Source organism: Roseococcus sp. YIM B11640 (assembly GCF_049727625.1).
In the GTDB taxonomy this organism is placed as follows: Bacteria; Pseudomonadota; Alphaproteobacteria; order Acetobacterales; family Acetobacteraceae; genus Roseococcus.
This window is the reverse complement of the sequence record NZ_JBBJOZ010000006.1, coordinates 1-52792: the sequence shown is the minus strand read 5'-3', so window position 1 is coordinate 52792 and position 52792 is coordinate 1. Positions and strand designations below refer to the sequence as shown.

At 69.9% G+C, this 52792-nt stretch carries 66 protein-coding genes (1 of these 66 cut by a window edge); 18 read left to right on the top strand and 48 right to left on the bottom strand.

Annotated features, from left to right (window positions below):
- The 7 genes from WJM96_RS20345 to WJM96_RS20315 form a co-directional block, all read right to left on the bottom strand.
- Positions 1 to 1131, bottom strand: the 5' portion of a protein-coding gene (locus tag WJM96_RS20345) for a DUF2235 domain-containing protein (protein ID WP_424814385.1). 1083 nt of this gene lie to the left of the window's left edge; 1131 of the gene's 2214 nt are visible here — the first part of the coding sequence; its start codon is at positions 1129 to 1131; its stop codon lies off the left edge, out of view.
- Between the two features lie 68 nt (positions 1132 to 1199).
- Positions 1200 to 3233 carry a dipeptide ABC transporter ATP-binding protein gene (locus WJM96_RS20340; RefSeq protein ID WP_424814384.1) on the bottom strand — a complete coding sequence of 678 codons (2034 nt, stop codon included), beginning with the start codon at positions 3231 to 3233 and terminating at the stop codon, positions 1200 to 1202.
- A complete protein-coding gene (locus WJM96_RS20335) occupies positions 3226 to 4050 on the bottom strand; it encodes an ABC transporter permease (protein ID WP_424814383.1) in 825 nt (274 codons plus the stop codon). The genes WJM96_RS20340 and WJM96_RS20335 overlap by 8 nt, the downstream gene beginning before the upstream one ends.
- Positions 4047 to 5006: an ABC transporter permease gene (locus tag WJM96_RS20330; protein WP_424814382.1), complete on the bottom strand. Its 960-nt coding sequence runs from the start codon at positions 5004 to 5006 to the stop codon at positions 4047 to 4049. Before WJM96_RS20330 ends, WJM96_RS20335 begins: the two co-directional genes overlap by 4 nt.
- Positions 5006 to 6520: an ABC transporter substrate-binding protein gene (locus WJM96_RS20325; RefSeq protein WP_424814381.1), complete on the bottom strand. Its 1515-nt coding sequence runs from the start codon at positions 6518 to 6520 to the stop codon at positions 5006 to 5008. The genes WJM96_RS20330 and WJM96_RS20325 overlap by 1 nt, the downstream gene beginning before the upstream one ends.
- A gap of 85 nt (positions 6521 to 6605) precedes the next feature.
- Positions 6606 to 7265: a DUF1028 domain-containing protein gene (locus tag WJM96_RS20320; RefSeq protein ID WP_424814380.1), complete on the bottom strand. Its 660-nt coding sequence runs from the start codon at positions 7263 to 7265 to the stop codon at positions 6606 to 6608.
- 104 nt (positions 7266 to 7369) lie between these two features.
- Complete coding sequence (locus WJM96_RS20315) at positions 7370 to 8707, bottom strand: M28 family peptidase (protein WP_424814379.1); 1338 nt, start codon at positions 8705 to 8707, stop codon at positions 7370 to 7372.
- A gap of 46 nt (positions 8708 to 8753) precedes the next feature.
- On the opposite strand from WJM96_RS20315, the gene WJM96_RS20310 reads away from it, so the two are divergent.
- The 3 genes from WJM96_RS20310 to WJM96_RS20300 all read left to right on the top strand — a co-directional run bounded on the left by WJM96_RS20310 (position 8754) and on the right by WJM96_RS20300 (position 12267).
- Positions 8754 to 9929: a M20/M25/M40 family metallo-hydrolase gene (locus WJM96_RS20310; RefSeq protein WP_424814378.1), complete on the top strand. Its 1176-nt coding sequence runs from the start codon at positions 8754 to 8756 to the stop codon at positions 9927 to 9929.
- 62 nt (positions 9930 to 9991) lie between these two features.
- Complete coding sequence (locus WJM96_RS20305; RefSeq protein ID WP_424814377.1) at positions 9992 to 11185, top strand: pyridoxal-phosphate-dependent aminotransferase family protein; 1194 nt, start codon at positions 9992 to 9994, stop codon at positions 11183 to 11185.
- Positions 11182 to 12267: a calcium:proton antiporter gene (locus WJM96_RS20300; RefSeq protein ID WP_424814376.1), complete on the top strand. Its 1086-nt coding sequence runs from the start codon at positions 11182 to 11184 to the stop codon at positions 12265 to 12267. The genes WJM96_RS20305 and WJM96_RS20300 overlap by 4 nt, the downstream gene beginning before the upstream one ends.
- A 70-nt stretch (positions 12268 to 12337) precedes the next feature.
- Here WJM96_RS20300 and rnd read toward each other — a convergent pair whose 3' ends face one another.
- Positions 12338 to 13513, bottom strand: a complete 1176-nt coding sequence (rnd, locus tag WJM96_RS20295) for a ribonuclease D (protein WP_424814375.1) — start codon at positions 13511 to 13513, stop codon at positions 12338 to 12340.
- Between the two features lie 108 nt (positions 13514 to 13621).
- On the opposite strand from rnd, the gene aspS reads away from it, so the two are divergent.
- From aspS to WJM96_RS20275, 4 genes are read left to right on the top strand one after another with little or no spacing between them, the layout of a single operon-like run.
- Positions 13622 to 15406: an aspartate--tRNA ligase gene (aspS, locus tag WJM96_RS20290; protein WP_424814374.1), complete on the top strand. Its 1785-nt coding sequence runs from the start codon at positions 13622 to 13624 to the stop codon at positions 15404 to 15406.
- Between the two features lie 38 nt (positions 15407 to 15444).
- The gene (locus WJM96_RS20285) at positions 15445 to 15819 is read left to right on the top strand and encodes a RidA family protein (RefSeq protein ID WP_424814373.1); all 375 of its coding nucleotides are present in this window, start codon (positions 15445 to 15447) and stop codon (positions 15817 to 15819) included.
- Positions 15820 to 15865: 46 nt separating this feature from the next.
- Positions 15866 to 16264 carry a MarR family winged helix-turn-helix transcriptional regulator gene (locus WJM96_RS20280; protein ID WP_424814372.1) on the top strand — a complete coding sequence of 133 codons (399 nt, stop codon included), beginning with the start codon at positions 15866 to 15868 and terminating at the stop codon, positions 16262 to 16264.
- Between the two features lie 48 nt (positions 16265 to 16312).
- On the top strand, positions 16313 to 17599 hold the full coding sequence (locus WJM96_RS20275) for an MFS transporter (protein ID WP_424814371.1): 1287 nt from the start codon (positions 16313 to 16315) through the stop codon (positions 17597 to 17599).
- On the opposite strand, the gene WJM96_RS20270 is transcribed toward WJM96_RS20275, so the two are convergent.
- From WJM96_RS20270 to WJM96_RS20260, 3 genes are all read right to left on the bottom strand, one after another.
- Positions 17565 to 18923, bottom strand: coding sequence for an LLM class flavin-dependent oxidoreductase (locus WJM96_RS20270; protein WP_424814370.1), 1359 nt, complete (start codon positions 18921 to 18923; stop codon positions 17565 to 17567). The two genes, WJM96_RS20275 and WJM96_RS20270, sit on opposite strands and share 35 nt — an antisense overlap.
- 64 nt (positions 18924 to 18987) lie before the next feature.
- A complete protein-coding gene (locus tag WJM96_RS20265) occupies positions 18988 to 19920 on the bottom strand; it encodes a glucokinase (protein ID WP_424814369.1) in 933 nt (310 codons plus the stop codon).
- 58 nt (positions 19921 to 19978) lie between these two features.
- Positions 19979 to 20593, bottom strand: a complete 615-nt coding sequence (locus tag WJM96_RS20260; protein WP_424814368.1) for a hypothetical protein — start codon at positions 20591 to 20593, stop codon at positions 19979 to 19981.
- A gap of 93 nt (positions 20594 to 20686) precedes the next feature.
- Here WJM96_RS20260 and WJM96_RS20255 point away from each other — a divergent pair, with 93 nt between their 5' ends.
- Entirely contained in the window at positions 20687 to 21430 is a 744-nt protein-coding gene (locus WJM96_RS20255; protein ID WP_424814367.1) for a GntR family transcriptional regulator, read from the top strand.
- A 102-nt stretch (positions 21431 to 21532) separates the two neighbouring features.
- Here WJM96_RS20255 and WJM96_RS20250 read toward each other — a convergent pair whose 3' ends face one another.
- Positions 21533 to 23389, bottom strand: coding sequence for an ABC-F family ATP-binding cassette domain-containing protein (locus WJM96_RS20250; protein ID WP_424814366.1), 1857 nt, complete (start codon positions 23387 to 23389; stop codon positions 21533 to 21535).
- Positions 23390 to 23473: 84 nt separating this feature from the next.
- On the opposite strand from WJM96_RS20250, the gene ndk reads away from it, so the two are divergent.
- Positions 23474 to 23896 carry a nucleoside-diphosphate kinase gene (gene ndk, locus WJM96_RS20245; RefSeq protein ID WP_424814365.1) on the top strand — a complete coding sequence of 141 codons (423 nt, stop codon included), beginning with the start codon at positions 23474 to 23476 and terminating at the stop codon, positions 23894 to 23896.
- 128 nt (positions 23897 to 24024) lie between these two features.
- Here the strand turns inward: ndk and WJM96_RS20240 are convergent, their stop codons facing one another.
- The 4 genes from WJM96_RS20240 to purM form a co-directional block, all read right to left on the bottom strand.
- On the bottom strand, positions 24025 to 24360 hold the full coding sequence (locus WJM96_RS20240; RefSeq protein WP_424814364.1) for a GFA family protein: 336 nt from the start codon (positions 24358 to 24360) through the stop codon (positions 24025 to 24027).
- Between the two features lie 61 nt (positions 24361 to 24421).
- Entirely contained in the window at positions 24422 to 24580 is a 159-nt protein-coding gene (locus WJM96_RS20235) for a preprotein translocase subunit SecE (protein WP_424814363.1), read from the bottom strand.
- A gap of 34 nt (positions 24581 to 24614) precedes the next feature.
- Positions 24615 to 25235, bottom strand: a complete 621-nt coding sequence (gene purN / locus WJM96_RS20230; RefSeq protein WP_424814595.1) for a phosphoribosylglycinamide formyltransferase — start codon at positions 25233 to 25235, stop codon at positions 24615 to 24617.
- A 44-nt stretch (positions 25236 to 25279) separates the two neighbouring features.
- The gene (gene purM / locus WJM96_RS20225) at positions 25280 to 26359 is read right to left on the bottom strand and encodes a phosphoribosylformylglycinamidine cyclo-ligase (RefSeq protein WP_424814362.1); all 1080 of its coding nucleotides are present in this window, start codon (positions 26357 to 26359) and stop codon (positions 25280 to 25282) included.
- Between the two features lie 39 nt (positions 26360 to 26398).
- On the opposite strand from purM, the gene WJM96_RS20220 reads away from it, so the two are divergent.
- The 6 genes from WJM96_RS20220 to WJM96_RS20195 all read left to right on the top strand — a co-directional run bounded on the left by WJM96_RS20220 (position 26399) and on the right by WJM96_RS20195 (position 33247).
- Positions 26399 to 27043 carry a hypothetical protein gene (locus WJM96_RS20220; RefSeq protein WP_424814361.1) on the top strand — a complete coding sequence of 215 codons (645 nt, stop codon included), beginning with the start codon at positions 26399 to 26401 and terminating at the stop codon, positions 27041 to 27043.
- A 13-nt stretch (positions 27044 to 27056) separates the two neighbouring features.
- Positions 27057 to 27626 (top strand): CDP-alcohol phosphatidyltransferase family protein, encoded by a 570-nt coding sequence (locus WJM96_RS20215; protein ID WP_424814360.1) that lies wholly within the window; start codon positions 27057 to 27059, stop codon positions 27624 to 27626.
- On the top strand, positions 27623 to 28747 hold the full coding sequence (locus WJM96_RS20210; protein WP_424814359.1) for an AI-2E family transporter: 1125 nt from the start codon (positions 27623 to 27625) through the stop codon (positions 28745 to 28747). The genes WJM96_RS20215 and WJM96_RS20210 overlap by 4 nt, the downstream gene beginning before the upstream one ends.
- Positions 28747 to 29460, top strand: a complete 714-nt coding sequence (locus WJM96_RS20205; RefSeq protein ID WP_424814358.1) for an AAA family ATPase — start codon at positions 28747 to 28749, stop codon at positions 29458 to 29460. Before WJM96_RS20210 ends, WJM96_RS20205 begins: the two co-directional genes overlap by 1 nt.
- 8 nt (positions 29461 to 29468) lie before the next feature.
- The gene (locus WJM96_RS20200) at positions 29469 to 31652 is read left to right on the top strand and encodes an RNA degradosome polyphosphate kinase (protein WP_424814357.1); all 2184 of its coding nucleotides are present in this window, start codon (positions 29469 to 29471) and stop codon (positions 31650 to 31652) included.
- 110 nt (positions 31653 to 31762) lie between these two features.
- On the top strand, positions 31763 to 33247 hold the full coding sequence (locus WJM96_RS20195; RefSeq protein WP_424814356.1) for a Ppx/GppA family phosphatase: 1485 nt from the start codon (positions 31763 to 31765) through the stop codon (positions 33245 to 33247).
- A gap of 2 nt (positions 33248 to 33249) precedes the next feature.
- On the opposite strand, the gene WJM96_RS20190 is transcribed toward WJM96_RS20195, so the two are convergent.
- The 4 genes from WJM96_RS20190 to WJM96_RS20175 all read right to left on the bottom strand — a co-directional run bounded on the left by WJM96_RS20190 (position 33250) and on the right by WJM96_RS20175 (position 36101).
- A complete protein-coding gene (locus WJM96_RS20190) occupies positions 33250 to 33513 on the bottom strand; it encodes a hypothetical protein (RefSeq protein ID WP_424814355.1) in 264 nt (87 codons plus the stop codon).
- A 69-nt stretch (positions 33514 to 33582) separates the two neighbouring features.
- Positions 33583 to 34521, bottom strand: a complete 939-nt coding sequence (locus WJM96_RS20185) for an AEC family transporter (protein WP_424814354.1) — start codon at positions 34519 to 34521, stop codon at positions 33583 to 33585.
- A gap of 1 nt (position 34522) precedes the next feature.
- Entirely contained in the window at positions 34523 to 35170 is a 648-nt protein-coding gene (gmk, locus tag WJM96_RS20180; RefSeq protein WP_424814353.1) for a guanylate kinase, read from the bottom strand.
- 28 nt (positions 35171 to 35198) lie between these two features.
- Positions 35199 to 36101: a YicC/YloC family endoribonuclease gene (locus WJM96_RS20175; protein ID WP_424814352.1), complete on the bottom strand. Its 903-nt coding sequence runs from the start codon at positions 36099 to 36101 to the stop codon at positions 35199 to 35201.
- 38 nt (positions 36102 to 36139) lie between these two features.
- Between WJM96_RS20175 and WJM96_RS20170 the strand changes: the two genes are divergently transcribed.
- From WJM96_RS20170 to WJM96_RS20160, 3 genes are all read left to right on the top strand, one after another.
- The gene (locus tag WJM96_RS20170) at positions 36140 to 36922 is read left to right on the top strand and encodes an SDR family NAD(P)-dependent oxidoreductase (RefSeq protein ID WP_424814351.1); all 783 of its coding nucleotides are present in this window, start codon (positions 36140 to 36142) and stop codon (positions 36920 to 36922) included.
- A gap of 168 nt (positions 36923 to 37090) precedes the next feature.
- Entirely contained in the window at positions 37091 to 38062 is a 972-nt protein-coding gene (locus WJM96_RS20165; protein ID WP_424814350.1) for a Bug family tripartite tricarboxylate transporter substrate binding protein, read from the top strand.
- 37 nt (positions 38063 to 38099) lie between these two features.
- Complete coding sequence (locus WJM96_RS20160; RefSeq protein ID WP_424814349.1) at positions 38100 to 38492, top strand: hypothetical protein; 393 nt, start codon at positions 38100 to 38102, stop codon at positions 38490 to 38492.
- Positions 38493 to 38563: 71 nt separating this feature from the next.
- On the opposite strand, the gene rplQ is transcribed toward WJM96_RS20160, so the two are convergent.
- From rplQ to WJM96_RS20020, 28 genes are all read right to left on the bottom strand, one after another.
- A complete protein-coding gene (rplQ, locus tag WJM96_RS20155) occupies positions 38564 to 38986 on the bottom strand; it encodes a 50S ribosomal protein L17 (RefSeq protein WP_424814348.1) in 423 nt (140 codons plus the stop codon).
- Between the two features lie 21 nt (positions 38987 to 39007).
- Positions 39008 to 40024 carry a DNA-directed RNA polymerase subunit alpha gene (locus WJM96_RS20150; protein ID WP_424814347.1) on the bottom strand — a complete coding sequence of 339 codons (1017 nt, stop codon included), beginning with the start codon at positions 40022 to 40024 and terminating at the stop codon, positions 39008 to 39010.
- A 108-nt stretch (positions 40025 to 40132) separates the two neighbouring features.
- Positions 40133 to 40528, bottom strand: a complete 396-nt coding sequence (rpsK, locus tag WJM96_RS20145; RefSeq protein WP_424814346.1) for a 30S ribosomal protein S11 — start codon at positions 40526 to 40528, stop codon at positions 40133 to 40135.
- A 1-nt stretch (position 40529) separates the two neighbouring features.
- The gene (gene rpsM / locus WJM96_RS20140; RefSeq protein ID WP_424814345.1) at positions 40530 to 40907 is read right to left on the bottom strand and encodes a 30S ribosomal protein S13; all 378 of its coding nucleotides are present in this window, start codon (positions 40905 to 40907) and stop codon (positions 40530 to 40532) included.
- Positions 40908 to 41081: 174 nt separating this feature from the next.
- The gene (locus WJM96_RS20135) at positions 41082 to 41735 is read right to left on the bottom strand and encodes an adenylate kinase (protein ID WP_424814344.1); all 654 of its coding nucleotides are present in this window, start codon (positions 41733 to 41735) and stop codon (positions 41082 to 41084) included.
- 13 nt (positions 41736 to 41748) lie between these two features.
- Positions 41749 to 43104 (bottom strand): preprotein translocase subunit SecY, encoded by a 1356-nt coding sequence (gene secY, locus WJM96_RS20130; protein ID WP_424814343.1) that lies wholly within the window; start codon positions 43102 to 43104, stop codon positions 41749 to 41751.
- A gap of 100 nt (positions 43105 to 43204) precedes the next feature.
- Positions 43205 to 43684, bottom strand: coding sequence for a 50S ribosomal protein L15 (rplO, locus tag WJM96_RS20125; protein WP_424814342.1), 480 nt, complete (start codon positions 43682 to 43684; stop codon positions 43205 to 43207).
- Between the two features lie 34 nt (positions 43685 to 43718).
- Positions 43719 to 43904, bottom strand: a complete 186-nt coding sequence (gene rpmD, locus WJM96_RS20120) for a 50S ribosomal protein L30 (protein WP_424814341.1) — start codon at positions 43902 to 43904, stop codon at positions 43719 to 43721.
- Complete coding sequence (gene rpsE / locus WJM96_RS20115) at positions 43897 to 44526, bottom strand: 30S ribosomal protein S5 (RefSeq protein ID WP_424814340.1); 630 nt, start codon at positions 44524 to 44526, stop codon at positions 43897 to 43899. Before rpsE ends, rpmD begins: the two co-directional genes overlap by 8 nt.
- 17 nt (positions 44527 to 44543) lie before the next feature.
- On the bottom strand, positions 44544 to 44906 hold the full coding sequence (gene rplR / locus WJM96_RS20110) for a 50S ribosomal protein L18 (RefSeq protein WP_424814339.1): 363 nt from the start codon (positions 44904 to 44906) through the stop codon (positions 44544 to 44546).
- Positions 44906 to 45439 carry a 50S ribosomal protein L6 gene (rplF, locus tag WJM96_RS20105; RefSeq protein ID WP_424814338.1) on the bottom strand — a complete coding sequence of 178 codons (534 nt, stop codon included), beginning with the start codon at positions 45437 to 45439 and terminating at the stop codon, positions 44906 to 44908. The genes rplR and rplF overlap by 1 nt, the downstream gene beginning before the upstream one ends.
- Before the next feature lie 12 nt (positions 45440 to 45451).
- Positions 45452 to 45850 (bottom strand): 30S ribosomal protein S8, encoded by a 399-nt coding sequence (gene rpsH, locus WJM96_RS20100; protein ID WP_424814337.1) that lies wholly within the window; start codon positions 45848 to 45850, stop codon positions 45452 to 45454.
- A gap of 12 nt (positions 45851 to 45862) precedes the next feature.
- Positions 45863 to 46168: a 30S ribosomal protein S14 gene (gene rpsN, locus WJM96_RS20095; RefSeq protein ID WP_424814336.1), complete on the bottom strand. Its 306-nt coding sequence runs from the start codon at positions 46166 to 46168 to the stop codon at positions 45863 to 45865.
- Positions 46169 to 46223: 55 nt separating this feature from the next.
- The gene (rplE, locus tag WJM96_RS20090; RefSeq protein ID WP_424814335.1) at positions 46224 to 46904 is read right to left on the bottom strand and encodes a 50S ribosomal protein L5; all 681 of its coding nucleotides are present in this window, start codon (positions 46902 to 46904) and stop codon (positions 46224 to 46226) included.
- The gene (rplX, locus tag WJM96_RS20085) at positions 46901 to 47221 is read right to left on the bottom strand and encodes a 50S ribosomal protein L24 (protein ID WP_424814334.1); all 321 of its coding nucleotides are present in this window, start codon (positions 47219 to 47221) and stop codon (positions 46901 to 46903) included. The genes rplE and rplX overlap by 4 nt, the downstream gene beginning before the upstream one ends.
- Positions 47222 to 47223: 2 nt before the next feature.
- Positions 47224 to 47592, bottom strand: coding sequence for a 50S ribosomal protein L14 (rplN, locus tag WJM96_RS20080; RefSeq protein WP_424814333.1), 369 nt, complete (start codon positions 47590 to 47592; stop codon positions 47224 to 47226).
- Entirely contained in the window at positions 47589 to 47852 is a 264-nt protein-coding gene (rpsQ, locus tag WJM96_RS20075; RefSeq protein WP_424814332.1) for a 30S ribosomal protein S17, read from the bottom strand. Before rpsQ ends, rplN begins: the two co-directional genes overlap by 4 nt.
- Before the next feature lie 15 nt (positions 47853 to 47867).
- Positions 47868 to 48074 (bottom strand): 50S ribosomal protein L29, encoded by a 207-nt coding sequence (gene rpmC, locus WJM96_RS20070; protein ID WP_424814331.1) that lies wholly within the window; start codon positions 48072 to 48074, stop codon positions 47868 to 47870.
- A 4-nt stretch (positions 48075 to 48078) separates the two neighbouring features.
- Positions 48079 to 48501 carry a 50S ribosomal protein L16 gene (gene rplP, locus WJM96_RS20065; protein ID WP_424814330.1) on the bottom strand — a complete coding sequence of 141 codons (423 nt, stop codon included), beginning with the start codon at positions 48499 to 48501 and terminating at the stop codon, positions 48079 to 48081.
- A gap of 11 nt (positions 48502 to 48512) precedes the next feature.
- Entirely contained in the window at positions 48513 to 49190 is a 678-nt protein-coding gene (gene rpsC, locus WJM96_RS20060) for a 30S ribosomal protein S3 (protein ID WP_424814329.1), read from the bottom strand.
- Between the two features lies 1 nt (position 49191).
- Entirely contained in the window at positions 49192 to 49596 is a 405-nt protein-coding gene (rplV, locus tag WJM96_RS20055) for a 50S ribosomal protein L22 (RefSeq protein ID WP_424814328.1), read from the bottom strand.
- 3 nt (positions 49597 to 49599) lie between these two features.
- Entirely contained in the window at positions 49600 to 49878 is a 279-nt protein-coding gene (gene rpsS / locus WJM96_RS20050; protein ID WP_424814327.1) for a 30S ribosomal protein S19, read from the bottom strand.
- Positions 49879 to 49883: 5 nt separating this feature from the next.
- Positions 49884 to 50720, bottom strand: coding sequence for a 50S ribosomal protein L2 (rplB, locus tag WJM96_RS20045; protein ID WP_424814326.1), 837 nt, complete (start codon positions 50718 to 50720; stop codon positions 49884 to 49886).
- A gap of 4 nt (positions 50721 to 50724) precedes the next feature.
- Entirely contained in the window at positions 50725 to 51021 is a 297-nt protein-coding gene (locus WJM96_RS20040) for a 50S ribosomal protein L23 (RefSeq protein ID WP_424814594.1), read from the bottom strand.
- 35 nt (positions 51022 to 51056) lie between these two features.
- Positions 51057 to 51677, bottom strand: coding sequence for a 50S ribosomal protein L4 (rplD, locus tag WJM96_RS20035; RefSeq protein ID WP_424814325.1), 621 nt, complete (start codon positions 51675 to 51677; stop codon positions 51057 to 51059).
- A gap of 10 nt (positions 51678 to 51687) precedes the next feature.
- The gene (rplC, locus tag WJM96_RS20030; RefSeq protein WP_424814324.1) at positions 51688 to 52371 is read right to left on the bottom strand and encodes a 50S ribosomal protein L3; all 684 of its coding nucleotides are present in this window, start codon (positions 52369 to 52371) and stop codon (positions 51688 to 51690) included.
- A 10-nt stretch (positions 52372 to 52381) separates the two neighbouring features.
- On the bottom strand, positions 52382 to 52690 hold the full coding sequence (gene rpsJ, locus WJM96_RS20025) for a 30S ribosomal protein S10 (protein WP_131550998.1): 309 nt from the start codon (positions 52688 to 52690) through the stop codon (positions 52382 to 52384).
- Positions 52691 to 52705: 15 nt separating this feature from the next.
- A partial coding sequence (locus WJM96_RS20020; RefSeq protein ID WP_424814593.1) for a hypothetical protein occupies positions 52706 to 52792 on the bottom strand: 87 nt, incomplete at its 5' end.

The window sequence follows — 52792 nt, the reverse complement described above, 5'->3', positions numbered from 1 at the left end:
ATGGATCTTGGGCCGCGCGACCTCGACATCCGGCCGGCCGCTCTGCGCCCGGCTCTGGTGCAGGATGGCGTCGAGCCTGCGCGGCTTGTAGCGGAAGTAGCTCGCGAAGCCCCGCCGCGAATCGTGGATGGGCCCGTGCTCGTCCGCGACGGCGCGGAACAGGTCCTTCACGGCGGGCGCGAAGCGGAGCCCCGCCGCCTCGGCCTGCTCCAGCATCCAGATGAGCGGAGTGTGCGCGAGGCCATCATCCGCGTAGCCGCCGCCCACATCGGAATGCATGCCGGCGAACCAGACCTGGCTGATGCGCTCGCGGCCGATGTCCTCGCCGGCCGGCGGCTCCTTCGCCTCGTTCCAGAGGCGCGGGTAGAAGGTGCTGCGCTCGTCGTCCAGGGACAGCGCCTGGCAGGCGCGCTTCACCCTCTCGTTGAGATCCGCGTCGGGCATGGTGACGGGGTAGACCACCGCATCCATCGCACGCGTCAGCTCGGCGATGGGCAGGCCATAGGCGTCCACCGTGTCGAAGCAGCCCAGGAAGCGGACCTCCGTGCGCTGATCCGGCTCGCCCGGGCCGCCGCTATTCGCCTTGGGGTCGTAGGAAGGGACGCCGAGAAGCGCGTTCTTCGCCCAGATCACCGCATCGCGGACCGGGCGCGCAATCTCGGTGAGCACGCGGCCCCGGTAGCGCTCCCGCCGATAGGCGCGCCATGCCTCGTTCACCTGCCGCTGCAGGTTCGCCTCGCTGCCGTCATAGCGGACGATGCCCTGGTTCATCACCAGCCCCATCACCACGCGCATGGTGAAGGCCCCGCGGCTGAAGCCGAAGCCGTAGATCTCGTCGCCCGGGCGCCAGGTGCGGCAGAGGAAGGCGTAGATCTCGCGCACGTTGCGCGCCAGCCCGAAGCCGAAGGCGCCGCCCAGCATGGCGAGCGGCCGGAAGCTCGAAGTCCCGACGCCGTCGTCATAGAAGGCGAATTGCCGCGGATACTTCGTCGGCTCGGTGTCTTCGAGGTCCAGCGCGTCATACAGCCGCCGGACATTGGTCCGGAAGATGCTGTTCACACTGTTTCCCGTGCCGTCCGAGAAGAGGACGATGTTGCGCCGGCGCGGAACGCCGACCGCTTCTTCGCTCATGAGGTCCCAACCCTCGTTTAGCGAAGGTTAGGACAAGTCATGTCGCAAATGTTACAGAATTCGCGACTTCACTCGGCCGCCGTGGCGAGCGCCGGCGGCATGGCCTTCAGCTCCTCCGGCGTCAGGTGGCAGGCGATGCGGTGCCCCTCGCCGAAGCGGCGGATCGGCGGCTCCACCGTATCGCAGGTCGTGCCCAGGTGGCGCGGGCAGCGATGCGCGAAGCGGCATCCCGCATGGCCCGGCGCGGAGGACACATCGCCCGTGAGGCGGATGCGGCTCGCCGCGCGGCCATGCGCGCCCACCACCGGCACGGCGGAGAGCAGCGCCTCGGTATAGGGGTGGTAGGGCGGCATCAGCATGTCGCGCGCCGGGCCTTCCTCGACGATCGCGCCGCGGTACATCACCGCGATGCGGTCGGCGATATGCGCCACCACGCCGATGTCGTGCGAGATGAAGAGATACGCGACATCCAGCTCGTCGCGCAGGTCCGAGAGCAGGTTGAGCACCGCCGCCTGCACCGAGACGTCGAGCGCGGAGACCGCCTCGTCGCAGACCAGGAAGTCGGGCTTGCTGGCGAGCGCGCGGGCGATGCCGATGCGCTGCTTCTCGCCGCCCGACATCTGGTGCGGATAGCGCTGGCGGTAGCTCGGCGGCAGGCGCACGAGCTCCAGCAGGCGCTCCACCTCCTTCGTCGCCTCGGCGCCGCTAGCGATGCCGAAGCGGACCAGCGGGCGGCGCAGTGCCTCGTCCACCGTCTGGCGCGGGTTGAGCGAGCTGTCGGGATTCTGGAAGACGATCTGCGCGCGGCGCCGGTAGCTCAGCGGCGGCGCGCCCGGGATCTCCTTGCCCTCGAAGCGGATGGTGCCGGCATCCGATTCCAGCAGCCGCAGCACGAGGCGTCCGAGCGTGGACTTGCCGCAGCCGCTCTCGCCCACCAGGCCCAGCACCTCGCCGCGCCCGATGGTGAGCGACACGCCATCCACCGCGCGGAAGCTGGTGGAGGGCTTCAGCCCCTTCAGGCTGAGGCGCGAGAGGAGGGACTTGCTGCCGAAGCTGCGCGTCAGCCCCTCGGCGCTCAGCAGCGTCATGGGCTTCTCGGGGCGTGCCGCGCCTTCGGCATGGGCCGGGATGGGCCAGGGCTCGCCCGCGATCTCCTCGGCGCGGTGGCAGCGCACCGCACGGCCATCGACCGCGCGCAGCGCCTGCGGCTCGGCGCAGGAGGGCCGCGCGAAGGGGCAGCGCGGCGCGAAATTGCAGCCGGGCATGGGTTGCGTCAGGTCCGGAAGCCCGCCCGGAATGGGGGCGAGGCGGCCCATCCGGCCGCGGTCCACGCGCGGCAGCGCCGCCAGCAGGCCGCGCGTATAGGGGTGGCGCGGGTCGCCCAGCAGCTCCGCGCAGGGCCCCTGCTCCACCACTCGGCCGGCATAGAGCACGGTCAGCTCGTCGCAGAGCCGGTCCACGATGCCGAGGTTGTGGCTGACCAGCAGCATGGAGACGCCGCGCTCGCGCCGCAGCTTCTCCAGCAGGTCCAGGATCTGCGCCTCCACCGTCACGTCGAGCGCGGTGGTGGGCTCGTCCAGCAGCAGCAGGTCGGGCTCGCAGGCGAGCGCGGTGGCGATGACCGCGCGCTGCTTCATGCCGCCGGAAAGCTGGTGCGGATAGGCCTGCGCGACCTGGGAGGGCCGGGCGATGCCCATCTCGGCCAGCAGCTCCACCGCGCGGGCGAAGGCCGCCTGCCGCGAGAAGCCGCGATGCTGCACCAGCGGCTCCGCCACCTGGTAGCCGATGGTGAGCGCCGGGTTCAGCGCGGCCGCCGGGTCCTGGAAGACCATGCCGATGCGCCGGCCCCGCAGGCTTTCGGCCTGGGTGCGGAGGTCCACGCCGTCGAAGAGCGCGGAATCGCAGACCACCTCCGCGCCCTTGCCGAGCAGCCCGAGCATCGCGAGCACGACGGAGGATTTCCCGGAGCCGCTCTCGCCCACCAGCCCCATCGCGCCGCCGCGCGGGATGGCCAGCGAGACATCCTGCATCGCGTGGACCGGGCCACGCTGCGTCGCATAGGTCAGCGACATGCGCCTGATGTTGAGGAGAGGGTCAACCATGTCCACGCCCCCTCAGCCGCGGGTCCAGGAGATCTCGCAGCCCCTCGCCCACCACGTTCACCGCGATGAGCAGCAGGCAGAGGCAAAGCCCCGGCGCCAGGCCGATCCAGGGCGCCTCGCTGATGAAGGGCCGGCTCTCGGCGATCATGAGGCCCCATTCGCTGGCCGGCGGCTGCGGCCCGAGGCCGAGGAAGCTGAGCGCGGAGCCGAGCAGGATGGCGAAGGTGATCCGCAGAGAGGTCTCGACGATGAGCGGCGGCCAGGCATTGGGCAGGATCTCGCGCGCCAGGATGTGGAAGCCGCCCTCACCGCGCGCCCTCGCCGCCTCCACGAAATCCTCCGCCAGCAGGCCGAGCGCCACGGCGCGGGAGACGCGCGTCATGATCGGCACGTAGACGAGGCCGACCGCCAGGATGGTCTTCCACAGGCTCGGCTCCGTCACCGCGAGGATGAGCAGGCCCAGCAGCACCGGCGGCAGCGAGATCATGAGGTCCACACCGCGCATGATGACCTCCTCCGTCCAGCCGCGCCGGAAGGCCGAGATCATGCCGAGCGGCACGCCGATCGCGAGACTGATCGCCGTCGCGCCGAAGCCGATGGCGAGCGAATCATGCGCGCCCGCCAGCACGCGGGAGAAGACGTCGCGCCCGAACTCGTCGGTGCCGAACCAGTGCAGCGCCGAGGGCGGCTGCAGCCGCTCGCGCACCGAGAAGGCGTCCGGGTCGAAGGGCGTGATCCAGGGGCCGAGGATGGCCAGGATGCAGATCGCGCCGACGATGACGCCGCCGATCCAGAGGGTACGAGGAATGTGCTTCACCCTGCGGATCCGCTCACCCGGATGCGGGGGTTGAGCACCGCGTAGAGGATGTCCGCCACGAGGTTGGCGAGCGTGTAGATGGTGGTCACCACCATCATGGCGCCCATCATCAGCGGCACGTCCTGGTTGTCGATGGCATAGACCAGCATGCGGCCCAGGCCCGGGAAGGCGAAGACGCTCTCCACCACCACGATGCCGCCGATCAGGATGCCCACATCCACCGCCAGGATGGTGATGGCCGGCAGCAGCGCGTTGGGCAGGGCGTGCCGGCGCAGCACGATGCGCTCCGGCAGGCCCTTGGCGCGGGCGGCGAGAACGTAGCGGCTCTCGATCGCCTCCAGCATGGAGGACCGCACGAGGCGCGAGATATGCGCGATCAGCCCCAGCACCAGGGTCGAGACCGGCAGGATCAGGTGCCGCGCCCAGCCGAGGAAGCCGGCCTCCGACAGCGGCGAGTATCCCGTCGCCGGCAGCCAGCCGAGCCAGGCGGCGAAGAACAGGATCACCAGGATGCACCAGAAGAATTCGGGCACCGCGATGAAGAAGTACTGCATCAGCGTCAGCACGCGGTCCGACCAGGAGCCCGCATGCGTCGCCGAATGGATGCCGAGCGAGATGCCGATGATCGCGACCAGCACGATACTGATCCCCGCCAGGATGGCCGAGCGCCCCAGCGCGTCCATGATGAGCGGCAGGGCCGGCCGGTCCATGGTCAGCGACATGCCGAAATCGCCGCGGAGCATGCCCGTGAACCAGCGCCAGTACTGCACATAGAGCGGATCGTTGAGACCGAGCCTCTCCTCGAGCGCCGCGATGGCCTCGTTGGTGGCGAACTCGCCCAGGATCATGTGGGCGACGCTGCCGGGCAGGATGTTCACGATGGCGAAGACCAGCACCGTCATCGCCCAGAGAACGAAGATGACGGCGAGAAACCGCTTGGCGAGGAAAGTAGCCATCAGGAACCAATATAGCCGGCCCTGAGGTCGAACCAGCGCATGGGGTGGGTCTCCACGTCCTTGACCGTCGAGCGGTAGGCGCAGGCGAATTTCTGGGCGTAGGCGATGTAGCCCGGCGGGTTCTCCACCATGGCGCGCTGCATGGCGACGTAGTGCGCCTTCTGCGCGTTCACGTCGCCGGTGAGGCGCGCCGCCTCCAGCGCCGCATCCACCTTCGGCTCGTTGTACACCCAGAGGCGGGTGTTCTGGCTGCCGCGCGAATGCAGGAAGGGGAAGGTCGAGGTGTCGATCGTCGGGCGCGCGAAATAGCCGTCGATATAGGCCGGCACCTTGCCCGCGACCTCGGCCGAGTAGCGCGCGAAGGGCACGCGCTGGATCTCGAAGTCGAAGCCCGCGGGGCGGCCCATCTGCTGCAGGGTCACGCCCAGCCGCTCGCGCACCGGGCGGCCGACCGGGATGACCAGCGGCACGCGGATGCCGTTCGGGTGGCCGGCCTCGCGCAGCAGGCGGCGCGCACCCTGCACATCGGCCCGCGCCGGGAAGGGAATGTCGTTCGCGAAGAAGGGATGGTTCGGCGCGATGGGGCTGTGCGTCGGCGCGCCCTCGCCGAAGAGCACGACCTCCGCCACATCGGCCTTGGGGATGGCGAGGTGCAGCGCCCGGCGCACGCGCACGTCGTTGAAGGGCGCCATCGTGTTGTTGAGGATGGCGCCGTCCCAGGAGGCGGTGGGAACGCTCTCCACGCGGACGTTGCGGACCTCGCGCAGCGCGCGGATGTTCTCGGGCCCCAGGTCCCACACCACGTCGAGGTCGCCGGCCTGGAGGGCCGCGATGCGGACCGACATCTCCGGCAGGATTCGCATCTCCACGCCGTCGAACTTCGGCCCGGCCTCCCAGTAGTCGGGGTTGCGCGCGTAGACGATGCGGTCGCCCGGCGTGTAGCTGCGGAAGACGAAGGGCCCGGTGCCGATCGGGTTGGTCGCGAGCTCGTCGATCTTGTCGGCGGGGACGATCTTCACCTGGCGGTCGGAGAGAATGTCCGCGAAGCCGCCATAGGCATAGGAGAGGCGGAAGATCACCGTGTAGGGATCGGGCGCCTCCATCTTCTCGACCATGTCGTAGTTGCTGCGGCTGGGCGCGCCGGTCGCGGGGTCGAGAATGCGCTCATAGGTCTTGATCACGTCGGCCGAGGTCATCTCGCGGCCGTGGTGGAACTTCACGCCGCGGCGCAGCTTGAACACCCAGGTCTTGAGATCGTCCGAATAGGTCCAGGATTCGGCGAGCTCCGGCTCCACCGACTGGTCCGCCTTCATGCGCGTGAGGCCGTTGAACACGAAGACGGCGTGCGCGAATTCCTCGCCGATCGTCATCTTCGCGGGGTCGAGGTTGCGCAGGTTCGCGCTCATGGCGATGCGCAGCACGCCGCCGCCCGCCTGGGAGGCGCCAGGCCGGGACATTGCGACGGTGCCGATCAGCGCGGGAAGCGCGAGGGCGGAGCGGCGGGGCAGCAGCATCGTTGTTCTCCGGTCCTGGAGCGGGAGGGCCGCCGGCGCGAATGCGCCGGAAATCCGGTCCCGCGATCATGCGAAATCAGCGGGGCTAGGTGACTCCGGGGGCGGCGTCGGGGTCCACGGCGCGGGTAACGAAGACCTCGACGGAAGGCGCATAGGCGTCCCACAGCGTCCGCAGCGCCGAGATCGCCTCGGGGGCGAGATCCACGCGCAGGTCCACCAGCGGGAAGACCTCGCGCTCCATGACCAGCAGGGCCGCGGAGATCACGGGCTTGCCCTCGCCGCCCGCGGCCTCGCCGGCCTCCATGGCGCGCACCAGGCGCTCGGCCAGGGGCTGGTCCTCGCTCTGCAGGAAGGCCTCGGCCATGGCGGCGGGCACGCGGTCGTTGGCCAGGATATTGCCCATGGCCACGCAGTTCTTCACGTGCACGGCGTTGAGTGCGGGCTTCACGGCGGCGCCGTGGAAATGCGCGGTGCGCCCCTGCGCGTCCATGCAGGCGAGCTGCCGCCACTTGTGGTCCGGCGTGCTGGCGACGAGCGCGGCCAGCGTCTCCTCGGCCGAGCAGCCGCCCGCGAGAAGCTGCAGCCCGCGCGGGCCCAGGCGCGGGTCGGTGCGATGCTGCGTCAGCACGCCGCCGATGCGCGGCGCCACATGCGGCACGCGCGAGCCGACGGCGAGGCTCGACGTCGTCACCGCGGCGCCGAACTGTCCCGTGCGTTCGCAGCGGCCGAGAAGCGAATAGGTCATGGCAAGAAGCTACTCCGCATGAAGATCATGTCAGGGGGGCGGCGGGGAACTTGTCCAGCGAAAAGCGCGGCGATTGCCCCATGGCGAGGCATGTTGCACAGCACTCAGCCACCGGTGATGCGCCGAACGGTCTCCGCGCCGAAGCGCGGGGGAAGCGTTTCGGCGGCGCATCCGGCCAGCACCAGCAGCGCCGCGACCGAGGCCGCGAGCTTGAGCTGGTGCGGCGCCACCTTTTCCGGCGTGTCGGCGGGCGTCAGCAGAAAGCGCATGTTGGATTGCGGCGCATCGAAGCCCGCGCAGAGCCGGAAGGCCGGGATGCCGTGGCGGATGAAGTTCGCATGGTCGGAATTGCCCATGAAGGGCGCGTAGGTGCCGATGGAAAGCCCGGTTGGCGCCAGCGCCCCCGCGATGAAATCGGCCACGCCCGGCGCGCCGCTCGTCAGCGCCGTCAGCCCCTCCGCACCGGCGAGCGAGTCCAGGTTGACGTTCAGCACCAGCTTGTCGCGTTCGCCTGACGGCAGGTTCCTCAGATGCGCCGCCGAGCCGAGCAGCGCCCATTCCTCGATGTTGAACATCGCGGCCTGCACGCCGCGCCTCAGGCCGGGCACGAGGTCGCGGATCGCCTCCATCGCTGCCAGCACGCAGGCGAGGCCCGTGGCGTTGTCGATGGCCGAGCAGGCCAGGTCGTGCCCGTCGATATGCGCGGAGAGCACGACGAGTTCCGGCTCCCGCCCCGGAATGGTCGCGAAGAGGTTCTCCGCCTCGCGCGCCTCGAACTCGCCCGCGACGTGCAGACGGATACGGCTGCCCGATTGCGCGGCCAGCGCGGCACCCGTCTCATAGGAAAGACCCAGGCAGGGAATGTTGCCCGGCTCGCCATCGCCGGCCGAGCCCGTGACGGGCAGCATCCCCGGCTCGTTGCAGGCGATGAGGAAGCCCGCCGCCCCCGCCGCGCGCGCGGTCTCGTACTTCTTGCGGCGATGCACATGGCCGGTGCCGATCATGTATTCGTGCCGCACCAGCAGGATGGCGCCGCGCACCTTCTCGCCGGCTTCCGCGATCTGCTCCGGCGTGCCGCGGCCGAGGTCGAGCAGCGGCGCCTCCAGCCCGCCCTCGGGCGTGGAGGGCGAGCGGCCCAGCGCATGCGCGGGATGCTCCCGCCCCCGCGCGTCGGTGACGCCCGCGCCATGGCGGGTCCAGCCCCGATAGGGAATCGCCTCGCGCCGGACGGGCGTTCCGGCGGCTTCCGCGAGGCGCTTCGCCAGCAGCTCCACCGCCGCCTTCTCGCTCGCGGTGCCGGAGAAGCGGCCGCCCGTCGCGCAGATCGCGGCGAAATCCTCGTTGATGCGTGGCGAGGCCCAGATGCGTCCCAGCACCGTCTCGATCATCTCGCGCCGCAGCATCGCCGTCTCCTGAAGCTCCGGCGGCAGGGTGACGCGCATGCCGCGCGAGGTCTAGGCTGTCACGAAGCTTTCGGAGGAACCGAAGATGACCGACATCGCCCATTGCGCCGCGCGGATGGAACAGGAACTCCCCTCCATCCTCGCCATGGCCGAGCGCGTGGTGAACATCGACAGCGGCTCCTACATGGCGGGCGGCGTGAATGCCGTGATCGACGTCTGGGCCGGCGCGCTCGCGGGCCTCGGCTTCGCGGTGGAGCGCAAGCCCCTGCCCGGCTTCGGCGACCAGATGACGGCGCGGCTGCACATCGGCGGCAACGGGCCGCGCCTGCTCGTCCTCGGCCATGCGGACACCGTCTGGCCCGCCGGCATCGCCGCCGAATGGCCCTTCAGGCGGGACGGCGACCGCATCACCGGCCCCGGCGTCGGCGACATGAAGACCAATGTCGTGATGGCCATCCACGCGCTGAAGTTCCTGCTCGCCGACAAGGCGCTGGGCGGCCTCGCCTCCGTCACCTTCTGCATCGTGCCGGACGAGGAGATCGGCAGCCCCGGCAGCCGCCACTGGCTGGAGGAGGTCTCGCGCGAGAGCGACCTCTGCCTGACGCTCGAGCCCTGCCGCCCCGGCGGCGGCATGGTGATCGGGCGCGGCGCGATCGGCGCGGTCTACCTGACCGCGACCGGCGTCACCGCCCATGTCGGCGCCAACCGCGAGAACGGCGCCAGCGCCATCGCCGCTCTCGCCGCCCTCGTCGGCCCGCTGGAGGCGATGGGAGACCCGGCCAACGGCCTCGGCTGCTCCGTCGGCATCTTCCGGGGCGGCGAGGCGCGGCAGGTCGTCTCCGGCCAGGCGGAGATGCATGTGGACCTGCGCGCGCCCGACGACGCCGCGGCGGAGAAGCTGCTGGCCGAGGTGCGCGCACTGGCCGCCCGCGCCCCCGCCGATCCGCGTGTCTCCATCGCCTTCCGGGGCGGCTTCACGCGCCCGGCCTTCCCGACGCTGCCGGGCACGCTCTCGCTCTACGGCCTGGCGGAGGGCTTCTGCGGGGAGCTCGGCATCCCGGTCTTCTCGGTGGTCTCGCGCGGCGGGTCGGATGGCAGCTTCGCGGCGCGGCTGGGGGTGCCGACGCTGGACGGGCTAGGCCCCGTCACGCACGACACCTGCAGCCGGCGCGAGCAGGTGGAGGTCTCCTCCATCGTCACGCGCGGCGCGGTGCTGGCCGGGCTGATGGCCGCCGCCGCCGAGGGGCGGGTGAAGGCCTGAATTGACTCGCTGGCGAACCGGTTCCACCTGACCCTTCCGCATCGCCCCGAAGGAAGCCCGCCTTGGCCGAGAACCCGCTGACCCCGCCCCCCGGCTACCGCCTGCGCCTGCCGGGGCCGACCGAGGTTCCCGAGGCGGTCCGCGCGGCCATGGCGCGGCCCATGATCAACCATCGCGGCCCCGAGTTCCGGGCCATGCTGGAAGCGGTGGAGGCGGGCATCCGCCCCGTGCTCGGCACGCAGAACCCCGTGATCTTCCTGGCCGGGTCCGGCACGGCGGCCATGGAGGCGACGCTCGCCAACCTCCTCGCCCCCGGCGAGCGCGTGCTGGTCGTCATCCACGGCCAGTTCGGCGAGCGCTTCGCCGAGATCGCCCGCGCGCTGGGCGCCGCCGTGGACACGGTGGATTTCCCCTGGGGCGAGGCGCCGGACCCCGCCGTGGTTGCCGCCCGCCTGCGCGAGCAGGATTACGGCGCCGTCCTCGTCACCCACAACGAGAGCTCGACAGGCGCGGTGGCCGACCTCGCCGCCCTCGGCGCGGCGGTGCGCGGCACCCGCGCCCTGCTGGTGACGGACAGCGTCAGCGGCCTGGGCGGGCTCCCGATGCGGCAGGACGAATGGGGCGTGGACGCGGTCGTCTCGGCCTCGCAGAAGGCGCTGATGTGCCCGCCGGGTCTGGGCCTCGTCAGCCTCTCCGAGCGCGCCCGTGCCCGCGTCATGCGCAACGAGGCGATGCCCCGCTTCTATTTCGATTTCCGCAAGGCGCTCGCCGCGGCCGAGAAGCAGGAGACGCCCTTCACCCCCAGCGTCAGCCATGTCGCGGCGCTGCACGCCGCGCTGGGGCTGATCGAGACCGAGACGCTGCCCCGCGTCCTGGCCCGCCACCGGCGCCTGGCGGACGCGCTGCGGGCGGGCGGCGCGGCGCTGGGCCTGAGGGAATTCACCCAGGCCGCGCTCCGCTCCGCGACCGTCGTCGTCTTCGAGGTGCCGCAGGGCCTGGCGGGCGGGGACATCGTGCGCCTCATGTACCAGCGCCACGCGGCGGTGATCGCGGGCGCGCGCAACCGGCTGCAGGGCCGGGTCATCCGCATCGGCGTCATGGGCGGCCATGACGAGGCGACCATCCTGACGGACCTGCTGCAGCTCGAATCCGTGCTGCGGGAACTCGGGCACGAATGCCCGGCCGGCGCCGGTGCCGCGGCGGCGTCCGCTTTCCTGGCGGGGGCGGCGGCACCCCTGGCCCGCGCCGCCGAATGACCGGGCGGCCGTTCCCCCAGCGGGAAGCGGCCGCCCTTCTCGGCCTGGCCAGCGTCGCCGTCGCCCCGCTGCTGGGCAACGGCACGCCGCCGGGCCTTCTCTTCCTCTGGCTGTTCCCGCTCCTGCTCTGGTGCGCCATCACGGTGGTGCGCCACGCGGACGCGCTGGCGGACCTGCTGGGCGAGCCCTATGGCACGCTCATCCTCACCCTCTCCGCCGTGATCATGGAGGTCGCGCTCATCGCCGGCGCCATGCTGACCGGCGAGGAGGACCCGCAGGTGGCGCGCGACACCATGTTCGCGGTGCTGATGATCGTGCTGAACGGGTTGGTGGGCCTCTGCCTCGTCATCGGCGCGATTCGCCATGGGGAGCAGGAGTTCAACCTCTCCGGGGCGTCGGCCTACCTCTCGGTGATCGCGACGCTCTCGGTGCTGACGCTGGTGCTGCCGGATTTCACGACCAGCCGCCCGACACACGGCTTCACCATGGGGCAGGCCCTCTTCTTCTCGGCGGTCTCGCTGCTGCTCTACGGCGTCTTCCTGCAGGTGCAGACCAGCCGCCACCGCACCTTCTTCCAGGAGCCGGCGCACAGGCCGCCCGAGGAGGAGACCCATGGCCACCAGGCCAGCGGGAGCGTGCGCCACCACGCCGTCTGGCTGGTGCTGAGCCTGCTGCCCGTGCTGCTCCTGGCCGACGACCTCTCGCTGGCCATCGAGCGGGGCGCCCTGGCGCTGGCCCTGCCGCCGGCCGTCGGCGGGCTGCTCATCGCCGTGCTGGTCCTGGCGGCCGAGGGCATCAGCGCCGTCGCCGCCGCCCGTGCCAACCGGCTGCAGCGTGCGATGAACATCGCGTTGGGCTCGGCGCTGTCCACCATCGGGCTGACGATCCCGGCGGTGATGCTGGTCTGCCTGATCACCGGCCAGGCCGTGGTGCTGGGCCTGTCCCAGGAAGCGCGGAGCCTGCTGCTACTCACCCTTTTCGTGAGCCTGCTGACCTTCGGGACGGGACGCACCAACATCCTGGTGGGCGCGGTCCATCTCGTCCTGTTCGTGACCTATTTGGCGCTGATCTTCATGCCCTGAGCGCCACGGCGCTCAGGATATTCTTCGCCCTCACGCGCCGGGCGGTCGCGCTTCGCGGTCGCGGCGGGGGCTATTCCGTCCGGATCAGCCGCACGCGACGCCCGGCGGCGCCCAGCGCCAGCTGGCCGTGCTTCAGCGCCAGCGCATCCGCCCCGAACACCTCCCGCCGCCAGCCGCTGAGAGCGCGGATGTCGGGGTCGGTCTCGCTCGCCAGGCGCTCCAGGTCCTCGGTATCGGCCAGGAGCTTGGGCGCCACGTGGTTCGCCTCGGCCGCCGCCGCCAGCAGCACCTTCAGCAGCGCCACCAGGGCCGGCGACGCCCCCGCGCCCTTCCGGGCCTCCAGCGGCATGGGGAGCGCCTCCTCGGGCAGCTTCTTCGCCTCGGCCAGGGCCTCCAGCAGCGAGGCGCCGGACTTGCCACGCGCGAACCCCTCGGAAATGCCCCGGGCCCGGGCCAGCTGGTCCGCCGTCTCGGGCGCCGTGGCCGCGACCTCGAGCAGCGTCTCGTCCTTCACCAGCCGCCCGCGGGGGATGTTGATGCGCTGCGCCTCGGCCTCGCGCCAGGCGGCGGCGGCGCGCAGCGTTCCCAGGAAGCGGCGGTTGCTGGATTTGGGCTTCAGCCGCTCCCAGGCCTGTTCCGGCTCGGTGATGTAGGTGGAGGGCTCCAGCAGCGCGTCCATCTCCTGCGCCACCCAGTCCAGCCGCCCCTCGGCCAGCAGGCGCTCGCGCAGGCTGGTATAGACGCGGCGCAGATGGGTCACGTCCGCCGCCGCATAGGCGATCTGGGCCGCCGAGAGCGGCCGGGCGGACCAGTCGCTGAAGCGGTGCGCCTTGTCGATCGAGGCGCCGGCCAGGGCGCGGACCAGGCTGTCGTAGCTGGCCTGGTCGCCGAAGCCCGCCACCATGGCCGCCACCTGGGTGTCGAAGAGCGGCGTGGGCACGGCGCCAAACTTCAGCAGGAAGATCTCCACATCCTGCCGCGCCGCATGGAAGACCTTCACCACCGCGGGGTCGGCCAGCAGGTCTCCCAGGGGGGCCAGGTCCATGCCCTCGGCCTGCGCGTCCACCACCGCCACATCCTCGCGGCCCGCCAGCTGGACGACGCAGAGCTCGGGCCAGTAGGTCCGCTCGCGCATGAACTCGGTGTCCACGGTCACAAAGGGTTCCTGCCGCAGGCGCTCGCAGAGCTCGGCAAGGTCGGCGGCCTGGGTGATCAGGCGGGGATTCGGGTCGTTCGGGCGGGCCATGGGCCTGCCTTTGGCGCCGGATCGGCCGCTATGCAAGGGCACGGCTTGACATGAGGCCCCCGGGCGGGCCCTTTCCGCCGTCGTTTATCCTGACCCGCAAGGTTTCCCATGCACGCCTATCGCACCCACACCTGCGGCGCCCTGCGCGCCGAGAATGCCGGGCAGACGGCCCGCCTTTCCGGCTGGGTGCACCGCAAGCGCGACCATGGCGGCCTGCTCTTCATCGACCTGCGCGATCACTATGGCCTGACGCAGTGCGTGATCCCCTCGGGCTCGCCCGTCTTCGAGGCCGCCGACAAGCTGCGCCCCGAGAGCGTCATCACCGTCACCGGCGAGGTCGTCTCGCGCGAGGGCAGCACGGTGAACGACAAGCTTCCCACCGGCGCCATCGAGCTCCGCGTCAAGGAGCTGGTGCTGCAATCCGCCGCCGACGTGCTGCCCTTCCAGGTCGCGCAGGAGCAGGAGGCGCCGGAGGAGATGCGCCTGCGCTACCGCTTCCTGGACCTGCGGCGCGAGCGCCTGCAGCGCAACATGATCCTGCGCGCGCAGATCATCGACAGCATCCGCCGCCGCATGATCGCGACCGGCTTCAACGAGTTCCAGACGCCGATCCTGACGGTGTCCTCGCCCGAGGGCGCGCGCGACTTCCTGGTCCCGGCCCGCCTGCATCCCGGCAAGTTCTACGCGCTGCCGCAGGCGCCGCAGCAGTACAAGCAGCTGACCATGGTCGCGGGCTTCGACCGCTACTTCCAGATCGCCCCCTGCTTCCGCGACGAGGCCGGCCGCGCCGACCGCACGCTGATGTTCTACCAGCTCGACGTCGAGATGAGCTTCGTCACGCAGGAGGACGTCTTCACCAGCATGGAGCCGGTGATCCGCGGGACCTTCGAGGAATTCGCCGAGGGCCGCGCCGTCGATGCCGGCCCCTGGAAGCGCATCCCCTACGCCAAGGCGATGCTGGACTACGGCTCGGACAAGCCGGACCTGCGCAACCCGCTGGTGATCCGTGACGTCAGCGAGCAGTTCAAGGGCTCGGGCTTCGGCCTCTTCGCCAAGATCACGGCGGGCGGCGGCGTGGTGCGCGCGATCCCGGCCCCAGGCGCCGGCGGCAACCCGCGCAGCTTCTTCGACAAGCTGAACGAGTGGGCGCGCGAGCAGGGCGCCGGCGGCCTCGGCTACATCACCTTCGACGCCGAGGGCCCCAAGGGTCCGATCGCGAAGAACCTGGAGGCCGACCGCGCCGAGGCCATCCGCGTCGCCTGCGGCCTCCAGCCGGGCGATGCGGTGTTCTTCGCCGCCGGCAAGGAGGCCGATGCCGCGAAGTTCGCGGGCCAGACGCGCCTGCGCCTGGGCAACGAGCTCGGCCTCACCGAAAAGTCCGGCTTCCGCTTCTGCTGGATCACCGACTTCCCGTTCTACGAGCTGAACGAGGAGACCAACCAGGTCGACTTCAGCCACAACCCCTTCTCGATGCCGCAGGGCGAGATGGAAGCGCTGGAGACCAAGGACCCGCTGACCATCCCGGCCTACCAGTACGACATCGTCTGCAACGGCTACGAGATGGCCTCGGGCGCGATCCGCAATCACAAGGCGGAGATCATGGTGAAGGCCTTCGGCATCGCGGGCTATCCGCCCGAGACGGTCGAGGAGCGCTTCGGCGGCATGCTGAACGCCTTCCGCTACGGCGCGCCGCCGCACGGTGGCATGGCCGCCGGCATCGACCGCATCGTCATGCTGCTGGCCGAGGAGCCGAACCTGCGCGAGGTGAACCTCTTCCCCATGAACCAGCAGGGCGAGGAGCTGATGATGGGCTCGCCCTCCGAGGTGGATCCGCCGCGCCTGAAGGAGCTGTCGATCAAGATCGACATGCCGCCGCCCAAGAAGGCCGGCTGACGGCTTGCCAATCCGGTCATGCGTGCGACGCTGCGCGCATGACCGCCGATATCACCCGCCTTCCCAACAAGAAGCTCCCGAGCAAATCCTCGGTGGCCGTCTACCGCCTGCCGGGCGGCGGCGGCTTCCTCTGGGCGGTCGCGGTCTCGCCCGACCGCACGCAGGATATCCGCGTCCAGACGCTGGGCGCGCTGGGCGTCATCGACGGCTACCTGAAGGAGGCCGGGCTGGACCGCACGCGCATCGTGAAGGCCGAGATCGTGGTGACGGATCACGACAACAAGCCCGCCTTCGACGAGGCCTGGGCGAGCTGGATGCCCGACGGCTTCGGCCCCGTGCGCTCCTTCGTCGAATCCCGCATGCCCGAGGGCGATCTCATCGAGATCATCATCACGGCCGCCTTGCCGGCCTGATCGTTCCCCTCTTGAAACCGCCGCGGTACGGGCATATACCCGCTTCATGTCCGGCACCTGCTACTGCGACATCCTGAAGGCCGCGTCCCGGCGCCTGTCGTCCATCTACGACAAGGCGCTGGAGCCCGCGGGCGTGAATGTCGCCCAATACAGCCTCCTCCAGCGCATCCGCCGCGCCGGCGGCGCGACGCTGACCGAGCTCGGCCGGATCGCCGAGCTGGACCGCTCCACCATCGGCCGGAACGTGCGGGTGCTGGAGCGCATGGGCCTCGCGCGCCTGGGCCGCGGCGCCGACCAGCGCGAGGCCGTCGTCACCCTCACCGAGGCCGGGCGCCAGGCGCTCGCGATCGGCACCCCGCTGTGGGATCAGGCGCAGGCCGGGATCGAGGCGCGCCTCGGCCCCACCGGCGTCAAGGAATTGTGCACCGCGCTGCAGGATCTCTGATTTTTTCAGCCATTTACGGGCATATACCCGTTTTGAAGGAGCGTTCCGATGCCCCCATCCCCTCAGCGCCAGGGCGTGCACTACGCCTGGGTCGTCGTGGCCGTCACCTTCCTGACCATGCTGGTCACGGCGGCGGCCGTCAGTGCGCCCGGCGTGCTCATCGCACCGCTGCAGCGCGAATTCGGATGGGAAACCTCCGAGATCTCCAGCGCGCTCGCCATCCGCCTGCTGCTCTTCGGCCTCACCGGCCCCTTCGCGGGTGCCTTCATGAACCGCTTCGGCTTGCGGCCCGTGGCGGCGACGGCGCTGGGGCTGATCGCGGCCGGCATCCTGGGCTCGCTGGTCATGACGGAGCTCTGGCAGCTCATGCTGCTCTGGGGCGTGGTGGTGGGGTTCGGCACGGGCCTGACGGCGATGGTGCTGGGCGCCACCGTCGCGCAGCGCTGGTTCGTGAAGCGGCGGGGCCTCGCGCTCGGCCTGCTGACGGCCAGCAGCGCGACCGGCCAGCTCCTCTTCCTGCCGCTGATGGCCGCGCTGACCGATGCCTGGGGCTGGCGCATGGCCATGCTGCTGGTGCTGGCGATGCTGCTGGTCGCCGCCGTCGCCGTGCTCGCGCTGATGCGCGACCGCCCGGCAGACCTCGGCCTCGCGCCCTATGGCGCGACGGAAATCGCCCCCACCCCGCCCGCGCCCGCCACCTTCGGCGCCATGCTGGCCTCGCCCATCCTGGCGCTGCGCGAGGCCTCGCGGTCGGCGACCTTCTGGGTGCTGTTCGGCACCTTCTTCATCTGCGGCGCCAGCACCAACGGGCTGGTGCAGACGCATTTCGTCTCGCTCTGCGGCGACTACGGCATGGCGCCGGTGGCGGCGGCCAGCGTGCTGGCCATGATGGGCATCTTCGACCTCGCGGGCACCATCGGCTCCGGCTGGCTCTCGGACCGCTATGACAGCCGCTGGCTGCTCTTCTGGTACTACGGGCTGCGCGGCCTCTCGCTGCTCTACCTGCCCTTCACGGATTTCTCGATCTACGGCCTCTCGCTCTTCGCCGTCTTCTACGGGCTGGACTGGATCGCGACCGTGCCGCCCACCGTGAAGCTGGCGGCCGAGCGCTTCGGCGAAAGCACCAACCTCGTCTTCGGCTGGATCTTCGCCGGCCACCAGCTGGGCGCCGCCTTCGCGGCCTATTCCGCGGGCTTCAGCCGCACGGAATACGAGAGCTACCTCCCCGCCTTCTTCGGCGCGGGCCTGCTGTGCCTGGTCGCCGCGCTCCTGGTGGTGCTGATCCGCGAGAACGTGCCGGTCAGCGCTTCCAGTCGAAAGGTGAAGCCCGCCTGAGGCCTAGATTCTCGCGCAGCGTCGTCCCCGCGAATTCCTTCCGGAAGACGCCGCGGCGCTGCAGCTCCGGCACCACGAGCCGCACGAAATCCTCGTAGCTGCCGGGGATGTGCGTGGCGGCGATCACGAAGCCGTCGCAGGCCTCGCTCTCGTACCAGGCCGTCATCTCGTCCGCGATTCGCGCGGGCGTGCCGTAGAAGCCCGTGAACTCACGGATGGTGCCGCGCCCGCTCACCCGCACGAAATCGCCGAGCGTCGGGTTCTTCTTGCCCGAATCCTGCACCACGCGGTCGCGGATGCCCTGGAGGCCCTTGATCCCGGCCAGCTCCTCGTCGGTGAAGGATTCATCCATGCCCTTGCTGGCGAAGTCGAAGTTCAGAACCTCCGAGAGCAGCGCGAGCCCATCCACCGGCTTGGCCAGGCTTTCGACGAGCGCCCGCTTCTCCGCCGCCTCGTCCTCGCTCTCGCCCGCGATGCAGTAGACGGCGGGGCAGATGCGGACCTCGTCGGGATTGCGGCCGAAGCTCGCGACCGCGTTCTTGAATTCGCGGTAGCCCTTCTGCGCGGCCTCGATGTTGCGCTGGCTGACGAAGATCAGCTCGCCCCAGCCGGCCGCGAAGGCACGGCCGCGCCCGCTCTGCCCGGCCTGGATGATCATGGGCCGCCCCTGCGGCGTGCGCGGCACGGTGAAGGTGCCATGCGCCTGGAACCACTTCCCGTCATGTTCCAGTCGCCGGACCTTGGAGGGATCGGCGAAGAGGCCGGAAGCGCGGTCGTTGACGATAGCGTCGTCGCCCCAGCTGTCCCACAGCGAGAGCACGATCTCCATGAACTCGTCGGCGCGGTCGTAGCGCAGATCGTGCTCCGGATGTTCGGCGCGGCCCATGTTGCGTGCCTCGGAATCGTTCAGCGAGGTCACGACGTTCCAGGCCACGCGCCCGCCCAGCATGTGGTCCAGCGTCGCGAAGACGCGGGCGACGTGGAAGGGCTCGTAATAGGTGGTCGAATAGGTGGCGCCGAGGCCGAGCTTCTCCGTCGCATATCCCATGGCGCTGAGGATGGTGGCCGGGTCCATCTTCACCACGCGGATGCCGTTGCGCACCGCCTCCGCATGGTCGCGGCCCAGGATGTCCGGCATCGCCAGGCGATCGTCGAAGAAGGCCATGTGGAAGCGCCCGGCCTCGAGCGTGCGGGCGATGTGCTGGTAGTATTGCGGCGTCAGATATCCCTGCTGCGCCTCGGGATGCCGCCATGAGCCGGGATAGTTGGAGCAGTTCTGCGCCTGCAGGAAGGCGATGAGCGCCATGTCGCCGGCTCGGGCCATGTGGTCGTTTCCTCGATACGATTTTCTCGTCGCATCGGGCGCGATTTGCTCGCGCGTGGCAACCCTACGGCACGGTTTCCGCCCAGCGCGCGAGGCCCAGCAGCCCCGGCTGCGGATGCCGGATCAGCCGGATGGGAATGCGCGTCAGATAGTCCCGCATGCGGGGGCGGTCACGGAAGCGTTCCAGGAAATCGGCCAGCGGCAACTGGTCCGCGAAGGATTGCGCGACGCCGCCCGCCAGGAACACTCCCCCCCGCGCGCCCAGCGTCAGCGCCACGTCGCCGCAGAAGCCGCCCAGCGCGCGCCAGAACAGCGCCACCACCTCGCAGGCGAAGGGGTCGCCCGCCTCGGCCGCCGCGTCGATGGCCGCGCCGTCGCGCAGGGGCACCTCGACGCCCCGCAGCCGCGCCAGGCCGTCATGCAGGCGCGAGAGGCCGATGCCGCCCAGCAGGTCCTCGGTCGAGACGGTGCCCTGCCCCTGCCGCATCCAGGCGAGCAGCGCCTCCTCCTCCGCGTCGCGGGGGGCGAAGCAGGCATGCCCCGCCTCCGTCGCCAGCACGCCGAGGCCGGGAAGGTAGGCCGCGACGCCCAGGCCGGTGCCCGGCGCCACCACGGCCATCGGCGTTTCCGGCACGGGCTCGCCCTCCGCGAGGGTGAGCAGATCGTCCGGCGCCAGCGCCGGCAGCGCCGCCGCCTGGGCCTGAAGGTCGTTGATCAGGCGCACCCGCGCCAGGCCCAGCTCGGTCGCCAGCATCGCGGCATCCAGCAGCCAGGGCGCGTTGGTCAGGCGCGCCCGGCCCTCCGAGATCGGCGCCGCCACGGCCAGGATCGCCTGTTCGGGGGTGCCACCCAGCTCGGCCATGGCCTCGCGCATGGCCGCGGCAGGTTCCGGGTAATCCGCTACCCGCAGGGCCACGATCTCGGCATAGCGTCCGCCCTCGGCCAGGGCGAAGCGCGCCCGTGTCCCCCCGAGATCCGCGATGAAGGTGCGGGCCATTCGTCCTCCCCAGCCTGAGGGGCTTAAACTCCGCCCCGCTCAGAAGGTTAGCACGCCCTTACCCTGCCAGAAGGGCGTCGATACCCTCCTGCCCCAGATCGGGGGAGCCCGGGGCGGCGGCGACGGTCGCCATCGCAGTGCGGATCACCACCGGGGCGGGCCGCGGCGGCTCGCCAGATCCGGGCGCCGGGGGCAGGAAGCGTTCCAGCGCGGATTCGGCTTCATGCAAATGCTGGATGGCGCGGCGGACGCGCTGCCCGGTCACGTCCTGGAAGCTGCAGGCCTCGAAGATCGCGTTCACCCGCTCGGCCACGGCGCCGGCATCGCCCGGCTTCTGCTCCCGCACCCAGTCCTGGATGGCCTCCGCAGCCTCCAGAATACGGTTGGCGGCGGCTTCCGTGGCCATGACGACCGCCTCCAGCTCCACGCCGCTGTTGCGGGCGCCGAGCGCGGGCGCAGCCACGAGAACCGCGATCCGGTCCCGGATCTGGCCGATCTCGGCCGCCAGGCGCTCCTCCGTCATGTCGGCGAGTTCGATGGCCGCGCGCAATTCGGCGCTCAGCTCGGCCAGGCGGCGGTCCAGAAAGGCATGGAGCGGGGCGATCTCCGCACGGATGGCGGCGCGGACCGCCTCCGTCATTGCCTCCGTCATCGCCCTGAGTCCGTCTTCCATGCCTCTCCCTTAGGCCGCGGCGGTGAAAGGGCGCTTAACGGCCCGCCGGGCGTGCTGGCCTAAATGGCCCCCCGCGACTACAGAGGCCCGGTCATGAACACGAGACGAGATTCCGCGGATCCCCGCCCGCGCTACCGGCAGATCGCCGACGAGCTCCTGGAGCAGATCCGCAGCGGCCGCCACCCCATCGGCGCCATGCTGCCGACCGAAACGGAGCTTTGCGCCCTTCACGGCGCCTCCCGCCACACCATCCGCGAGGCGCTGCGCCTCGTGGAGGAAGCGGGGCTCGTTTCCCGCCGGCAGGGCAGCGGGACCAGCGTCATCGCCCATGAGCCGCCCGAGCGCTTCGTGCAGGACATCACGAGCATGGGCGGGCTGCTGCAATACCCGCCCGAGACCTGGCTGACCCTGCTCAGCGCCCGCGAGGTGAAGCTGGATGCCGAGCGCGCCGCCCTGCTCGGCGTGGCCGAGGGCGAAACCTGGCTGCGCGTGGAAACCCTGCGCCGCGCGCGGATCACCACCGCGCCCATCTGCTGCACCAGCGTCTTCATCCCGCTGGACTACGCGGCGGCCGTGGACGGCCTCGGCACCGAGCGCGGTCCCGTCTATGCCGAGGTCGAGCGCCGCTTCGGCGTCCGCATCTCGACCGTCGAGGTCGAGCTGACCGCCTGCGGCGTGCCGGAATCCCAGGCGATGCTGCTGGATGCGGAGGCGGGCTCCCCCGCGCTCATGATCCGGCGGCGCTACATGGACCAGAACGGCCGCTTCTTCGAGATCTCGGAAAGCTGCCACCCCGCAGCGCGCTTCACCTACCGGGCCGTAGTGAAGCGCGAGTAGAAGGTTTTTGCCGCCCGAAGGCGGCGGGGGCGCTGGCTTCGAGGGACGGTCCGGGCGCGGTCGCGGCTTCGCGCTCCCGGCCCGACGCGCCGCCTCGTTCGGCTACGCTGCCTCCAGCTTCTCCGTGATGCCGAGCCACTCGGTCTCCAGCCGCTCGACATCCTTCGCGATCTCGGCGCGGCGGGTGGTGGCGCGGGCAATGAGGTCGGTCTTGCCTCGCTCGTAGAGGCGCGGGTCGTTGAGCGCGTTCTCGATGACCTTCGCCTCCTCCGCGAGCTTGGCGAGCGTCGTCTCGATGCCCTTCAGCCGCGCGCGCAGGGGCGCGAGATTGGGGCGGTTGTCCTGCACCGGCGCAGGCTTCGCGCCCTTCTTCTCCTCGCGCGGCCTCGCCGCCGCCCGGCCGCCGAGCTGCGCGCGGTAGTCGTCCAGGTCGCCGTCGAAGGGCGTCACCTGGCCCTCGGCCACCAGCCAGAGCCGGTCCGCCACAAGCTCCACCAGATGCGGGTCGTGGCTGATGAGGATGACGGCGCCCTCGTAATCCGCCAGCGCCTTCACCAGAGCGTCGCGCGCGTCGATGTCGAGGTGGTTGGTCGGCTCGTCGAGGATGAGCATGTGCGGCGCGTCGCGCGTCGTCAGCGCCATGAGCAGCCGCGCCTTCTCGCCGCCCGAAAGCCCCCTCACCTGGGTCTCGGCCCGGTTGGCATCCAGGCCGAAGCGCGCCAGCTGGCTGCGCGCCTGAGTGGCCGTGGCCTTGGGCATCGCCTCCAGCATGTGGGAGAGCGGCGTGCCGTCGAGGTCGAGGTCGTCTTCCTGGTGCTGCGCGAAATAGCCCACGCGCATCCGCCGGTCCCGGTGCACGTCCCCGGAAAGCGGCGCGAGGCGCCCGGCCAGCACCTTCGCCAGCGTGGACTTGCCGTTGCCGTTCGCGCCCAGCAGCGCGATCCGGTCCTCCTGGTCGATGCGGATGTCGAGGCCGCGCAGCACCACGTGGTTGCCGTAGCCCGCCTGCCCGCGATTGACCGTGAGGATGGGCGGGGGAAGCTGCTCGGGCTGCGGGAAGGTGAACTGCGTCGCGTGGTCCTCGATGACGGATTCGATCGCGGGCATGCGCTCCAGCGCCTTGAGGCGCGACTGCGCCTGGCGGGCCTTGGTGGCCTTGGCCCGGAAGCGGTCCACGAAGGACTGCATATGCGCGCGCTGCGCCATCAGCTTCGCGTTCATCGCCGCCTGCTGGGCCGCGCGCTCGGTCCGCACGCGCACGAAATTCTCGAAATTGCCGGGGTAGAGCGTGATCTTCTGCCGGTCGAGATGCGCGATGGCGTCCACGCAGCGCTCCAGCAGCCCGCGATCGTGGCTGATGATGATGGCCGCGCCCTGGAAGCGCTGGATCCAGCCCTCCAGCCACATCGCGGCCTCGAGGTCGAGGTGGTTGGTGGGCTCGTCCAGCAGCAGCAGGTCGGGCTCCAGGAATAGCGCGCGGGCCAGCGAGACGCGCATGCGCCAGCCGCCCGAATACTCCTTGGACGGCCGCGCCTGGGCCGCGGCGTCGAAGCCGAGGCCGGCCAGGATGGTCGCCGCGCGGGCTGGCGCGGCATCGGCCTGGATGGCGATCAGGCGCTCATGAATCTCGGCGGCGCGGACGCCCTCGGGGTGCCCCTCCAGCTCGGCCAGGAGCGCGGCGCGCTCGGTATCCGCCTCCAGCACGATGTCCAGCAGGCTGGCGTCGCCGGCCGGGGTTTCCTGCGCCACATGGCCGATGCGCGCGCGCTGCGCGAGGCGGATCTCGCCCGCATCGGGCTGGATATCGCCCAGGATGGCGCGGATCAGCGTGGACTTGCCCGCGCCGTTGCGGCCCACCAGGCCGATCTTGCGGCCCGTGTCGACCTGCAGCGAGGCCCCCTCGAGCAGGGGCCTCCCGGCCATGCGGATGGTCAGGTCCTGGATGGTGAGAACGGTCATGCGCGCGATTTAGCGATTCCAGGGCTTGCGCGGGAGAGCTTGCTTGGGCATCTGCCGCGCACCTGCTTCAAAAAGGACGCCCGCATGGCCACCGAACGCACTTTCAGCATCATCAAGCCCGATGCGACCCGCCGTAACCTCACCGGCAAGATCAACGCCGTGTTCGAGTCGAACGGCCTTCGTATCGTCGCCCAGAAGCGCATCTGGATGAGCGAGGCCCAGGCCAAGACCTTCTACGGCGTGCATTCCGAGCGGCCCTTCTTCAAGGACCTGGTGTCCTTCATGACCTCGGGCCCCGTGGTCGTGCAGGTGCTGGAGGGCGAGAACGCCGTGGCCAAGAACCGCGAGCTGATGGGCGCTACCAACCCGGCCAACGCCGCCGAGGGCACCATTCGCAAGCTTTTCGCCGAGAGCATCGAGGCGAACAGCGTGCACGGCTCCGACAGCCCGGAGAACGCGGCGATCGAGATCGCCTACTTCTTCGCCGGCCTCGAGATCCTGCCGTAATTTAGTGCGGCGAAGCGCCGGGCGCGCGCATCCGCGCGCTTGGCTTTGCGCCTGGGACTGACGCGCCCGATCGCGCCGATGGTCTGGGTGCTCGCGCTCGCGGCCCGGGGTTCGCCCTGGGCCGTTTTCTATGGGGCCTCGCGCGGGCCCGGCCACTCGTCGCGGGGGTTGGGGCCGGTCACCGTCATGCCGATCCCCTCCGTCGCCCGGACCGGGATGGCCGAGTGGTCGAAACCGTCCAGGCAGAAGATGTTCACGCCGAAATGATCCGGCGCGGCGCGCTTGCGGTGGAAGGTGTAGATCCCGCACTCGCCGCAGAAGAAATGCCGGGCCCGATGCGTGTTCCAGCGGTATTCCCGCAGGCTCTCGGCGCCGGAGAGGATCTCCAGCTCGCTCTCATGCACCTTGGTCATGAGCGCGTTCTTCTTGACGCAGAGCGAGCAGTCGCAGGTCGTGAGCTCCACGACCGGCGCAGTGATCCGGAACCGGACCGCGCCGCAATGGCACGACCCGGCCTGGCTCATCTCAGCCCCAGATCAGGTAGAGCAGGACCAGCAGCACCGCGGTGGCGCCGATGCCCCAGACGGCGGCCTTCAGGAAGGCCTCGTACATCGCGCGGCGGTCGCCGATGATGTCCTCGGGCTTCACCTCGACCATATCGATGTGCATCTGCTGCTCGGCCACGGTCCAGGTTCCCTCAAAGCGGTAAAGCGTCCGATCAGTCTCTACGAATGAAGGCGCGCTCGGGCAAGGGGTTCGCGAGCGCCACGGTCGCGGTTTCCGCCGCGATGCGCGCCACGCCGCCCTCCAGCCGCACCAACCCGGCTGCCAGCCAGGACAGCGCCGCCGGGTAGAGCCGGTGCTCCTGCTCCAGCACGCGGGCGGCCAGGCTCGCCTCGGTATCGTCAGCAGCCACGGGGACCGCCGCCTGGGCGAGAATCGGCCCCTCGTCCACGCCCGCATTCACCAGATGCACCGTGCACCCATGCAGGCGCACGCCGGCCGCGAGCGCCCGGGCATGGGTATCGAGCCCGGGGAAGGAAGGCAGCAGCGACGGATGGATGTTGATCATCCGCCCCTCCCAGACCCGGACGAAATCCTCGGTCAGCACGCGCATGAAGCCGGCCAGCGCTACGATCTCGATGCGATGCTGGGCGAGGGTCGCCAGCAGCTCGGCCTCGAAATCGGGGCGGGTGCGGCCGCGGCTCGCCACCACGGCGGTCTCGATGCCGGCCGCCCTGGCGTATTCCAGCCCGGCCGCATCCGCCGTGTTGGAGAGGACCAGCGCGATCCTCGCCGGGTATCCGGGGCGCTCCGCCGCCTTCAGCAGCGCGGTCATGTTGGACCCGCGCCCCGAGATCAGGATCGCGACGCGCGGCTGGCTCAAAGCGGCAGGCTGCCTTGCATGACCACCTCGGCCTCGCCGGAGGCGGGGATGAGGCGGCCGACCTGCCAGGCCAGCTCGCCCGCGCCGCCCAGGATGGCGAGGGCCTCGGTCACGTCCTCGGGCGCCACCACCACGACCATGCCCAGGCCGCAGTTGAAGACGCGCAGCATCTCGGCCTCCGCGACGCCGCCCGCGCGCGAGAGCCAGGCGAAGACCGGCGGCAACGGCCAGGACCCAGCCTCCACCTCGGCGGCCACGCCGTCCGGCAGCACGCGGGGCAGGTTGCCCGGCAGGCCGCCGCCCGTGATGTGGGCGGCCGCCTTCAGGACGCCGGCGCGGTGCAGGGCCAGCAGGCTGCGGACATAGATGCGCGTCGGCACCAGCAGCGCCGCGGCCAGGGTCTGCTCCGGCGCGAAGGGCGCGGGCTCGCCCAGCACGGCGCCGGAGGCCTCGATCACCCGGCGCACCAGGGAGAAGCCGTTGGAATGCACGCCCGAGCTGCCGAGGCCGATCAGCACGTCGCCGGGGCCGACATCCTGCTTGGGCAACAGGTCACCGCGCTCGGCGGCGCCGACCGAGAAGCCCGCGAGGTCGTAGTCGCCGCCATGGTACATGCCCGGCATCTCGGCCGTCTCGCCGCCCACCAGGGCGCAGCCGGCCTGCCGGCAGCCCTCGGCGATGCCGGCGACGACGGTCGCGGCCTGCTCGACGTCCAGCTTTCCGGTCGCGAAATAATCCAGGAAGAACAGCGGCTCGCCGCCCTGCACCACGAGGTCGTTCACGCACATGGCGACGAGGTCCACGCCCACATGCTCGTGGACGCCGGCCTCGATGGCCAGGCGCAGCTTGGTGCCCACGCCGTCGGTCGAGCTGATGAGGACGGGATCGGTGAAGCCGGCCGCCTTCAGGTCGAACAGCGCGCCGAAGCCGCCGAGCCCGCCCATGCTGCCCTTGCGGTTGGTGCTGCGGGCGTGCGGCTTGATCCGCTCCACCAGCGCATCGCCGGCCTCGATGTCCACGCCTGCCTGGGCGTAGGTGAGGCCGTTCTTCTCGGAACTGTTCAGGGCCGCCTCCAATGGGTTAAACCCGGGCCAGTGGTTTCGAGGATCGACGCCGTGACGGCAAGACACCTATTGGCGGCCCTGCTCATGGCGGTGCTCTTTTGCCCCCCGCTGGCGGCGCAGGACAACCCCCTCGTACAGCGGGGCGTCCCTGCAGAAGCGACGGCCGACAACGCCGTCGCCGCGCGCGACCAGGCCTATGCCAGCGCGCGCCGCATCGCCTACCAGCGCATGGCGGAGGCGATGGGCATCTCCGGCTCCACCCCCTCCGACTCGCAGCTCGACAGCATGGTCGCGGCCCTGATCGTGGAGCAGGAGCGCACCACCCCGACCCGCTACTCGGGCCGGCTGACGGTGCAGTTCGCGCCGGGCCGCGTCGCCTCGGCCACCGGGCGCTCGGTGCCGGGGCAGAGCTATGCCGGCACCGGCATGCCGCTGAACCTGCCCGCCGCCACCCAGGCCTATGTGGAGGCCGCGAGCCAGTTCAACTCCTTCCAGGAGTGGCTGGAGATCCGCCGCCGGCTCCGCGCCTCGGGCATCGTCGCGAATATGGAGATCATGTCGATCTCGACCGACGCCGCCCAATACCGCCTCGGCCTGCGGCAGCAGCCTTCCGAGGCCGCCTCGGCCCTCGGCGCCGCCGGCATCGCGGTCAGCCCGTCCGGGGGAAGCTGGCAGGTGGGTCTTGGCGGGGGCTGAACGCCCTTCGCCCATGCTGCCGGGAGAGCCGTCCCACCTTCTTCTGACGCTCCCGAACCTGATCACGCTCGCGCGCCTCGCGGCCGTGCCGGCGACCGTCTGGCTCATCATGCACCATCGGCTGGAATGGGCCTTCGGCCTGTTCCTGGCGGCCGGGATCTCCGACGCGCTGGACGGCTGGCTGGCCCGCTACACCAATTCCCGCAGCGCGATCGGCGCGATGCTCGATCCGCTGGCGGACAAGGCGCTTCTCGTCTCAGTCTATGTCACCCTGGCCGCCATCGGCGCCCTGCCCGACTGGCTGGCCATCCTGGTCGTCTTCCGGGACGTGGTGATCCTGGGCGGCGCCGTGCTGCTCTGGATGCTGGGCGTGGGCGGCGGCGTGCGGCCGCTCTATGTCTCGAAGCTGAACACCGCGCTGCAACTGGCGCTGGCCACGCTTGCATTGTTCTCCCTGGGATTCGGGGTGGAGATGGACGGGATTCTGACGATTTTCATCTGGCTGGTCGCGGCGACCACCGTCTGGTCGGGCATCTCCTACGTGATCGCGGGCGCGGCCCGCCTGCGCGGACCGGCCGCATGAGCGACAGCGCGCCCGCCCCGGGCCGGGGCCGCCCCGGCCCCATGGTCGCGACCCGCCGGCAGCGGCTGATGCTGACGCTGGGCGTGCTGGCGGCGCTGGTCCTGGGGCTGTGGCTGTTCTCCACCATCCTCACGCCCTTCGTGCTGGCCGCCTGCATCGCCTATTTCCTCGACCCCCTGGCCAGCCGCATGGCGCGCTGGGGGGTGCCGCGGGCCTTTGCCTCGCTGTTCCTCATCCTGCTCATGGCCCTGGCCACGCTCCTGGCGTTGCTGCTGCTCTATCCGCTCATCGTGGCCCAGGTCGGGATCCTGCTGGCCAAGCTGCCCGGCTATGTCAGCTCCATCAGCGCCGCGCTGCGCGACCTCCTGGATTCGGCCGAGCGCGCGGCGGGGCCGGAGATCGTGGGCTCCCGCCTGCGCGAGCTCGTGATCGCCCAGGCGGGCGCCATGGTGGCCTGGCTCGGCACGGCCGCGACGCGCCTCATCGGCGGCGGCTTCGCGCTGTTCAACGTCTTCACGCTCGCCATCGTGACGCCGGTCATGAGCTTCTACCTGCTGCGCGACTGGCAGGCGATGATGGCGCGGATCGAGAGCTGGCTGCCCCGCCGCTCCGCCACCGGCATCCGCCAGATCGCGCGCGATATCGACCGCGTGCTCTCCGCCTGGCTGCACGGGCAATTGCTCTGCTGCCTGATCCTCGCGATCTACTACGCCACGGCGCTGTCGCTGATCGGGCTGGAGCTCGGTCTCACCATCGGGCTGCTGGCGGGCATCCTCTCCTTCATTCCCTATGTCGGCTCCATGACCGGGCTGGCGCTGGCGCTGCTGCTGGCCATCGGCCAGTGGGGCGACTGGAACGGGGTGCTCTGGGTGCTGGCCATCTTCCTGACGGGCCAGTTCGTCGAAGGCTACGTGATCTATCCCCGCCTGCTGGGAGATCGCGTGGAGCTGCACGCGGTCTGGGTCATCTTCGCCCTTTTCGCGGGCGGCGTGGCCTTCGGCTTCCTGGGCGTGCTGCTGGCCGTGCCCATCGCCGCGGCCATCGGGGTGCTGGCGCGCCACTGGCTGAGGCGCTACCTGGAAAGTCCGCTCTACCTGGACCCTCCAAGGACGGGAATGTGATGCGCGCTTCGCAGCTGGCCCTGCCGATCTTCCACGAGATCTCCTACGCGGCGGAAGATTTCGTGGCCGATCCGAGCAACGAGGAAGTCCGCCGCTGGCTGGCCTCCCCGGCGCTCTGGCCCGAGCGGCGGCTGCTCATCGCGGGCCCGCCCGGCAGCGGCAAGACGCATCTTCTGCGCGCCACCGCGGCCGAGCAGGGCTGGACGGTCCTGGAAGGCCCGGCGCTCCGGGGCCTGCCGCCCAGCCCCACCACCGGCGTCGCGCTCGATGAGGCCGACATCCCGGGCGAGGAGGCCGCGCTCTTCCATCTCATCAACGCCTGCGCCGAGGCGCGGGTGCCGCTGCTCATGGCCGCGCCGAATCCGCCCTCCCGCTGGCGGGTGGCGCTGCCGGACCTGCGCTCGCGCCTCGCCGCGACCGCCGTGGTGATGCTGGGCGAGCCCTCGGACGCGCTGCTGCGCGCGCTGCTGGTGAAGCACCTCGCGGACCGGCAGCTTCACCTCGACGCCGGGCTGCTGAACGCGCTGCCGCTGATGCTGCCCCGCAGCGCCGGCGCCATGGCCGAGGCGGTGGCGCGGCTCGACCGCGCCTCGCTGGCCGCGGGGCGCCGCCTCACCCGGTCCGCCGCACTCGCGGCGCTCGCTCCGCTGCTGGATGACGGTTCAGGGACAGATGCGTCTGACGCCGTGCCACCCAGCGCGGCCCTGCTATAGGAGCCGCCATGTCCAGCGCAGAAACGCTCCCAGCCGCCATCCTCCCCGCCACGCCGGGCCCCGACCCGATGGCGGAGCCCTCACGCTTCTTCAACCGGGAGCTCTCCTGGCTGGACTTCAACACCCGCGTGCTGGAGGAAGCCGCGAACCCGCAGCACCCGCTGCTGGAGCGGCTGCGCTTCGTCGCCATCTCCGGCTCCAACCTCGACGAGTTCTATTCCGTGCGCGTCGCCGGCCTCGCGGGGCAGGAGCGCGAGGGCATCCAGGCCCATTCGCCCGACGGCCTCACCGCCACGCAGCAGCTGGCCGCCGTGCAGGCCCGGGCCATGACGCTGATCGACGGGCAGCAGGAAGCCTGGCGCACCCTGCGGCACCTGCTGCGGCCCGCCGGCCTCGCCGTCCTCGACGCCGAGGAGCTGCTGCCAGCCGAGATCGAGTGGCTCGAATCCTACTTCCAGGAACGCCTCTTCCCCGTGCTCACGCCGCTCGCGGTGGACCCGGCGCATCCCTTCCCCTTCATCTCCAACCTCGCGCTCTGCATGGTGCTGAAGCTGGTGCGGGAGGAGGATGGCGGCACGATGCGCGCGCTGCTGACCTTGCCGTCGCAACTGGACCGTTTCATCCGCCTTCCGGCCGGCCCCGAAGGCGGGATCCGCTTCGCGCTGCTCGAGGATGTGGTGGCGCTGAACCTGAAGCACCTCTTCCCCGGCTTCATCCCCGCCGAGCGCGGCCTCTTCCGCCTCATCCGCGACACCGACGTGGAGTTCGAGGAAGAGGCTGAGGACCTCGTCCGCTCCTACGAGACCGCGCTGAAGCGCCGCCGCCGCGGCCGCGCCATCCGCCTCGCCGTCGAGGCGCGCATGCCTGCCGACATGGTGGAGTTCGTGGCCGAGGAGCTGGAGGCGGACCGCAACTCCATCTTCGTGGTGGAAGGGCTGCTCGGCGCCGCCGATCTCAAGGCGCTGATCGTCGACGACCGGCCCGACCTGCTCTTCACGCCCTACACGCCCCGCTTCCCCGAACGCATCCTGGATTTCGGCGGCGACTGCTTCGCGGCGATCCGCGCGAAGGACATCGTCGTCCACCATCCCTACGAGAGCTTCGACGTGGTGGTGCAGTTCCTGCGCCAGGCCGCTCGCGACCCGAACGTGGTGGGCATCAAGCAGACGCTCTACCGCACCAGCCGCGACAGCCCGATCGCGCGCGCGCTGATCGAGGCGGCCGATGCGGGCAAGTCCGTCACCGCCATGGTGGAGCTGAAGGCCCGCTTCGACGAGGAGCGCAACATCGCCCTGGCGCGCGAGCTGGAAGCGGCGGGCGTGCAGGTCGTTTACGGCTTCGTCGAGCTCAAGACCCACGCGAAGATCAGCCTGGTCACGCGGCGCGAGGGCGGCGGCCTGCGCAGCTACGTGCATTTCGGCACGGGCAACTACCACCCGATCACCGCGCGCATCTACACCGACCTCTCCTTCTTCACGACGGATCCGGGCCTGACGCGCGACGCGCAGAAGCTCTTCAACTACATGACCGGGTATGCCCGGCCCGAGACGATGGAGAAGCTGGCCTTCTCGCCGCTGACCATCCGCCCGACGCTGACCGGCCTCATCGAGCAGGAGGCCGCCTTCGCGCGCGAGGGCAAGCCGGCCGGCATCTGGCTCAAGATGAACAGCCTCGTGGACCGGGACCTGATCGACGCGCTCTACCGCGCGAGCCAGGCCGGCGTGAAGATCGAGTGCGTGGTGCGCGGCATCTGCTGCCTGCGCCCCGGGGTGCCCGGCCTCTCCGAGAATATCCAGGTGAAGAGCATCGTCGGGCGCTTCCTGGAGCACAGCCGCATCTACGTCTTCGGCAACGGCCACCGCCTGCCCAGCCGCCGCGCTCGCGTCTACATCAGCAGCGCCGACTGGATGGCGCGCAATATGGACTGGCGCGTGGAGACCATGGTGCCGGTGGAGAACCCGACCGTGCACGCCCAGGTGCTGGACCAGATCATGGTGACCAACCTCAAGGACGCGGCGCAGAGCTGGAACCTCGAGGCTGACGGAACCTGGCGCCGGCAGACGCCGGACCCGCGCGCCTTCTCGGCGCATGAGTACTTCATGACGAACCCATCCCTCTCCGGCCGCGGCTCCGCCCTGCACCAGCCCGCGCGCAGTGCCCGCAAGAAGGCCGACCGGCTGCAACAGGATTAACGGATGAAGTTCCCGCTCGCGGATCGCGGCCTATCCGCCGTCAGGCGCGGCGCCCCCTCGGGCGCGCGGCCGCCTTCGGCGCCTGCAGACGACACTTCGTGGAATCCCGCATGACTTCGACTTCCCCCGAAAAGCCGCGCTTCGGCGTGGTCGATCTCGGGTCCAATTCCGTGCGCCTCGTCGTCTTCGAGGGGCTGCTGCGCAATCCGCACACGATCTTCAACGAGAAGGCCGTCCTCGGCCTCGGCCGCGGGCTGCAGGCGACCGGCAAGCTGAACGAGGAAGCGGCCGAGCAGACGCTGACGGTGCTGCGCCGGTACCATGCCCTGGCCCAGGGCATGGGCGCCGACCCGGTGGAGGTGCTGGCCACCGCCGCCGTGCGCGACGCCACCAACGGGCCCGCCTTCATCGCCGGGCTCGAATCCGTGATGCCGGGCTCGAACATCTCGATCCTCTCGGGCGACGAGGAAGCGCGGCTCTCGGCCGATGGGCTGCTGCTGGGCGTGCCCATGGCGGATGGCGTGCTGGGAGACCTGGGCGGCGGCTCGCTGGAGCTGGTGAAGCTCGTGCAGGGGCGGATCGTCGAAACCGCCTCCCTGCCCATCGGCACCATCCGCCTCTCCGAACGAGCCGAGGAGGATATCGGCAAGGCGCGGGGCATCGTGGAGACGGAGCTCAAGCGCGTCCCCTGGCTGGGCGCCGAGCCGCTGAAGGACCTCTTCCTCGTCGGCGGCACCTTCCGCGCGCTGGCCCGCATGCACATCGCCCAGACCGGCTATCCGCTGGCCATCGTCCATCACTATGCGATCCGCCGCGAGGAAGCGCGGGACCTCGCCGGCGTGGTGATGACGGCGCCGCGCAAGCAGCTGGAGCGCATGCCGGCGGCGCCGACCAAGCGCGTCTCCGACCTGCCCTTCGCGGCGGTGGTGCTGCGGCGCCTGCTGCGCGCCTCCGGCGCCGCGCGCGTCGTGTTCTCGGGCAACGGGCTGCGCGAGGGGTGGTACGGCCGCCGGCTCTCGGCGACGGAGCGCGCGCGCGACCCGCTGCTGGCCGCCGCCATGGAGATCGGCCTGCGGCTCGGGCGCGACGCTGCCCTGCCCGAGGTCCTGCTGCGCTGGACCGAGCCCGCGGCCGAGGGAGGCGACGTCGACCGCGCACTGCGCGCCGCCGCCTGCTGGATCAGCGACAGCGGCTCCCGCGACCATCCCGAATACCGCGCCGAGCAATCCTTCCTACGGCTGCTGCGGCTGCATGGGGTGGGGCTGGACCACCATGCCCGCGCCTATCTCGCCCTCGTGGTCGCGCTTCGCTACGAGGCCGACCCCGTCGCGCCCTTCCTGACCCCGGCGCGCACCCTGCTCTCGGCTGCGACCGTCCGCCGGGCGGAGACGCAGGCGGCGGCGCTCCGCCTCGCCTACACGCTCTGCGGCGGCGTGCCCGCGCTGCTGGAAGCCACCCAGCTGGAGCGCAAGGGCCGCAAGCTCGTGCTCCGGCTTCACCAGGGCGCGGGCGTCTTCGCAGGTGAGAGCGTGCAGCGGCGCCTGGACGCGCTGGCGGCGGCACTCGGCCTGGACCCCGTGGTCGAGGTCACCTGAGCTCAGCGGCGGAACAGGCCGGCCGCCACGGCCACGACGCTCGAGACCAGGAAGATGCCCAGCATGGCGTCGGTGGAGACATCCAGCAGCGCGCTGACGCACCAGCTTCCGAGCGGCAGGCAGGCGAGGCGAAGCACCCGCCCATCCTCGGTGAGAGGCCCATCCGCCTCCGCCGGGGCCGGCTGCGCGTCCTCGATCGCGGGCGGCCCTGCCGGGAAGCTGCGCCAGATGTCGAGGCGAAGGCCATGTTCGGGCGGGTTGTCCATGGCCGGATGATCCGCCGGCCGGGCACCCTGGCTCCAATACGCCCTTCCTGTCGCAACCAGAGGTGGTCTCTATCGCACCCCGGCGAAGGCTCCGAGCAGAACGGATAGCGTGACGACGGAAAGGGTCGTGGAGACGAGGACCGCCGCGCCGGAGGCGTCCGCCCCGCTCGCATAGCGGCGCGCGAGCAGGAAGGCATTGGCGCCCGTCGGCAGGGCGGCGGCCACCACCGCGACCGCCACTTCCAGATCCGAAAGCCCCAGCAGACGGGCCATCGCCCAGACGATCAGGGGAAGAGCGGCGAGCTTCAGCACCACCGTCACGCCGGTCTGCCGCCAGCCCGCGCGCGCGTTGAAGCCGTTGAGGCTGCCGCCCAGGCAGAAGAGGGCGACCGGCGGCGCGGCGGCCCCCAGCATCTGCAGGGTCGAGCGCGCGGGCCCCGGCACGGGCAGGTGCAGCGCGCTCCAGACCAGCGCGGCGAAGACCGCGACAAAGACCGGGTTCGTGAGCATGCCACCTATGGTCGCACGCAACAGGCGCAGCGGCTTGGCGTCGGCGTTGTGCGCGATCTCCGCAATGACCGTGCCGGCGCCCAGCAGCAGCAGCGAGTGCAGCGCGAGGATGGCGATGAGCACCGAGAGCCCTTCCTGCCCGAAGCCCGCCGCGATCAGCGGAATGCCCATCATGACCGTGTTGCCGTAGCTGACATCCAGCGCCAGCGCGCCGGACGGCGCCAGCGGCAGCCCCGCCACCCGCGCGCCGATCAGCGTCGCCGCATAGAGCAGCCCCGCGCCGAGGAAGAAGGCCAGCGCCGCCGCCCCGCCCCCCTGGTGCCCTGCCGTGCCGCTGGCGAAGAGCAGCGAGGGCGCGGCCAGCCCGAAGGCGAAGCTGTTCAGCCCCTTGAATCCGGCCGCGTCGATGAAGCGCCGGCTGGCGGCCAGGTAGCCCGCCAGGATGATGGCGAAGATCGGCGCCACCACCTGCAGCACGACGAGGGCGGCGTCGCGCATCTCAGCGCTGGAGGAGTTCCGCCACGAAGCCGGGCAAGCGCGGTTGGCGCGTACGGTGGCTCCGGGCGGCATGCAGGATGGCGCGGACCTCGGCGACCGTGCGGTCGAAGTCCCGGTTCACCAGCACGTGGTCGAACTCGTTCCAATGGACGATCTCGTCGCGGGCGGCCTCCACGCGGCGGGCGATCTCCTCGTCGCTGTCCTGGGCGCGGTTGCGCAGGCGGCGCTCCAGCTCCGCCATCGAGGGCGGCAGGAGGAAGATGCCGACCACATCCTGGGGAAGCGCCGCGCGCAGCTTGCGATGGCCCTGCCACTCGATGTCGAAGAGCACGTCGCGCCCGGCCGCGAGCTGCCGCTCCACCGGCTCGCGCGGGGTGCCGTAGTGGCGGCCGAGGAAGCTCGCATGCTCGATGAAGCCGCCGGCTTCGGCGACCGCCGTGAAGGTCTCGGGCGTGTGGAAGTAGTAGTGCACGCCCTCCACCTCGCCCGGCCGCGGCTGGCGGGTGGTGGCGCTGATGGAGAGCGAGAGCTCGGGCTCCGTCTCCAGGATGGAGCGGGAGACGCTGGTCTTGCCGACGCCAGGGGCGGCGGAGAGAACGAGGCAGAGGCCGCGCCGTTCCGCGTGCGCGTTGCTGGCCGGCGGATTCACGCTTCGCTCCGCTCCGCGATCCGACGGCTCACTCGACATTGGCGGCCTGCTCCCGGAGTCGTTCGATTGCGGCCTTGAGGTCCAGGCCGATGCGCGTCAGCGCCACGCTCGCCGATTTCGAGCAGAGCGTATTCGCCTCGCGCACGAATTCCTGCACGAGGAAGTCGAGCTTGCGGCCCGCGCCCTCGCCTTCCGCGACCAGCGCGCGGGCGGCGTGGATATGGGCCGCCAGGCGATCCAGCTCCTCCCGCACATCGGACTTGGCGGCGAGCAGCGCGACCTCCTGCGCCAGGCGCTCCTCCGGGAAGCGGGCGCGGCCGTTCTCGCCGAGCAGGCCGTCCAGCGTCTCCATCAGCCGGGCCTGCTGCTGCGCGGGCTGCGTCGCGGCCTCCTCGGCGGCGGCGGTGCGCAGGGCCTCGATCTCGTCGAGCAGGCCGGTAACGATCTCCCGCAGGCGATCGCCCTCGCCGGCACGGGAGGCGACGAGCGTCGCCAGGGCGCGCTGGAAGGCGGCGATCAGGGCGGCGCGGCGGACCTCCTCCTCGGCCTCGCTCGGCTCCGCGAGCTCGGCGCGCATGACGCCGGGAAGGCCGAGCAGCGCCTCGGCGCGCGGCGGCTCGGCACCCGGGATGCGGGCGGCCAGGCCGGTCGCGAGCTCCAGCACGCGCTCCAGCGCGGCCGGATCGGGCATCAGGGGCGCGCGGGTCTCGCTGCGCAGCGCGAGGCCGATCTGGACATTGCCGCGCTTGAGCTTCTTGGAAGCCGCCTCGCGCGCGGGGCCTTCCAGCGCATCGAGCCCGGCGGGAAGGCGGAAGCGCAGCTCCAGGCCGCGCCCATTCACGCTTTTCATCTCCCAGGCGAAGGCGGTGCCGTCCGCCAGGGTTCCGGCTTCCCGCGAGAAGCCTGTCATGCTGCATAGGCGCTTGGTCATGCGGGATTTCTCTCGCGCCCCCGTCACGGAGTCCAGGGATGCGTTACGCAAATGTGCTGATCACCGGCGCCAGCTCGGGCATCGGCACGGCGCTGGCGCTGGAATGCGCGGCGCCCGGTGTGGTGCTGCACCTCTCCGCGCGGCGGGTGGAGCGGCTGGAGGAGGTCGCCGCGGCCTGCCGCGCCAAGGGCGCCGAGGTCCGGCCCGTCGCGCTCGACGTGCGCGACGCGGAGGCGATGGCGGCCTGGATCCTCGGCGCGGGACGGCTCGATCTCGTCATCGCCAATGCGGGGGTGGGCGCCGGCACGGGCGATTCCTGGGAATCGGCGGCCGATGCGCGCGCGGTCTTCGACACCAATCTCGGCGGCGTGCTGAACACGGCGCTCCCCGCCATCGAAGCCATGGCGGCGCAGGCACCGGGCGCGGACGGGTTGCGGGGTCGGATCGCGGTGATCGCTTCCATCGCCGCCTTCGTGGCCGCGCCCAGCACGCCCGCCTATTCGGCCAGCAAATCGGCCGCGCAGCGCTGGACCGAGGCGCGCGACGCCACGGAGCGCAAACGGGGCATCCGCCTGCACGCCGTCTGCCCCGGCTTCGTGCGGACGCCCATGACCTCGGTAAACGACTTCCCCATGCCCTTCCTGATGGAGCCCGAAGAAGCCGCCCGCCGCACACTGGACGGCATCCAGGCTGGGCGGCTGCGCATCGTCTATCCCCGACGCCTCTATGCGATGGCGCGGGTGGTCGGCGCGCTGCCGCCCTCCTGGCGGAACCGGCTGCTGATGATCCCGCCGCCGAAGCCGCCCGCTTCGAAGGGGTAGCGCCCGATCCAGCCGTTCGGACGTCGCGCCGCGAACGAAAAAGTCCTTCGGCAGGGGTTTCCGGTCAGAAACATGCAAGGATCGGGCGTCTCAAATGCCAGTTCCATGATTGACGCTGGCCGACCGCCAGAGGATGACCGCAGCAACCGATCCCGGAAGCCCGCACAGATGACGATCACCCGCCGTTCTGCCTTCGCTCTCCCTTGGGCTCTCCCCGCGCTGGGCCTTCCGGGCATCGCCCGGGCCCAGGCTTTCCCGAACCGCCCCATCCGCATGATCGTGCCCTTCGCGGCCGGCGGCGCGGCCGACAGCGCCACCCGCGCCATCACCCCCCGCATGGGCGAGCGCCTGGGCCAGACCATCGTGGTCGAGAACCGCACCGGGGCCAGCGGCTCGGTCGGCGGCGGCGAGGTCGCGCGGTCGGCACCCGATGGGCACACGCTGCTGATGGATGCCTCCAGCCACCTGGTGAATCCCTCGCTGCTGCGGGGCCTGCCCTTCGACTACGCGACCGCCTTCGCGCCCATCTCCCAGGTCGTGACCTTCCCGCAGGTGCTGGCGGTGAAGGCCGACCTGCCGGCCCGCAACCTGGAGGAGTTCATCGCCCTCGCCCGGCGCCAGCCGCTGAACATCGGCACGCAGGGCAATGCGACGGCGGGGCATCTCGGCCTGGTGCAGTTCTCGCAGGCCGCGAGGATCGAGATGACCCACGTCCCCTATCGCGGCGGCGCCGATGCGGCGCGCGACCTCGCGGCCGGGACGCTGGACGGCTGCTTCATCACCATGCTCTCGGCGGGACCGATCGTGGATAGCGGCCGCGCGCGCTTCATCGCCGTCTCGGCCAAGGAGCGCGTGCCGCTGCGCCCCGAGATCCCGACCTTCGCCGAGCTCGGCACGCCGGGGATCGAGCTCAGCGAATGGGCGTCGCTCTTCGCGCCCGCCGGAACGCCCGCGCCCATCCTGGCCGCGCTGCATGGCGCCATCGCGGCGACACTGGCGGAGGATGCCGTGAAGGCGCGCCTGGCGCAGCTCGCCGCCGTGCCGGTCGGCAGCAGCCCCGAGGAATTCGCCCGCTTCGTCCGCGACGGCCGGGCGAGCATGGCTGAGCTGGTGCGCAGCGCGAACATTCGCCTTGAATAGGCGCGCGCTGCTGGCCGCGGCGGCCTTACTGCCGGCCGTGGCCCGAGCCCAGGCGCCTGAGGTCCTGGCGCTGGCCGGCCAGCCGGTGGTGGCGCTTGCCGCCCATCCCACCGTAGGGCCGCGCCTGCGCCGCATGGCGGCGGGGCGGCAGCGGGTGGTGAGCGATGCCCTGCGCGGCCCGGGGCCGGGGCTGGCCGTGTCGGAGGGCCGCTGGATCTCCGGCCACGCCTGCGCGCCCACCGGCTGCGGGGAGGCCAAGGTCTTCCTGGCTTTCGACACGCAGACCGAGTCAGTCGTGATCATGCTGCTGGAGCATGACCGGCCGTCCCTCTTCATCCCGCCCCGGATCGCCATCTGGCCGAAGGCGCTGCAGCCGGCGCTGGTGGAGTTCGACCCCGGGATGGCCGGCGCGCTGCGCTACGGCGACTGAGTCCACGCCCAAAGAAAAAGGCGAGAGGGACGCCCCTCTCGCCTTTTCTGATCCTCAGGAAGAACGGGGCTTTACGCCGCCTCCTGCTCCTCGGCCTTCTCCGGCTTCGGGCCGCTGTCCAGGCCCTTCGCGGCCAGATCGCGGTCAACCAGCTCGATCACGGCCATCGCCGCAGCGTCGCCGTAGCGGAAGCCCGCCTTCAGGACACGCGTGTAGCCGCCCGCGCGCGTCTTGTAGCGCTCCGCGATCGTGGTGAAGAGCTTGTCCACGACCTTCTCGTCCATGATCACCGAGTAGGCCTGGCGGCGAGCATGCAGGCCACCGCGCTTGGCGAGGGTGATGATGCGCTCCACGTACGGGCGCAGCTCCTTCGCCTTGGGGAGCGTGGTGGTGATCTGCTCGTGCTTGAGCAGGCTGGTGGCCATGTTGCGGAACATCGCCGCGCGATGGGTCGAGGTGACGCCGAGCTTTCGGCCCGAAACTCCGTGACGCATAGTCTTATCTCCTGGCCGGGCTCAGAACGGCTCTTCGATCTTCTTCGCCAGGTCCTCGATGTTCTCGGGCGGCCAGCCGGTGATCGGCATGCCGAGCGAGAGGCCCATCGAGGCCAGCACTTCCTTGATTTCGTTCAGCGACTTGCGGCCGAAGTTCGGCGTCCGCAGCATCTCCTGCTCGCTCTTCTGAACGAGGTCGCCGATGTAGACGATGTTGTCGTTCTTCAGGCAGTTCGCCGAGCGGACCGACAGCTCCAGCTCGTCCACCTTGCGGAGCAGGTTCCGGTTGAAGGGCAGGTCGTCCTGCACTTCCTCACGGGCCTTCTCGCGCGGCTCCTCGAAGGTCACGAAGAGGGCCAGCTGGTCCTGCAGGATGCGGGCGGCGAGCGCCACGGCGTCCTCGGGAACCACCGTGCCGTTCGTCTCGAGCGAGAGGACGAGGCGGTCATAGTCGGTCACCTGGCCCACGCGCGTCGGCTCGACGCGGTAGGAGACCTTGCGGACCGGCGAGTAGATCGCGTCCACCGGGATCTGCCCGATCGGCGCGTCCTCGGCACGGTTCTGCGAGGCCGGGACGTAGCCGCGGCCCGTCTGGACCGTCAGCTCCATGGAGAGCTTCGCGCCATCGTCCAGCGTGCAGATCACGAGCTCGGGATTGGCGATCTCGATGTCGCCCGAGGTCTGGATCTGGGCCGCTGTCACCTCGCCGGGGCCGGTGGCCGTCAGCATCAGGCGCTTCGTGCCCTCGCCCTGGTAGCGGATGGCGAGCTGCTTCAGGTTGAGGATGATGTCGGTCACATCCTCGCGCGCACCGGTCAGGCTGCTGAACTCATGCAGCACGCCGTCGATCTTCACGCCGGTGACGGCGGCGCCTTGCAGCGAGGACAGCAGGATGCGGCGCAGCGCATTGCCCAGCGTCTGGCCGAAGCCGCGCTCGAGGGGCTCGGCCACCAGGGTCGCCTGGCGCAGATCCGTGCTGCCCGACTCGACCTGGAGCTTCTCGGGCTTGATCAGTGATTGCCAGTTGCGTTCGAGCAAGTGATCTCTCCTAGGAGCCGATCCCGCCCGGCACTGGGGCCGGAGGGGCGGTGCTCTCGAAAAGGTAGTCGCGGACCCCGCCTGAAAGCGGTGGGGCCCAGCGCCGGATCAGACGCGCCGGCGCTTGCGCGGACGGCAGCCGTTGTGCGGGATCGGCGTCACGTCGCGGATGGCCGTCACGTGGAAGCCGACCGTCTGCAGCGCGCGCAGCGCCGACTCGCGGCCCGAACCCGGACCCGACACCATGACCTCGACGGTCTCCATGCCGTGCTCGCGCGCCTTCATGCCGGCATCCTCGGCGGCCATCTGGGCGGCGTAGGGCGTGCTCTTGCGGCTGCCCTTGAAACCCTTCGAACCCGAGGACGACCAGGCAATCGAGTTGCCCTGCGCGTCCGTGATGGTCACGATCGTGTTGTTGAAGGTCGCGAGAACATGCGCCACGCCGGAGCTGATGTTCTTGCGCTCCTTCTTGCGAGGGCGGTTCGAGCTGGGCTGACGGGCCATCTTACTTGGTCACCTTCTTCTTGCCGGCAACGGCCACGGCCTTGCCCTTGCGCGTGCGCGCGTTCGTGTGGGTGCGCTGGCCACGGACCGGCAGGCCACGGCGATGACGCAGGCCGCGGTAGCAGGCCATGTCCATGAGCCGCTTGATGTTCATCGCCACTTCACGGCGGAGGTCGCCCTCCACGCGGTAGTCGCGGTCGATGAGCTCGCGCAGCTTCATCACCTCGTCGTCGGTGAGCTGGTTCACGCGGCGCTCGGCCGGAATCCCGACCTCCTGGCAGATCTGCTCCGCATTCTTCGGGCCGATGCCATAGATATAGCGCAGCGAGATCACCACGCGCTTATTGGTGGGGATGTTCACGCCAGCGATACGCGCCACGTTCCAGCTCCTGTGGCCCAGAGGGGCCCGTCCAAATGGTTACCACGCAACCGGATCATCCGGCCTTGCGGCGAAACTTCCACGTCAAGCAAAGCGAAACACGGCCGAAGGGTGCCGTTTCCGGCACACCGCGTCCGTGAGAGGCGGGGACATAGGCCCAACCCCCCTCGCCCGTCAAGCGCCCGACGTCAGAATCCTCTCCAAATCCGCCGTCACGGAGGACATTTCCGCCATGCCGTCGACGCTGCGCAGCTTGCCCTGCGCGGCATAGTAGGGAAGCAGCGGCGCCGTCTGGCGGTGATAGGCCGCGAGGCGCGCACCCACCGTCTCCGCCTTGTCGTCCGCGCGGCGGGTGAACTCCGTTCCCCCGCACACGTCGCAGACGCCAGGCACCTTCGGCTGCTTGAAATGGTCGTGGTAGCCTTCGCCGCAATTGGCGCAGGTGTAGCGGCCCGAAATCCGCTCCACCATCTGGGCGTCGTCCACCTTGAGCTCGATCACATGGTCGAGCGTCAGGCCTTGCTCGGCCAGCATCTTGTCCAGCGACTCGGCCTGCGGCGTCGTGCGCGGGAAGCCGTCCAGGATGAAGCCCTTCACGGCGTCCGGCTGCTTCACGCGGGCCGCCAGCATCGAGGTGATCACCGAATCGGGGATCAGCTCGCCCCGCTCCATGATCGCCTTCGCTTCCTGCCCGATGGCGGAGCCAGACTTCACCTCGGCGCGCAGCATGTCGCCCGTCGAGATCTGCACCAGGCCGAAGCGCTCCTCGAGCTTCTTGGCCTGCGTCCCCTTGCCTGCGCCCGGCGGGCCCAGAAGGATGAGGTTCATCGCCATCCTGCCCTCACCGCGGCCGCGGGCCGCGCCCACCGAGGCGGGCCTTCTTGATCAGACCTTCGTACTGGTGCGCGAAGAGGTGCGACTGGACCTGCGCCACCGTGTCCATCGTCACGGAGACGATGATCAGCAGCGAGGTGCCGCCGAAGTAGAAGGGCACGCCGTAGTTCGAGATCAGGATCTCGGGGACGATGCAGATCACGCAGAGATAGGCGGCGCCCAGGACCGTGAGCCGCGTCAGCACGCGGTCCAGGTACTCGGCCGTGTTCTGGCCGGGACGGATGCCGGGGACGAAGCCGCCGTACTTCTTCAGGTTATCCGCGGTCTCGACCGGATTGAACACCACGGCCGTGTAGAAGAACGAGAAGAAGATGATCAGGACCAGGTAGAGGCCCATGTAGAGCGGCTGGCCATGCGCCAGCAGGTTCGCCACCGTCTGCAGCCAGGTATCGGCCGTGCGGTCGGTCGAGAAGCCGGCGATGGTCGCGGGCAGCAGCAGCAGCGAGGAGGCGAAGATCGGCGGGATGACGCCGGCCGTGTTCAGCTTCAGCGGCAGGTGCGTGTTTTCGCCGCCGAACATGCGGTTGCCGACCTGGCGCTTGGGGTACTGCACGGGAATGCGCCGCTGGGCGCGCTCCATGAAGACCACCAGCGCGATGATCGCGAGCGCCGCCAGCAGGAAGAAGATGATGAAGAAAGTGGACAGCGCGCCCGTCCGGCCGAGCTCGAGCGTCGAGATCAGCGCCGAGGGCAGGTTCGCCACGATGCCGGCGAAGATGATCAGCGAGATGCCATTGCCCACGCCGCGCGCGGTGATCTGCTCGCCGAGCCACATCAGGAACATGGTGCCGCCGACCAGCGTGATGACGCAGGAGACGCGGAAGAACATGCCCGGGTCGGCCACGGCCGAGCCCGTGGTGCCGCGTATCCCCTCCAGACCGACCGCGATGCCATAGGCCTGGAAGATCGCGATGAGGAGCGTGAGGTAGCGGGTGTACTGGTTCAGCTTCTTCCGCCCGCTCTCGCCCTCCTTCTTGAGGGCCTCCCAGCTCGGGATGGCGGCGGTCATAAGCTGAACGATGATGCTGGCCGAGATGTACGGCATGATGTTCAACGCCAGCACGGTCATGCGGCCGAGCGCACCACCGGTGAACATGTCGAACATGCCCAGGATGCCGCCGCCATGCTGGCGCAGCATCTCGCCCATCACCGCGGCGTCGACGCCGGGGACGGGAACATAGGTGCCGATTCGGTAGACGATGAGGGCGCCGAGGGTGAACCAGATTCGGTTCTTGAGCTCGGTCGCCTTGGCGAGGACGCCGAAGTTGAGACTGTTCGCGAGCTGATCGGTGGCCGAGGCCATTCGGTTCCTACCCTCTATCCGGGCGAGAGGTGCCCGGGCCTACGGATAAAGCCCAGGGCGCGCCGCTGCTAGCCAGCATCGCGCCCTGGTTGCCCGGAAATTACTCCGCCGCGGCTTCCGCCGGCAGCGTCACCTTGCCGCCCGCGGCCTCGACCGCCGCCACCGCGGCCGCCGAAGCGCCGGAGACGGAGATCTGCACCGCGCGCTTGATCTCGCCGAGACCCAGCAGGCGGACGCCGACGAACTTCTTGCCCTGGCGGACCACGCCGGCGGCGCGCAGCGCCTCCTCCGTGATCGGCTGGTCGGCGGGGAGCTTGCCGGCCTCGATCGCCTTGTCCAGCGCGCCGATGTTCAGCGGCGCGTACTGCAGGCGGAAGATGTTCTTGAACCCGCGCTTCGGCAGACGCCGATAGATCGGGAGCTGACCACCCTCGAAGCCGTTCAGCGACACGCCGGTCCGGGCCTTCTGACCCTTCACGCCGCGGCCGGACGTCTTGCCCTTGCCCGAGCCGATGCCGCGGCCGACGCGCTTGAACTTCGGCCGCGCACCTTCGTTGTCGCGCAGTTCGTTGAGCTTCATGACCATGTCCTCTGGAGGAATGACCGCAACGCGGTCAGCCCTCCACCTTCACGAGATGCGCAACCTTGCGGATCATCCCGCGCACAGCGGGCGTATCCTCCAGCTCGCGCGAGCGGTTGATCTTATTCAGGCCGAGGCCCACCAGGGTGGCCTGCTGGCCCGGCTTCCTGCCGTTGCCAGAGGCCGTCTGGGTCACGCGGACCGTCTTCTTGTCAGCCATTTGCCGCCTCCGCGGTCTCAGGGGCGCCATCCTTACGCGGGCCAAGCAGGTCGGCGACCTTCTTGCCCCGGCGGTTCGCCACGCTGCGCGGGCTCGATGCGCGCTGCAGGGCGGCGAAGGTCGCCTTCACCATGTTGTGCGGGTTCGTCGAGCCGGTGCACTTCGCCACGACATCGCCCATGCCCAGCGTCTCGAAAACGGCGCGCATCGGACCGCCGGCGATGATGCCGGTACCGGCGGGCGCCGCACGCAGCGTCACCTTGCCGGCGCCGAACTCGCCGATCACGTCGTGGTGCAGCGTGCGGCTCTCGCGCATCGGCACGCGGATCATGCCCTTCTTGGCACGCTCCGTCGCCTTGCGGATCGCCTCGGGGACCTCGCGGGCCTTGCCGCTGCCCCAGCCCACGCGGCCCTTCTGATCACCTACGACCACCAGGGCGGCGAAGCTGAAGCGGCGACCGCCCTTCACCACCTTGGCCACACGGTTGATCGTGACCAGCTTGTCCTGCAGCTCGTCGCCCTGCTCCCGGTCGGGGGCCGGCCCACGATTCTGATCGCGGTCGCGGCCACGGCCACGACCCCTGTTCTCGCCTTCGCCGCCGCTGCGCGGTTCACGTGCCATAATCGATCTCCCCGCGCTCAGAAGCTCAGGCCACCCTCACGGGCGGCCTCCGCCAGCGCCTTGACGCGGCCATGGTAGAGGAAGGGCCCGCGATCGAAGACGACCGCGTTGACCCCGGCGGCGAGCGCACGCTCGGCCACCAGCTTGCCGACGGTCGTCGCCGCGTCCTTGTCCGCGCCGGTCTTGAGGGACCCGCGAAGATCCTTCTCGAGCGTCGAGGCGGCGGCCACGGTGCGGCCAGCCGCATCGTCGATGACCTGCGCGTAGATGTGCCGCCCCGAACGGAAGACGGAGAGGCGCGGACGACCCGCGCTCTTCATCTTCAGCTGGTAGCGCAGACGCGAACGGCGGCGATGCCGCAATGCGATCTTGTCGGCCATTACTTCTTCTTCCCCTCCTTCCGGAGGATGACTTCGTTGTCGTACTTGACGCCCTTGCCCTTGTAGGGCTCGGGGCCGCGATACGCGCGGATTTCGGCGGCCACCTGGCCGACCTTCTGCTTGTCCACGCCCTCGACCTTGATCGAGGTGGGCTTCTCGCAGGAGATCTTGATGCCTGCCGGCTGCGGGTAGCGGATCTCGTGGCTGTAACCGAGGTTCAGCACGAGGTCGTTGCCCTGCATCGCGGCGCGATAGCCGGTGCCGGTGATTTCCATCGACTTCGAGAAGCCGGCGGAAACGCCCGTCACCATGCCCTGGAGCAGGCTGCGGGTCGTGCCCCAGAGGGTACGGCTGCGCGTGTCCTTGCCACGCGGCGAGACCGCCACCTCCTTCTCACGGACGTCCACGTCCACGGCATCCGTCAGGTCGAGCTTGAGCTCGCCCAGCTTGCCCTTGGCCGTCAGCGTGCGGCCCGCGAGCGTGACCTGCACGCCAGCGGGGATCGGGACCGGGTATTTACCAACGCGAGACATGTCGGGCCCCTATCAGAACACGCGGCAGAGGACTTCGCCGCCAACATTGGCAGCGCGGGCCTCCGCATCGCTCATCACGCCGCGGGGCGTGGACAGGATCGAGATGCCGAGGCCGTTGTAGAACTTCGGCAGCTCCTTGATCTTCGAATAGACGCGCCGTCCAGGCTTGGAGACGCGCTTGATCTCCTTGATGGCGGGCTCGCCCTCGGAATACTTCAGCTCGATCTCGATCTGGCTGATGCCGGCGCGAAGCTCCTCCACGCGCCAGGCGCGGATATAGCCTTCACGCTTCAGGACGTCGAGCACATCGGTCTTGAGGCGGCTCGCCGGGGCGATGCAGCGGGTCTGCCGCGCGCCATGGGCGTTGCGGATACGGGTGAGCAGATCGCCCAACGGGTCGGACATGGACATGCGCCGGGCTCCTTACCAGCTCGCCTTGACCACACCGGGGAGCTGGCCCTTGTTGGCCAGGTCCCGCAGCTGGTTGCGGCAAAGCTTGAACTTCCGGTAGTTGCCGCGAGGGCGGCCGGTCAGCTCGCAGCGCAGGCGGATGCGGTTCTTCGCACCGTTGCGCGGCATCTGGGCAAGCTTGATGCTGGCCTCGAAGCGATCCTCGATCGGCGCCTCGCGGTCCATCACCAGGCTCTTCAGCTCGGCGCGCTTCTTCGCGTGCCGTGCCGAGAGCTTCTCGCGGAACTTGTTCTTCTCGACAGAAGAGGTCTTGGCCATCTGGTCTATGGTCCTCCGGAACCTGCCGGCATCCCGCCGGCGGTTTTCCAATGATTCAGTTGACGAAGGGGAGATCGAAAGCCTTCAGCAGAGCCTTGGCTTCCTTGTCCGTCTTCGCCGTCGTGACGAACACGATATCCATACCGCGAACCGCATCCACCTTGTCGTAGTTGATCTCGGGGAACACGATCTGCTCCTTCATGCCGAGGGAGTAGTTCCCCCGACCGTCGAAGCCGCGGTGTCCGGGAATGCCGCGGAAGTCACGCACGCGCGGCAGCGCGATGGTGACCAGGCGGTCCAGGAACTCGTACATGCGCGCCTTGCGGAGCGTGACCTTGCAGCCGATGGCCTGGCCCTCACGGATCTTGAAGCCGGCGATCGCCTTCTTCGCACGCGTGCGGACCGGCTTCTGGCCGGAGATCAGCGTGAGGTCGGCAACGGCGGCGTCCAGCTTCTTCTGGTCGCCCGCGGCCTCACCCACGCCCATGTTGATCACGATCTTCTCGAGCTTCGGAATCTGCATGGGGTTCGTGTAGCCGAACTCATCCTGCAGCTTCTTCCGCACGGTCTCCTTGTAGAAAGCCTGAAGCCGCGCGACCTCGGCCGGCGCCGCCTGGGCGGGACCGGGAGCCGCGGGGATCGCGTCGACGCGGCGGCTGCTGCCTTCCGCGGCCTCGGCGGGCTTCTTGGCGTTGGCCGCGGGCTTGCCGCCGGCCGCCTTCTTCGTTCCGCTCATGCGTCGAGCACCTCACCAGAGCCCTTGGCCACGCGGACCTTCTTCCCGTCCTCCAGGACGCGGAAGCCGACGCGGGTGGGCTTGTCCGTCTTCGGATCGATGAGCGCCAGGTTCGACAGGTTGATCGTCGCCTCGGTGGAAACGATGCCGCCGGTCTCGCCCATGCGCGTCTGCTTCGTGTGCTTCTTGACCAGGTTCACGCCCTGGACAACCGCACGGTTCTCGCTCGGGATCACGCGCAGCACTTCGCCGCGCTTGCCCTTGTCGCGACCGGTGAGCACATGCACCCGGTCACCCTTCTTGATCTTGGCGGCCATGGTTACAGGACCTCCGGCGCCAGCGAGATGATCTTCATGAACTTGCGCGCGCGCAGCTCACGAACGACCGGCCCAAAGATGCGGGTGCCGATCGGCTCGCCGGACTTGTTGATGAGGACGGCGGCGTTCCGGTCGAAGCGGATCGCGCTGCCGTCGGCGCGGCGGACCGGGTAGGCCGTGCGCACGATCACCGCGCGCTCGACCGAGCCCTTCTTCACCTTGCCCCGGGGAATGGCTTCCTGCACGGCGACGACGATGATGTCGCCGACCGACGCCGTCTTCCGCTTGGAACCGCCCAGCACCTTGATGCACTGCACGCGGCGCGCGCCGGAGTTGTCGGCGACGTCCAGGTTCGACTCGACCGAGATCATGCCGAAGCTCCTGCCTCAAGCGCCTCGCCGTTGCGGGCGACGACAGTCCAGGCCTTGCGCTTGGAAATCGGCGGGCACTCCTCGATGGAGACCAGGTCGCCTTCCTTGCACTGGTTGGTTTCGTCATGCGCCGCGTACTTCTTCGAGCGGCGAATGAACTTCTTGTAGAGCGGATGCATCACGCGACGCTCGATCAAGACGGTGACCGTCTTGTCCATCTTGTCGCTGACGACCCGTCCGGTGAGGACGCGCTTCGGCATGGCCGGGGTCTCCTCTTAGGCCTTGGCGGCCGAGCGGGTGCGCTCGGCCAGGACGGTTTTCACACGGGCGATATCGCGCCGGACCGCCTGAATGCGGCCCGTCGCTTCCAGCTGCCCGGTGGCACGCTGGAAACGGAGGTTGAACTGCTCTTTGCGCAGGTCGATCAGCAGGCCGCTGAGCTCGTCCTGGGACTTGGTGCGGATGTCCACGATCTTGGTCATGACCTCAGGCCTCCGCCGCGCCGAGACGCGCGACGATCTTGGTGCGGATCGGCAGCTTCGCCGCGCCGAGGTTGAGCGCCTCACGCGCCACCTCGTTCGGCACGCCGTCGAGCTCGAACATGATGCGGCCGGGCTTCACCCGGGCCACCCAATATTCGGGCGCGCCCTTGCCCGAGCCCATGCGGACTTCGGCAGGCTTGGTCGAGACCGGCACATCCGGGAAGATGCGGATCCAGACGCGGCCCTGGCGCTTCATCGCACGGGTGATCGCGCGGCGAGCCGCCTCGATCTGCCGCGCGGTCACGCGCTCAGGCTCCAGCGCCTTCAGGCCGTAGCCGCCGAAGGACAGCGTGAAGCCGCCCTTGGCCACGCCCTTGATGCGGCCCTTATGGGCCTTCCGATACTTGGTTCGCTTCGGCTGCAACATCTCAGTTCACCTCAACGCTGCGGCGCTTGTTCTTGCGCGCGCTTGTCCTGCGCCGCAGGATCATGGGCCATGATCTCGCCCTTGAAGATCCAGACCTTCACGCCGCAAGTGCCGTAAGTCGTCTTCGCCGTCGCCACGCCGTAGTCGATGTCCGCGCGGAGCGTGTGCAGGGGCACGCGGCCCTCGCGGTACCACTCCATGCGGGCGATCTCGGCGCCGCCCAGACGGCCGGAGCAGTTGATCCGGATGCCCAGGGCGCCCAGACGCATCGCGGACTGCACGGCGCGCTTCATCGCACGGCGGAAGGCCACGCGGCGCTCCAGCTGCTGCGCGATGCTCTCGGCCACCAGAACTGCATCGAGCTCCGGCTTGCGGATCTCGAGGATGTTCAGGGAGACCTCGGCGCCCGCCTTGGCCGACAGGTCCTTGCGCAGGCTGTCGATGTCCGCGCCCTTCTTGCCGATGACGACGCCGGGCCGCGCGGCGTGGATGGTCACGCGCGGCTTCTTCGCCGGGCGCTCCACCACCACCTTCGAGACACCCGCGGACTTCAGCTTGTCCTTGAGCGTGTCGCGCAGCTTCAGGTCATCATGCAGCAGGCGAGAATAGTCGTTGCCCGCGAACCAGCGGCTGTCCCAGGTCCGGTTGATGCCGAGGCGCAGCCCGATCGGATTGACTTTGTGACCCATCTTACGCGGCCCCTGCTTCGTTGGACGCCGCCGGCGCCTGCTGCTCCGCCACCACGATCTTGAGGTGGCTGAACCACTTCTCGATGCGCGAGGACTTGCCGCGACCGCGCGCCGCGAAGCGCTTCATCACGATCGAACGGCCCACCTCGGCGCGGGACACGACCAGGCGGTCCACGTCCAGCTGGTGGTTGTTCTCGGCGTTGGCGATGGCGCTCTCGAGCGTCTTCTTCACCGTCTGCGCGATGCGCCGCTTGCTGAAGGTCAGGGTCGCGACAGCGTCCTGGGCCTTCGCGCCGCGGATCATGCCGGCGATCAGGTTCAGCTTGCGCGGGCTCACGCGGATGTTGTGCGTGATGGCCTGCGCCTCGGAGTCCGCGAGACCGCGGGGATGCTTCGGCTTGCTCATGGCTTAGCCCCGCTTCGCCTTCTTGTCAGCCGAGTGACCACCGAAGGTCCGCGTCGGCGAGAACTCGCCGAGCTTGTGACCCACCATGTTCTCGGTGACCTGGACAGGGAGGAACTTCCGGCCGTTGTACACGCCGAAGGTCAGCCCCACGAACTGCGGCAGGATCGTGCTGCGGCGAGACCAGGTCTTGATGAGCTCGTTGCGGGTGGAGGCACGACCGGCCTCCGCCTTCGCGAGCAGATAGCCGTCCACGAACGGCCCTTTCCATACACTGCGCGGCATCGCGATCAGCCCTTCGTCGCGTTGCGGCGGCGCACGATTTCGCGATCCGTCCGCTTGTTGTTGCGCGTCTTCGCACCCTTGGTCGGCTTGCCCCACGGCGTGACCGGATGACGGCCGCCCGAGGTCCGGCCCTCACCACCACCATGCGGGTGGTCGACCGGGTTCATGGTGACGCCACGGTTGTGCGGCTTGCGGCCCAGCCAACGGCTGCGACCGGCCTTGCCCAGCTCCTGGTTGCTGTTGTCCGGGTTGGACACCGCACCAATGGAGGCCATGCACTCGCCGCGCACGGTGCGCAGCTCGCCCGACATCAGCTTGATCTGCGCCAGACCCGCATCCTTGCCCACGAGCTGGGCGAAGGTACCGGCCGAACGCGCGATCTTGCCACCGGCACCGGGCTTCAGCTCGATGTTGTGGATCACGGTGCCGACCGGGATCGAGCCCAGCGGCATGGCGTTGCCCGGCTTGATGTCCGCGCGCTCGCCGGCGACCACGATATCGCCCACCTTCAGGCGCTGCGGCGCCAGGATGTAGGCGATCTCGTTGTCCTGATACTTGATCAGGGCAATGAAGGCCGTGCGGTTCGGATCGTACTCGATGCGCTCGACCGTGGCGGGCACGCCCCACTTGGCGCGGCGCTTGAAGTCGACGATGCGGTAGGACTGCTTGTGCCCGCCCCCACGGAACCGCACGGTGATGCGGCCGTGATTGTTGCGGCCGCCGGAGTGGCTCTTGCCCTCCGTCAGCCCCTTCACGGGCTTGCCCTTCCACAGGGCGGTCCGGTCGATCAGCACCGTGCCGCGAAGGCTCGGAGTGGTCGGGTTGAAATTCTTGAGCGCCATGACCTTAGCTGAGCCCCGTGGTCAGATCGATGCTCTGGCCCTCGGCCAGGCGCACCATCGCCTTCTTCCAGTCGGAACGCTTGCCGGGACGACCCTTGAAGCGCTTCGTCTTGCCCTTCACGAGCAGCGTGTTCACGGCGAGGACCTCGACGCCGAACAGCCCCTCGACCGCCTGCTTGATCTCAGGCTTGGAGGCATCCAGCGCGACGCGGAAGGCGTACTGGCCCAGCTCACTCATCATCGTGGCCTTCTCCGTGACCAGCGGGGAGAGGATGCACTGGTACATCCGCTCCTTGCTGATCGGCGCAGCGGCCTTCGGCTTGCTGATCGTCGCGCTCATGCCAGGCGCTCCTTCAGGGCTTCCACGCCAGCGCGGGTCAGGACCAGCACGTCGTGGTTCAGGATGTCATAGACGTTCGCGCCGGCGGTCGGCAGCGCGTCCATGCCCGGGATGTTGCGCAGCACGCGGCTGAAGTTCACATCCACGGCGGCGTCGATGACGAGCGCCTTCGTCCAGCCCAGCGCCTTGACGCGCTTGGCCATGGCGGAGGTCTTGTCCTCGGCGGTCGCGGTCGCGGCCTCGAGCACCACGAGCTTGCCGTCCTTGGCCTTCTGGCTGAGCGCGGAGATCAGGCCGAGACGGCGGACCTTCTTGTTCAGCGAGTAGCCATGGTCGCGCACCACCGGGCCGTGAACCGCACCACCGGTGCGGAACTGCGGCGCGCGGAGCGAGCCCTGACGGGCCGAGCCCGTGCCCTTCTGGCGGTACGGCTTCTTGGTCGTGCCCGAAACCTCGCCCATGCCCTTCACCTTGTGGGTGCCGGCACGGCGCTTGGCGAGCTGCCAGTGAACAACGCGTGCCATGAGATCGGCGCGGGGGTCCACGGCGAAGATCTCGTCCGGCAGCTCGGCCTGGCCGGCCGTGGCGTTGTCCAGCGTGATGACAGAAACTTGCATCTCTCTATCCTCAGGCCGTCGCCGCGGGGAACGGGGCTTCGGCAGGGCGCGCGCGCTTCACAGCGTCGCGAACCAGCACATAGCCGCCGGCCGCACCGGGGATGGCGCCCTTGATGAGCAGCAGCCCGCGCTCCGCATCGTGGCCAGCCACGACGAGGTTCTGCGTGGTCACGCGCTCGACGCCCAGATGACCGGCCATCTTCTTGTTCTTGAAGGTCTTGCCGGGATCCTGGCGGTTACCCGTCGAACCATGCGAACGGTGGCTGATCGACACGCCGTGCGTGGCCTCGAGGCCGGAGAAGTTCCAGCGCTTCATCGCGCCGGCAAAGCCCTTGCCCTTGGTCGTGCCGGTGATGTCCACCTTCTGGCCCGTCACGAAATGCGCGCCCGAGAGCACGGTACCCGGGGCGACCAGCGCCTCGGCATCCACGCGGAACTCGGCGAGCTTCATCGGAGCCTCGACGCCGGCCTTCGCGAAGTGGCCGCGATTGGCCTTCGTCACGTTCTTCGGCTTGGCCTTACCGATGCCGACCTGCAGCGCCGTGTAGCCATCCGTCTCGGCCGTACGCTGCGCGATGACGCGGACCGCATCGAGATGCAGAACCGTCACCGGCGTCGTGGAGCCGTCATCATTGAAAAGCCGAGTCATGCCGAGCTTGCGCGCGATCAGCCCCGTCCGGACCTGGGTAGCCATGGTTCCGTCCTCAGATCTTGATCTCGACGTCCACACCGGAGGCCAGGTCGAGCTTCATCAGCGCGTCCACGGTCTGCGGGGTGGGGTCGACGATATCGAGAAGGCGGCGATGAGTCCGGATCTCGAACTGCTCGCGGCTCTTCTTGTCCACATGCGGCGAGCGGTTCACGGTGAAACGCTCAATCTGGGTGGGCAGCGGGATAGGCCCGCGAACCCGCGCACCGGTCCGCTTCGCGGTCTGCACGATCTCCCGCGTGCTACCATCGAGCACGCGGTGATCGAACGCCTTGAGGCGGATGCGGATGTTTTGGCTGTCCATGGCGGAGTGGTCCGATTACTTCGCGATGGAGGCGACGACGCCGGCGCCGACGGTGCGGCCACCTTCGCGGATGGCGAAGCGCAGGCCCTCATCCATCGCGAT

Excerpts from the sequence above, each read along its gene's own strand:
- WJM96_RS20340 (WP_424814384.1), bottom strand. The coding sequence starts at position 3,233 with ATGGTTGACCCTCTCCTCAACATCAGGCGCATGTCGCTGACCTATGCG.
- WJM96_RS20330 (WP_424814382.1), bottom strand. The coding sequence starts at position 5,006 with ATGGCTACTTTCCTCGCCAAGCGGTTTCTCGCCGTCATCTTCGTTCTC.
- WJM96_RS20325 (WP_424814381.1), bottom strand. The coding sequence starts at position 6,520 with ATGCTGCTGCCCCGCCGCTCCGCCCTCGCGCTTCCCGCGCTGATCGGC.
- WJM96_RS20320 (WP_424814380.1), bottom strand. The coding sequence starts at position 7,265 with ATGACCTATTCGCTTCTCGGCCGCTGCGAACGCACGGGACAGTTCGGC.
- WJM96_RS20315 (WP_424814379.1), bottom strand. The coding sequence starts at position 8,707 with ATGCGCGTCACCCTGCCGCCGGAGCTTCAGGAGACGGCGATGCTGCGG.
- WJM96_RS20310 (WP_424814378.1), top strand. The coding sequence starts at position 8,754 with ATGACCGACATCGCCCATTGCGCCGCGCGGATGGAACAGGAACTCCCC.
- WJM96_RS20300 (WP_424814376.1), top strand. The coding sequence starts at position 11,182 with ATGACCGGGCGGCCGTTCCCCCAGCGGGAAGCGGCCGCCCTTCTCGGC.
- rnd (WP_424814375.1), bottom strand. The coding sequence starts at position 13,513 with ATGGCCCGCCCGAACGACCCGAATCCCCGCCTGATCACCCAGGCCGCC.
- aspS (WP_424814374.1), top strand. The coding sequence starts at position 13,622 with ATGCACGCCTATCGCACCCACACCTGCGGCGCCCTGCGCGCCGAGAAT.
- WJM96_RS20285 (WP_424814373.1), top strand. The coding sequence starts at position 15,445 with ATGACCGCCGATATCACCCGCCTTCCCAACAAGAAGCTCCCGAGCAAA.
- WJM96_RS20280 (WP_424814372.1), top strand. The coding sequence starts at position 15,866 with ATGTCCGGCACCTGCTACTGCGACATCCTGAAGGCCGCGTCCCGGCGC.
- WJM96_RS20275 (WP_424814371.1), top strand. The coding sequence starts at position 16,313 with ATGCCCCCATCCCCTCAGCGCCAGGGCGTGCACTACGCCTGGGTCGTC.
- WJM96_RS20270 (WP_424814370.1), bottom strand. The coding sequence starts at position 18,923 with ATGGCCCGAGCCGGCGACATGGCGCTCATCGCCTTCCTGCAGGCGCAG.
- WJM96_RS20265 (WP_424814369.1), bottom strand. The coding sequence starts at position 19,920 with ATGGCCCGCACCTTCATCGCGGATCTCGGGGGGACACGGGCGCGCTTC.
- WJM96_RS20260 (WP_424814368.1), bottom strand. The coding sequence starts at position 20,593 with ATGGAAGACGGACTCAGGGCGATGACGGAGGCAATGACGGAGGCGGTC.
- WJM96_RS20255 (WP_424814367.1), top strand. The coding sequence starts at position 20,687 with ATGAACACGAGACGAGATTCCGCGGATCCCCGCCCGCGCTACCGGCAG.
- WJM96_RS20250 (WP_424814366.1), bottom strand. The coding sequence starts at position 23,389 with ATGACCGTTCTCACCATCCAGGACCTGACCATCCGCATGGCCGGGAGG.
- ndk (WP_424814365.1), top strand. The coding sequence starts at position 23,474 with ATGGCCACCGAACGCACTTTCAGCATCATCAAGCCCGATGCGACCCGC.
- purN (WP_424814595.1), bottom strand. The coding sequence starts at position 25,235 with ATGACCGCGCTGCTGAAGGCGGCGGAGCGCCCCGGATACCCGGCGAGG.
- WJM96_RS20215 (WP_424814360.1), top strand. The coding sequence starts at position 27,057 with ATGCTGCCGGGAGAGCCGTCCCACCTTCTTCTGACGCTCCCGAACCTG.
- WJM96_RS20210 (WP_424814359.1), top strand. The coding sequence starts at position 27,623 with ATGAGCGACAGCGCGCCCGCCCCGGGCCGGGGCCGCCCCGGCCCCATG.
- WJM96_RS20205 (WP_424814358.1), top strand. The coding sequence starts at position 28,747 with ATGCGCGCTTCGCAGCTGGCCCTGCCGATCTTCCACGAGATCTCCTAC.
- WJM96_RS20200 (WP_424814357.1), top strand. The coding sequence starts at position 29,469 with ATGTCCAGCGCAGAAACGCTCCCAGCCGCCATCCTCCCCGCCACGCCG.
- WJM96_RS20195 (WP_424814356.1), top strand. The coding sequence starts at position 31,763 with ATGACTTCGACTTCCCCCGAAAAGCCGCGCTTCGGCGTGGTCGATCTC.
- WJM96_RS20190 (WP_424814355.1), bottom strand. The coding sequence starts at position 33,513 with ATGGACAACCCGCCCGAACATGGCCTTCGCCTCGACATCTGGCGCAGC.
- WJM96_RS20185 (WP_424814354.1), bottom strand. The coding sequence starts at position 34,521 with ATGCGCGACGCCGCCCTCGTCGTGCTGCAGGTGGTGGCGCCGATCTTC.
- WJM96_RS20175 (WP_424814352.1), bottom strand. The coding sequence starts at position 36,101 with ATGACCAAGCGCCTATGCAGCATGACAGGCTTCTCGCGGGAAGCCGGA.
- WJM96_RS20170 (WP_424814351.1), top strand. The coding sequence starts at position 36,140 with ATGCGTTACGCAAATGTGCTGATCACCGGCGCCAGCTCGGGCATCGGC.
- WJM96_RS20165 (WP_424814350.1), top strand. The coding sequence starts at position 37,091 with ATGACGATCACCCGCCGTTCTGCCTTCGCTCTCCCTTGGGCTCTCCCC.
- rplQ (WP_424814348.1), bottom strand. The coding sequence starts at position 38,986 with ATGCGTCACGGAGTTTCGGGCCGAAAGCTCGGCGTCACCTCGACCCAT.
- rpsK (WP_424814346.1), bottom strand. The coding sequence starts at position 40,528 with ATGGCCCGTCAGCCCAGCTCGAACCGCCCTCGCAAGAAGGAGCGCAAG.
- WJM96_RS20135 (WP_424814344.1), bottom strand. The coding sequence starts at position 41,735 with ATGAACCTCATCCTTCTGGGCCCGCCGGGCGCAGGCAAGGGGACGCAG.
- secY (WP_424814343.1), bottom strand. The coding sequence starts at position 43,104 with ATGGCCTCGGCCACCGATCAGCTCGCGAACAGTCTCAACTTCGGCGTC.
- rplO (WP_424814342.1), bottom strand. The coding sequence starts at position 43,684 with ATGAAGCTCAACGAACTGCGCGACAACGAAGGTGCGCGGCCGAAGTTC.
- rpmD (WP_424814341.1), bottom strand. The coding sequence starts at position 43,904 with ATGGCTGACAAGAAGACGGTCCGCGTGACCCAGACGGCCTCTGGCAAC.
- rpsE (WP_424814340.1), bottom strand. The coding sequence starts at position 44,526 with ATGGCACGTGAACCGCGCAGCGGCGGCGAAGGCGAGAACAGGGGTCGT.
- rplR (WP_424814339.1), bottom strand. The coding sequence starts at position 44,906 with ATGGCCGACAAGATCGCATTGCGGCATCGCCGCCGTTCGCGTCTGCGC.
- rplF (WP_424814338.1), bottom strand. The coding sequence starts at position 45,439 with ATGTCTCGCGTTGGTAAATACCCGGTCCCGATCCCCGCTGGCGTGCAG.
- rpsH (WP_424814337.1), bottom strand. The coding sequence starts at position 45,850 with ATGTCCATGTCCGACCCGTTGGGCGATCTGCTCACCCGTATCCGCAAC.
- rpsN (WP_424814336.1), bottom strand. The coding sequence starts at position 46,168 with ATGGCCAAGACCTCTTCTGTCGAGAAGAACAAGTTCCGCGAGAAGCTC.
- rplE (WP_424814335.1), bottom strand. The coding sequence starts at position 46,904 with ATGAGCGGAACGAAGAAGGCGGCCGGCGGCAAGCCCGCGGCCAACGCC.
- rplX (WP_424814334.1), bottom strand. The coding sequence starts at position 47,221 with ATGGCCGCCAAGATCAAGAAGGGTGACCGGGTGCATGTGCTCACCGGT.
- rplN (WP_424814333.1), bottom strand. The coding sequence starts at position 47,592 with ATGATCTCGGTCGAGTCGAACCTGGACGTCGCCGACAACTCCGGCGCG.
- rpsQ (WP_424814332.1), bottom strand. The coding sequence starts at position 47,852 with ATGCCGAAGCGCGTCCTCACCGGACGGGTCGTCAGCGACAAGATGGAC.
- rpmC (WP_424814331.1), bottom strand. The coding sequence starts at position 48,074 with ATGACCAAGATCGTGGACATCCGCACCAAGTCCCAGGACGAGCTCAGC.
- rplP (WP_424814330.1), bottom strand. The coding sequence starts at position 48,501 with ATGTTGCAGCCGAAGCGAACCAAGTATCGGAAGGCCCATAAGGGCCGC.
- rpsC (WP_424814329.1), bottom strand. The coding sequence starts at position 49,190 with ATGGGTCACAAAGTCAATCCGATCGGGCTGCGCCTCGGCATCAACCGG.
- rplV (WP_424814328.1), bottom strand. The coding sequence starts at position 49,596 with ATGAGCAAGCCGAAGCATCCCCGCGGTCTCGCGGACTCCGAGGCGCAG.
- rpsS (WP_424814327.1), bottom strand. The coding sequence starts at position 49,878 with ATGCCGCGCAGTGTATGGAAAGGGCCGTTCGTGGACGGCTATCTGCTC.
- rplB (WP_424814326.1), bottom strand. The coding sequence starts at position 50,720 with ATGGCGCTCAAGAATTTCAACCCGACCACTCCGAGCCTTCGCGGCACG.
- rplD (WP_424814325.1), bottom strand. The coding sequence starts at position 51,677 with ATGCAAGTTTCTGTCATCACGCTGGACAACGCCACGGCCGGCCAGGCC.
- rplC (WP_424814324.1), bottom strand. The coding sequence starts at position 52,371 with ATGGCTACCCAGGTCCGGACGGGGCTGATCGCGCGCAAGCTCGGCATG.
- rpsJ (WP_131550998.1), bottom strand. The coding sequence starts at position 52,690 with ATGGACAGCCAAAACATCCGCATCCGCCTCAAGGCGTTCGATCACCGC.